This is a genomic window from Pseudoalteromonas sp. HL-AS2 (assembly GCF_031198805.1).
In the GTDB taxonomy this organism is placed as follows: Bacteria; Pseudomonadota; Gammaproteobacteria; order Enterobacterales; family Alteromonadaceae; genus Pseudoalteromonas; species Pseudoalteromonas nigrifaciens.
In genome coordinates this window covers 1903160-1960830 of record NZ_CP133571.1, presented here as the reverse complement: position 1 = coordinate 1960830, position 57671 = coordinate 1903160, and the positions used below count along the sequence as shown (strand labels likewise).

The 57671-nt window shown below is 40.9% G+C and carries 44 protein-coding genes and 9 tRNA genes (2 of these 53 running past the window's edge); 31 read left to right on the top strand and 22 right to left on the bottom strand.

Going from position 1 to position 57671, the window contains the following annotated elements:
- From tolR to RB215_RS09100, 15 genes are all read left to right on the top strand, one after another.
- On the top strand, nt 1-166 hold the 3' portion of the coding sequence (gene tolR, locus RB215_RS09170; RefSeq protein WP_041454479.1) for a protein TolR. The gene continues 266 nt to the left of window position 1, outside the view; the window shows 166 of its 432 coding nt (coding positions 267-432); its start codon lies off the left edge, out of view; the stop codon is at nt 164-166.
- Nucleotides 167-170: 4 nt separating this feature from the next.
- Nucleotides 171-1076 (top strand): cell envelope integrity protein TolA, encoded by a 906-nt coding sequence (gene tolA, locus RB215_RS09165; RefSeq protein ID WP_011328544.1) that lies wholly within the window; start codon nt 171-173, stop codon nt 1074-1076.
- 9 nt (nt 1077-1085) lie between these two features.
- A complete protein-coding gene (gene tolB, locus RB215_RS09160; RefSeq protein ID WP_011328543.1) occupies nt 1086-2444 on the top strand; it encodes a Tol-Pal system beta propeller repeat protein TolB in 1359 nt (452 codons plus the stop codon).
- 35 nt (nt 2445-2479) lie between these two features.
- A complete protein-coding gene (gene pal, locus RB215_RS09155; protein ID WP_011328542.1) occupies nt 2480-3022 on the top strand; it encodes a peptidoglycan-associated lipoprotein Pal in 543 nt (180 codons plus the stop codon).
- A 13-nt stretch (nt 3023-3035) separates the two neighbouring features.
- On the top strand, nt 3036-3782 hold the full coding sequence (gene ybgF, locus RB215_RS09150) for a tol-pal system protein YbgF (protein ID WP_011328541.1): 747 nt from the start codon (nt 3036-3038) through the stop codon (nt 3780-3782).
- 179 nt (nt 3783-3961) lie between these two features.
- Nucleotides 3962-4037 (top strand) — tRNA-Lys (locus tag RB215_RS09145).
- A gap of 78 nt (nt 4038-4115) precedes the next feature.
- Nucleotides 4116-4191, top strand: a tRNA-Lys gene (locus tag RB215_RS09140).
- A gap of 69 nt (nt 4192-4260) precedes the next feature.
- Nucleotides 4261-4336 (top strand) — tRNA-Lys (locus RB215_RS09135).
- Nucleotides 4337-4421: 85 nt separating this feature from the next.
- A tRNA-Lys gene (locus RB215_RS09130) sits at nt 4422-4497 on the top strand.
- 69 nt (nt 4498-4566) lie between these two features.
- A tRNA-Lys gene (locus RB215_RS09125) sits at nt 4567-4642 on the top strand.
- A gap of 85 nt (nt 4643-4727) precedes the next feature.
- Nucleotides 4728-4803 (top strand) — tRNA-Lys (locus RB215_RS09120).
- 69 nt (nt 4804-4872) lie between these two features.
- Nucleotides 4873-4948 (top strand) — tRNA-Lys (locus tag RB215_RS09115).
- 84 nt (nt 4949-5032) lie between these two features.
- Nucleotides 5033-5108, top strand: a tRNA-Lys gene (locus RB215_RS09110).
- Between the two features lie 145 nt (nt 5109-5253).
- Nucleotides 5254-6294 carry a quinolinate synthase NadA gene (nadA, locus tag RB215_RS09105; RefSeq protein ID WP_182683347.1) on the top strand — a complete coding sequence of 347 codons (1041 nt, stop codon included), beginning with the start codon at nt 5254-5256 and terminating at the stop codon, nt 6292-6294.
- A gap of 203 nt (nt 6295-6497) precedes the next feature.
- Nucleotides 6498-6587: transfer RNA gene (locus RB215_RS09100), tRNA-Ser, on the top strand.
- 129 nt (nt 6588-6716) lie between these two features.
- On the opposite strand, the gene RB215_RS09095 is transcribed toward RB215_RS09100, so the two are convergent.
- Nucleotides 6717-7691, bottom strand: coding sequence for a c-type cytochrome (locus RB215_RS09095; protein WP_309216252.1), 975 nt, complete (start codon nt 7689-7691; stop codon nt 6717-6719).
- 362 nt (nt 7692-8053) lie between these two features.
- Entirely contained in the window at nt 8054-8443 is a 390-nt protein-coding gene (locus tag RB215_RS09090; protein WP_011328538.1) for a DUF2750 domain-containing protein, read from the bottom strand.
- 257 nt (nt 8444-8700) lie between these two features.
- On the opposite strand from RB215_RS09090, the gene RB215_RS09085 reads away from it, so the two are divergent.
- The 7 genes from RB215_RS09085 (at nt 8701) to recD (ending at nt 23703) form a co-directional block, all read left to right on the top strand.
- Nucleotides 8701-9744, top strand: a complete 1044-nt coding sequence (locus RB215_RS09085) for an alkene reductase (protein WP_011328537.1) — start codon at nt 8701-8703, stop codon at nt 9742-9744.
- Between the two features lie 214 nt (nt 9745-9958).
- Nucleotides 9959-12328, top strand: coding sequence for a TonB-dependent receptor domain-containing protein (locus RB215_RS09080; RefSeq protein ID WP_309216251.1), 2370 nt, complete (start codon nt 9959-9961; stop codon nt 12326-12328).
- 69 nt (nt 12329-12397) lie between these two features.
- Nucleotides 12398-13537 carry an alkaline phosphatase family protein gene (locus tag RB215_RS09075; RefSeq protein ID WP_309216249.1) on the top strand — a complete coding sequence of 380 codons (1140 nt, stop codon included), beginning with the start codon at nt 12398-12400 and terminating at the stop codon, nt 13535-13537.
- Nucleotides 13534-14577, top strand: coding sequence for an alkaline phosphatase D family protein (locus tag RB215_RS09070; protein WP_011328534.1), 1044 nt, complete (start codon nt 13534-13536; stop codon nt 14575-14577). Before RB215_RS09075 ends, RB215_RS09070 begins: the two co-directional genes overlap by 4 nt.
- Before the next feature lie 156 nt (nt 14578-14733).
- Nucleotides 14734-18033, top strand: a complete 3300-nt coding sequence (gene recC / locus RB215_RS09065) for an exodeoxyribonuclease V subunit gamma (protein ID WP_309216247.1) — start codon at nt 14734-14736, stop codon at nt 18031-18033.
- A complete protein-coding gene (gene recB / locus RB215_RS09060) occupies nt 18020-21676 on the top strand; it encodes an exodeoxyribonuclease V subunit beta (protein ID WP_309216246.1) in 3657 nt (1218 codons plus the stop codon). Before recC ends, recB begins: the two co-directional genes overlap by 14 nt.
- The gene (gene recD, locus RB215_RS09055) at nt 21673-23703 is read left to right on the top strand and encodes an exodeoxyribonuclease V subunit alpha (protein ID WP_309216245.1); all 2031 of its coding nucleotides are present in this window, start codon (nt 21673-21675) and stop codon (nt 23701-23703) included. Before recB ends, recD begins: the two co-directional genes overlap by 4 nt.
- A 69-nt stretch (nt 23704-23772) precedes the next feature.
- Here recD and ttcA read toward each other — a convergent pair whose 3' ends face one another.
- From ttcA to ccoN, 11 genes are all read right to left on the bottom strand, one after another.
- The gene (gene ttcA, locus RB215_RS09050) at nt 23773-24687 is read right to left on the bottom strand and encodes a tRNA 2-thiocytidine(32) synthetase TtcA (RefSeq protein WP_089368461.1); all 915 of its coding nucleotides are present in this window, start codon (nt 24685-24687) and stop codon (nt 23773-23775) included.
- Nucleotides 24688-24774: 87 nt separating this feature from the next.
- Nucleotides 24775-25701 carry a universal stress protein UspE gene (gene uspE, locus RB215_RS09045; protein ID WP_011328525.1) on the bottom strand — a complete coding sequence of 309 codons (927 nt, stop codon included), beginning with the start codon at nt 25699-25701 and terminating at the stop codon, nt 24775-24777.
- 148 nt (nt 25702-25849) lie between these two features.
- Nucleotides 25850-26587, bottom strand: a complete 738-nt coding sequence (locus tag RB215_RS09040; RefSeq protein WP_058373651.1) for an FNR family transcription factor — start codon at nt 26585-26587, stop codon at nt 25850-25852.
- A 41-nt stretch (nt 26588-26628) separates the two neighbouring features.
- On the bottom strand, nt 26629-27300 hold the full coding sequence (locus RB215_RS09035; RefSeq protein WP_041454477.1) for a sulfite exporter TauE/SafE family protein: 672 nt from the start codon (nt 27298-27300) through the stop codon (nt 26629-26631).
- A complete protein-coding gene (ccoS, locus tag RB215_RS09030) occupies nt 27293-27460 on the bottom strand; it encodes a cbb3-type cytochrome oxidase assembly protein CcoS (protein WP_008109812.1) in 168 nt (55 codons plus the stop codon). Before ccoS ends, RB215_RS09035 begins: the two co-directional genes overlap by 8 nt.
- Nucleotides 27457-29832, bottom strand: coding sequence for a heavy metal translocating P-type ATPase (locus RB215_RS09025; protein ID WP_011328522.1), 2376 nt, complete (start codon nt 29830-29832; stop codon nt 27457-27459). The genes ccoS and RB215_RS09025 overlap by 4 nt, the downstream gene beginning before the upstream one ends.
- An 8-nt stretch (nt 29833-29840) precedes the next feature.
- A complete protein-coding gene (locus RB215_RS09020) occupies nt 29841-30332 on the bottom strand; it encodes a FixH family protein (protein WP_011328521.1) in 492 nt (163 codons plus the stop codon).
- A 142-nt stretch (nt 30333-30474) separates the two neighbouring features.
- Entirely contained in the window at nt 30475-31509 is a 1035-nt protein-coding gene (locus RB215_RS09015) for a c-type cytochrome (RefSeq protein ID WP_309216244.1), read from the bottom strand.
- On the bottom strand, nt 31506-31691 hold the full coding sequence (locus tag RB215_RS09010) for a cbb3-type cytochrome c oxidase subunit 3 (protein WP_011328519.1): 186 nt from the start codon (nt 31689-31691) through the stop codon (nt 31506-31508). Before RB215_RS09010 ends, RB215_RS09015 begins: the two co-directional genes overlap by 4 nt.
- A 6-nt stretch (nt 31692-31697) precedes the next feature.
- The gene (ccoO, locus tag RB215_RS09005) at nt 31698-32372 is read right to left on the bottom strand and encodes a cytochrome-c oxidase, cbb3-type subunit II (protein WP_011328518.1); all 675 of its coding nucleotides are present in this window, start codon (nt 32370-32372) and stop codon (nt 31698-31700) included.
- A gap of 12 nt (nt 32373-32384) precedes the next feature.
- Nucleotides 32385-33818, bottom strand: coding sequence for a cytochrome-c oxidase, cbb3-type subunit I (gene ccoN / locus RB215_RS09000; RefSeq protein WP_011328517.1), 1434 nt, complete (start codon nt 33816-33818; stop codon nt 32385-32387).
- A gap of 344 nt (nt 33819-34162) precedes the next feature.
- Here ccoN and RB215_RS08995 point away from each other — a divergent pair, with 344 nt between their 5' ends.
- The 3 genes from RB215_RS08995 to RB215_RS08985 all read left to right on the top strand — a co-directional run bounded on the left by RB215_RS08995 (nt 34163) and on the right by RB215_RS08985 (nt 39327).
- The gene (locus tag RB215_RS08995; RefSeq protein WP_182683372.1) at nt 34163-34585 is read left to right on the top strand and encodes a hypothetical protein; all 423 of its coding nucleotides are present in this window, start codon (nt 34163-34165) and stop codon (nt 34583-34585) included.
- A gap of 822 nt (nt 34586-35407) precedes the next feature.
- Entirely contained in the window at nt 35408-37855 is a 2448-nt protein-coding gene (locus tag RB215_RS08990; protein ID WP_309216243.1) for a TonB-dependent receptor, read from the top strand.
- Between the two features lie 104 nt (nt 37856-37959).
- Nucleotides 37960-39327 (top strand): hypothetical protein, encoded by a 1368-nt coding sequence (locus RB215_RS08985; RefSeq protein WP_197182521.1) that lies wholly within the window; start codon nt 37960-37962, stop codon nt 39325-39327.
- Nucleotides 39328-39377: 50 nt separating this feature from the next.
- Here RB215_RS08985 and RB215_RS08980 read toward each other — a convergent pair whose 3' ends face one another.
- The 8 genes from RB215_RS08980 to RB215_RS08945 all read right to left on the bottom strand — a co-directional run bounded on the left by RB215_RS08980 (nt 39378) and on the right by RB215_RS08945 (nt 48282).
- Nucleotides 39378-39632, bottom strand: a complete 255-nt coding sequence (locus RB215_RS08980; protein WP_086994927.1) for a DUF3862 domain-containing protein — start codon at nt 39630-39632, stop codon at nt 39378-39380.
- Between the two features lie 31 nt (nt 39633-39663).
- Nucleotides 39664-40500 carry a peptidoglycan binding protein CsiV gene (locus tag RB215_RS08975; RefSeq protein WP_197108122.1) on the bottom strand — a complete coding sequence of 279 codons (837 nt, stop codon included), beginning with the start codon at nt 40498-40500 and terminating at the stop codon, nt 39664-39666.
- Nucleotides 40500-43973: a transcription-repair coupling factor gene (gene mfd / locus RB215_RS08970; RefSeq protein WP_197108124.1), complete on the bottom strand. Its 3474-nt coding sequence runs from the start codon at nt 43971-43973 to the stop codon at nt 40500-40502. The genes RB215_RS08975 and mfd overlap by 1 nt, the downstream gene beginning before the upstream one ends.
- A 61-nt stretch (nt 43974-44034) precedes the next feature.
- Nucleotides 44035-44928, bottom strand: coding sequence for a carbon-nitrogen hydrolase (locus RB215_RS08965; RefSeq protein WP_309216242.1), 894 nt, complete (start codon nt 44926-44928; stop codon nt 44035-44037).
- A complete protein-coding gene (locus RB215_RS08960; protein WP_309216241.1) occupies nt 44925-45980 on the bottom strand; it encodes an agmatine deiminase family protein in 1056 nt (351 codons plus the stop codon). Before RB215_RS08960 ends, RB215_RS08965 begins: the two co-directional genes overlap by 4 nt.
- Nucleotides 45981-46037: 57 nt before the next feature.
- The gene (locus RB215_RS08955) at nt 46038-46646 is read right to left on the bottom strand and encodes a PilZ domain-containing protein (RefSeq protein WP_011328508.1); all 609 of its coding nucleotides are present in this window, start codon (nt 46644-46646) and stop codon (nt 46038-46040) included.
- Between the two features lie 224 nt (nt 46647-46870).
- Nucleotides 46871-47632, bottom strand: coding sequence for a haloacid dehalogenase type II (locus tag RB215_RS08950; RefSeq protein ID WP_041454475.1), 762 nt, complete (start codon nt 47630-47632; stop codon nt 46871-46873).
- Nucleotides 47632-48282, bottom strand: coding sequence for a peroxiredoxin-like family protein (locus RB215_RS08945; RefSeq protein WP_179807298.1), 651 nt, complete (start codon nt 48280-48282; stop codon nt 47632-47634). The genes RB215_RS08950 and RB215_RS08945 overlap by 1 nt, the downstream gene beginning before the upstream one ends.
- A gap of 119 nt (nt 48283-48401) precedes the next feature.
- Here RB215_RS08945 and RB215_RS08940 point away from each other — a divergent pair, with 119 nt between their 5' ends.
- The 3 genes from RB215_RS08940 (at nt 48402) to RB215_RS08930 (ending at nt 51689) form a co-directional block, all read left to right on the top strand.
- Nucleotides 48402-49286 carry a LysR family transcriptional regulator gene (locus RB215_RS08940; RefSeq protein WP_309216238.1) on the top strand — a complete coding sequence of 295 codons (885 nt, stop codon included), beginning with the start codon at nt 48402-48404 and terminating at the stop codon, nt 49284-49286.
- A gap of 152 nt (nt 49287-49438) precedes the next feature.
- On the top strand, nt 49439-50797 hold the full coding sequence (locus RB215_RS08935; RefSeq protein WP_309216237.1) for a cytochrome c: 1359 nt from the start codon (nt 49439-49441) through the stop codon (nt 50795-50797).
- Nucleotides 50790-51689, top strand: a complete 900-nt coding sequence (locus tag RB215_RS08930; protein WP_197182527.1) for a c-type cytochrome — start codon at nt 50790-50792, stop codon at nt 51687-51689. Before RB215_RS08935 ends, RB215_RS08930 begins: the two co-directional genes overlap by 8 nt.
- Nucleotides 51690-51872: 183 nt before the next feature.
- Here RB215_RS08930 and RB215_RS08925 read toward each other — a convergent pair whose 3' ends face one another.
- Nucleotides 51873-52889, bottom strand: coding sequence for a hypothetical protein (locus tag RB215_RS08925; protein WP_011328502.1), 1017 nt, complete (start codon nt 52887-52889; stop codon nt 51873-51875).
- Nucleotides 52890-53162: 273 nt separating this feature from the next.
- Between RB215_RS08925 and RB215_RS08920 the strand changes: the two genes are divergently transcribed.
- The 3 genes in view from RB215_RS08920 to RB215_RS08910 are tightly spaced (at most 45 nt apart) and all read left to right on the top strand, a layout consistent with a single transcriptional unit that may run on beyond the window.
- A complete protein-coding gene (locus tag RB215_RS08920; protein WP_182683380.1) occupies nt 53163-53738 on the top strand; it encodes an RNA polymerase sigma factor in 576 nt (191 codons plus the stop codon).
- Nucleotides 53735-54811 (top strand): FecR family protein, encoded by a 1077-nt coding sequence (locus tag RB215_RS08915; RefSeq protein ID WP_011328500.1) that lies wholly within the window; start codon nt 53735-53737, stop codon nt 54809-54811. Before RB215_RS08920 ends, RB215_RS08915 begins: the two co-directional genes overlap by 4 nt.
- Before the next feature lie 45 nt (nt 54812-54856).
- Nucleotides 54857-57671, top strand: partial view of a TonB-dependent receptor gene (locus RB215_RS08910; protein ID WP_309216234.1) — the 5' portion only. The gene runs 185 nt beyond the window's last position; the window shows 2815 of its 3000 coding nt (coding positions 1-2815); its start codon is at nt 54857-54859; its stop codon lies beyond the right edge, outside the window.

Sequence of the window (57671 nt, the reverse complement as noted above, 5' to 3'; positions counted from 1 at the left end):
TGCCGTAATTAAGTTACAGCTGATGAAAAATCCAGATGTACCTGTAATGATAAAAGGCTCGGGCAAAGTGTCATATCAAGAAGTATTACTATTAATGGACTTTTTAAAAAGAGCAGGCGTGCCATCGGTAGGGTTAATGACAGAATCCTTTGAGGGGACGAAGTAGCCTTATGCAAACACCATTAATTAAATCAGTACTTTTACATGTGGCATTAGGTGGGTTTTTGTATGCCACCGCAAATATTCATCCGCCAGCGCCTAAGGTAATGGAAGTTACACTTAATTCGGCTATTCCCGATGTAGATAAAGCGGTGTCTGCGGTAACGGTTGATCAAAAACAGGTTGAGCAAAAAATTGCGCAACTTAGAAAAAAAGAAGACGATCAAAAGCGAGCTGAAGACAAACGTATTCGCGATTTAGAGCGCAGAGCTAGTAATGCGCGCAAAGAGCGAGAATCAGAAGCACGACAAATTAAAAAGTTAGAGCAACAGCGTAAAGCCAAAGAGAAAGAAACGGCAGAGGCGCAAGCACAAGCTAAAAAAGCACGTGCCATAGAGCAGCAAGAACGTGCTAAAGCTAAGCAAGCCGAAAAGCAAAAGCAAGAGTCTGAAAACGCTGCAAAGGCTGCCGCTGATAAACGCAAAGCTGAGGAAGATGCGCTTAAAAAAGCACAAGCTGAACGCAAAAAACGCGAAGCAGAAGCCGAACGTAAGCGTGAGCAAGCAATGCAAGAGCAAATGTTACAAGAGCAACTTGCTAAAGAGCAGGCTGCCCGCAGTAAAATACGCCAACAACAAGTAGTGAGTGAAGTAGATAAGTACCGTGCCTTAATAATGGCGCGTATACAGCAAAACTTACTTATTGACGAAAAAATGAAAAATCAGCAGTGCCGAGTTAACATTCGTTTAGGCTTTAATGGCTTAGTAACGCAAGTGACTTCATTAGGCGGCGATAGATTAGTGTGTGAAGCTGCATTAAGAGCGGTGCGTATGGCCGACACATTACCGGTATCAAAAGATAAAGACGTATTCGACCAACTTAAGAATATAAATTTAACAATCAAGCCAGAATTTTAAAGGAATGATATGTTCAACAAAGTAAAAGTAGCCTGTTTAATTTTATTATTGGGTTTTCAGGGCGTTGCAAATGCAGCCCTGGAAATTGTAATAACAGAGGGTATAGATGGCGCACGACCAATTGCTATTGTGCCATTTAAGTATCAAGGTATTGGCCCTATTCCACAAAAGATCAGCGAAGTTATTGCTGCAGATTTAATGCGCAGTGGTAAATTTAAGCCTGTAGATGTAGCACAAATGCCGCAACAGCCAAGTAAAGATAGCGATATTAACTATGCTTCTTGGGTAAACAAAGGAGTAGAGGCGATATTAGTTGGCGAAGTTGAGCAGCAATCTAATGGCCGCTACTTGGTGCGTTATGAACTGGTTGATGTTATTCGTGGGCAAATTACCGGTGGTCAAACGCAAATGATGACTAACGGTAAATTAATTAAAAACCAAGACCATATTTTAGAAGCACGTGAAAGTATTATTAGCGACACCGGCTTTCGTCGTTATTCACACCGTATAAGTGATGTGATTTACGAAAAGTTAACCGGTGAAAAAGGCGCATTTTTAACTAAAATAGCCTATGTTATAGTACGCGATAATGACGACAGACCTTATCAACTGGTAGTTTCTGATTACGATGGTTTTAATGAGCAAGTATTACTGCGCTCTAAAGAGCCGTTAATGTCGCCAGCATGGTCGCCCGATGGCACTAAGTTAGCCTATGTAACGTTTGAAAATCGTCAGAGCCAAATTTACATTCAAGACCTATACTCAGGTAAACGTGAATTGGTTACTAGTTACCCTGGTATTAACGGTGCACCGCAGTTTTCGCCCGATGGTAAAAAGTTACTATTAGTACTTTCAAAAGATAAAACCGGTGCAACCGAAGTTTATTTACTAGACTTAGTAACACGCAAAGAAACGCGTCTTACTCGTCATCGCAGTATAGATACAGAGCCATCGTGGCATCCTAATGGCCAAGATATTGTATTTACATCTGAAAGGGGTGGTAATGCCCAGATTTATAAGTTAAATTTAAAAACTGGCAGAACACAAAGATTAAGCTTTGACGGTGATATGAACCTAGCAGGTTCAATAACACCCGATGGCAAAGAATTAGTGATGGTTAACCGTACCAACGGGCAGTACCATCTTGCTAAAAAAGAGCTGGCTACAGGTGCGTTTCAAGTATTAACACGAACTCGCCTTGATGAATCACCGAGTATAGCGCCAAATGGCTCGATGATTATATATAGCACGCTTCATAATAATAAACAGGTACTTGCGCTGGTATCGATGGACGGTCGCTTTAAAGCACGGTTACCTGTGCTAGACGGACAAGTAAAGGCGCCAGCTTGGTCGCCATATTTACAGTAATAATTGCTGGTTTACTCAAAATAGGAATCTACTCAATGCAACTTAATAAAATACTTAAAGGCCTGCTAATTGCTGTGCCAGTAATGGCTTTAGCAGCTTGTAGCTCATCTTCAGATATAGATGAAGGCGCAGCTAACCAATCAAATCAAGGTATGGTTGAGCAATCAACAAATACTGACACAGTTGAAGTAGCGACAATTTCGCCAGAGCAACGTGCAGAAGAGCAACTTCGTCAAAAATACGAAGCACTTCGTCAAGAGCAAGTAATTTACTTTGATTTTGATAAAGCGACAGTTGAAGGCAAGTACGCTGATTTATTACGCGCACACGCTGAGTTTTTAGTTCAAAACTCATCTGTTAAAGTACTTATTGAAGGCCACGCAGATGAGCGCGGTACGCCAGAGTACAATATTGCGCTAGGTGAGCACCGTGGCCAAGCAGTTGAAAAATACCTACAAAGCTTAGGTGTTTCTGCAAGCCAAATGTCAGTGGTAAGCTACGGTGAAGAGAAACCTATGGTTAAATCTCGCACTGAATCAGCTTTCGCTAAAAACCGCCGTGCGGTACTAGTTTACTAAGATAAGAGATATTATGAAGCCGAAAATTATTTTGGCAGCCATGATATTGAGCGGGAGCACCCAGTTAATGGCTGCTCCCGCTCCTGTTTCAGAAGCTGCAAGTTCACAATCGAGTATTGAAAAGCGTTTAGCGTCGTTAGAGAATATGATGCAACAACGTAACTTTTTACAAGTTGAGTTACAGCAACAGCTTAATTTATTGCAAGATGAAGTAAGCCAAATTCGTGGTGTAACCGAAGAGCAAAGTTATAAGCTAGAAAAAGTGCTGCAGCGTCAGCGCGAGCTTTATCAAGAAATTGAAAACCGCGTAAGCCAAGCTTATAGTCAACCGGCTGCCACAGCGCCTGGAGTTGATCACACGCAAGCAAGCGATACTCAGACATACAGTGCCGATTTATCTGAAAACGAAGCATACGAGCGTGCTGTTGCGTTAATAATGAAAGATAAACGCTATGATCAGGCGATCCCAGAGTTTCAAACTTTTTTAACTACCTACCCAAATTCTGTGTATGCATCAAATGCACATTATTGGCTTGGGCAGCTGCTCACGATAAAAAATAACCCAGCTAAAGCAACGGAGCATTTTAAAGTGGTGGTTAATGAATTTCCAAATTCAAATAAGCGCCCAGATGCCATGTTAAAGTTAGGTACTTTGCTACAAGAGCAAAATTTAGCAGCCGAAGCGCAAAAAATACTGAACGATTTAATTAATCAGTATCCAAGTACCACTGCTGCAAAATTGGCCACAAAGCGCTTATAAAATTAATACAAGAGACTTGATTAGGCTGCTTTTTGTCATAAGCGGTCTAAAATTGTTCAGCTAAGCATAAAAACTTAAAAAAAGAGACAATTTCGGTTGCACTCATTTTATAAATAAGTATTATAAGCGCCCGCAGCAAACGAATGGTTACCCCACTCGAAATGCGACAAAAATAGAGCGGGTCATTAGCTCAGTTGGTAGAGCAGTTGACTTTTAATCAATTGGTCGATGGTTCAAATCCATCATGACCCACCATTATATTTATAGTAATAATGGTCTATTATCGGCGGATTTACGTAAGCTTAATTAATTATTAAATTAAGTACCCAGAGCGGGGCATTAGCTCAGTTGGTAGAGCAGTTGACTTTTAATCAATTGGTCGATGGTTCAAATCCATCATGCCCCACCATTCTTTATATTTAAGAATGGCTGGAATCGGCGGATTTACGTAAGCTTAATTAAATTAAGTGCATAGAGCGGGGCATTAGCTCAGTTGGTAGAGCAGTTGACTTTTAATCAATTGGTCGATGGTTCAAATCCATCATGCCCCACCATTCTATGAGCAGTGAAAGTAAAGTATTAGTCGGCGGATTTACGCAAGTAACTAAACAGCAAGGTTTGCTAGTTAGTTATCAGAGCGGGGCATTAGCTCAGTTGGTAGAGCAGTTGACTTTTAATCAATTGGTCGATGGTTCAAATCCATCATGCCCCACCATTCTTTATATTTAAGAATGGCTGGAATCGGCGGATTTACGTAAGCTTAATTAAATTAAGTGCATAGAGCGGGGCATTAGCTCAGTTGGTAGAGCAGTTGACTTTTAATCAATTGGTCGATGGTTCAAATCCATCATGCCCCACCATTCTATGAGCAGTGAAAGTAAAGTATTAGTCGGCGGATTTACGCAAGTAACTAAACAGCAAGGTTTGCTAGTTAGTTATCAGAGCGGGGCATTAGCTCAGTTGGTAGAGCAGTTGACTTTTAATCAATTGGTCGATGGTTCAAATCCATCATGCCCCACCATTCTTTATATTTAAGAATGGCTGGAATCGGCGGATTTACGTAAGCTTAATTAAATTAAGTGCATAGAGCGGGGCATTAGCTCAGTTGGTAGAGCAGTTGACTTTTAATCAATTGGTCGATGGTTCAAATCCATCATGCCCCACCATTCTATGAGCAGTGAAAGTAAAGTATTAGTCGGCGGATTTACGCAATCAACTAACTAGCAGCCTTGCTAATTAGTTATCAAAGGGGGGCATTAGCTCAGTTGGTAGAGCAGTTGACTTTTAATCAATTGGTCGATGGTTCAAATCCATCATGCCCCACCATTTTTAGACAATCCCTTCTTAATAGTGTCTTTTTAAAACTTCAACTTTTTATTTATAAACACCTTGAGCAGATAGCTGTTATTTAGCTTTATATTCTCGTATAATTCATCGTAATTAATGCAATATAGATGAAGTGGTCGAGAACATGAGTCTAGCTCAAACTATTATGCCTGAAGGCTATATTTTCCCTCCTAAGCCAGCACCGTTAACACAAAACGAACAAGGCGAATACAAAGCACGTATAAAGCAACTACTGCAAGAAAAAAATGCCGTATTAGTTGCCCATTACTATACCGATCCTGAAATACAAGCACTAGCCGAAGAAACCGGCGGCTGCGTTGCCGACTCGCTAGAAATGGCGCGTTTTGGTACACGTCACGATGCCGACATGATCATTGTAGCGGGTGTGCGTTTTATGGGTGAAACCGCAAAAATATTAACGCCTAACAAAACCGTGGTTATGCCAACGCTCGAAGCGACTTGTTCGTTAGACATAGGTTGCCCGGTAGATGAATTCTCAGCGTTTTGCGATCAGCACCCCGACCGCACAGTAGTAGTGTATGCAAATACTTCTACCGCAGTAAAAGCGCGTGCAGATTGGATTGTAACCTCATCGTGTGCACTGGAAATTGTTGAGCACTTAGATGAACTAGGTGAAAAAATAATTTGGGGCCCAGACAAGCACCTAGGTAGCTATATTCAAAAGAATACCGGCGCTGATATGATCATGTGGAATGGTGCATGTATCGTTCATGACGAGTTTAAAACTAAAGCTCTAAAAGACATGAAAGCGCTGCACCCAGATGCGGGCGTACTCGTACACCCAGAGTCGCCAGAGGAAATTGTTGCCCTTGCTGATGCAGTTGGTTCAACCAGCCAGTTAATAAAAGCAGCGCAAACAATGAGCAACAAAAAGTTTATTGTAGCAACTGACCGCGGTATTTTTTATAAAATGCAGCAACTATGCCCAGACAAAGAATTCTTCGCCGCTCCAACAGCCGGTGAAGGCGCTTCATGTAAAACATGTGCGCATTGCCCTTGGATGGCAATGAACGGCTTAAAAGCGATTGAAGAAGCTCTGATAGACCCCAAAGGTAAAGAAGTGTTTGTTGACATGGGCTTACGCGAAGGCGCACTTAAATCACTTAACCGCATGCTTGATTTTACCGCCACAATGGCAAAGTAAAGTTAACGAATATAAAAACGCACGTTAAGTTAACGCTTAAAAAACGGTTATGCCACCCGCATAGCCGTTTTTTGTGCACAGCATAAAAAATATGAATGATAAGTGAGCAGTTAAAAGCTCAAAACTAAAAATGCCTTGCACCTATGGCGGCTATTTCATACTATAGCGCGCTTGTTGCACTACCTAGTATGTAGCAACGCCGTGGAGGGATGGCTGAGTGGCTGAAGGCGCACGCCTGGAAAGTGTGTTTAGGTTAATCCCTAACGAGGGTTCGAATCCCTCTCCCTCCACCATTATTCAATATCAGGACGTCTCATGACGTCCTTTTTTGTGCCTGTAATAAAATTATATATGTTATTAAAAAGCCAGTGGGTTAATCCAACTGGCTTTTTGGTTTTATTATTTAACCGTGGTTAATACTATTAACGGCGTACGTCTTTTGGTGCGCCGCCTTCAGGCCAGTCGTTTGCTTTAGCGGCAAATGCTGGGCGTGCTAGGTGGCTAAAGTAAAATGCAATATCAACGGCTTCTTGGTCAGTTAAAATACCTTCTTGGCCAAGTGGCATGTTGCCTTTTATAAATGCAGCGGCGGTATAAGTACGTGCCATACCTGCACCGTCGTTAAATGAGTTATCGCCTGCTACTGCTGGGAACATATAAGTGCCACTAGGGTATAAACCTTTGGCGTCCATTTGATGGCAGCTTGCACAGTGCTGCGCATACAGTGTTTTGCCATTTTCTGCGTTTGGCTCTAGGTCTTTGTTAATTGCTATAAAACCATTATTACTTTTTAAGTCATCTTTCGTTTTAATATCTTGCGATAAAAAGTTCATGTAGCTGACCATAGCTTGCATTTGTGTAGAGTCGGTTATTAATGGTTGGCCGTTCATTGAGCGTTGAAAACAGCCATTAATACGATCTTCAATAGTGTTTATTTTAGCATTACGGCTACGAAACTTAGGATAAACCACGTTCATACCTACATAAGGGGCTGCGTTAGCTACGCGGCCTTCGTTTAGGTGGCAAGAACTACAGTTTAGTTTGTTATTAACGTTTTCGGGTAATTGGCGGTAGGTATCGATAACTAATAAACGCCCGTAACGAATTAAATCAGATTCAGGGCTATTATCTAAATCGTTAATATTTGGCGTTGGTAAGGTGTTTGGGTGGCTTGCTGATAGGTTAGTAATTACTGGCGCATTGCTTAGCGCTTTTTGTATATCTGATTGTGGTTCGGCCGTTGCTTTTGTAGTAATGCTAGTTGCATTTTGGCTGGTTGCTTTTTCAACAGCAGTGGTTTTAGCGGTTGTTTGTTTAGCTGGTTCAGGTACTGGCTCAGAGCAAGCAAATAGCGCTAAGATAGCGCTTAAAATAGTAATGAGACGGAGTTGAAACATAATTTGACCCTAGGGTATAAAAGTGTGTGGATTATACGCCTGAAAAACCATTTTCCTATTGCTTTAAATCGGTTTGCCGACGTTATTTGGCTAAAAGTTAGCGATTAAAAAAACCATAATTTATTGTATTTAAAAATATAGTTAATAATTATTTAAAATGTATATTTTATTTTAATATTTAGGGCGTGTTGGTCATTAATAGTTACAATATTATGCTATTTAGCGGGCGATTTAATTGGACGGAAATTTATAGCTTAGTAATATAAAGCGAGGATTTAATAAGGGCCGCAAGTGCAAAGGGGCTGTATAAAACAGTAAAACCATTATTGTGAGCATGGCTTTACTGTTTTGAGGGAAAGTGCTTAATATTTTTTCTTTGGCATTTTTAATTGTGTATCAAACTCATCCGGAAACAGTATAGTGCCGTCGTCGTCTTCGGTTGGAAAAACGGCAATAAGTAAGTCGTCGTCTTCTAAGCCGGGTGTCCAGCGGTTTATCCAATCTTGTGTGGGAATAGCTTTAGGCGTACAACCTTCCCATTCGCCAGTGGCCCATGCTTGTGCAAACTCGCGAGTTGGCCATACGGGTACGCAGTCGTCATCTTCGTTGGTGAGCATAACGCAGCCATCGTCATCGTTTAAAATCCATACTTGTTTAAATTGCTGTGTGGTTTCAAACATAAAAGCGAGTCGTTTTTTGGCACCAAGGCCTAAAATTACGTCGTGTTGTTCTGTGTTATTTGCTGTTGTCATAATTTGCTTACTCTAAGTTTATGGCTTGGTATTAAGTGTAAGTATATCGAGTTATATGACAGTGTGGTGAAAAGTTATTATTTAATTTACCCTATATAGATCTAATTTACGGCTCTGTAAGTATAAGTTTTATTATTAATTTGAGCGTTCATTCAAAAATACCCTTGAATGTTTACCAAATGGCCGCATTTACACACCATACTTGCTATTTAGGTTGAGCATTTAGTGCTTAGCCATTCCCACACAAAGGATCCACAATGTCGATTGATTTACTTGCCCCGTATAAATTAAACAGCACAATTGAGCTTAAAAACCGCGTATTAATGGCGCCGTTAACGCGCAGTATGGCTGATGATAACCTAGTGCCAACTCAAGCTATGGTTGACTACTACGCGCGCCGTGCAGATACAGGGTTAATTATTAGCGAAGCGACAATTATTCGCCCAGACGCGCAAGGCTATCCTAATACGCCGGGTTTATTTACTAGTGAGCAAATTCAGGGCTGGAAAAAAGTAACCGACGCAGTACATACCAATGGCGGCAAAATATTTGCCCAGCTTTGGCATGTTGGCCGTGTTGCTCACCCACACTTTTTTGATGGCGATGTACTTGCGCCATCAGCAATTGGTGTAGAAGGGACTGTTCCGCGCATGCGTGAGCTTACTTACATTACGCCAAAAGCGGCAACCACAGATGATATTAAAAGCTTAGTAGCCGATTACGCAAAAGCAGCCGAAAACGCAATAGAAGCAGGCTTCGATGGCATAGAAATTCACGGTGCTAACGGTTATTTAATTGATCAGTTTTTACATTATGCAGCAAATGAGCGCAATGATGAATACGGCCAAACGCCTGAGAACATGGCGCGTTTTGCGCTTGAAGTAACCGACGCAGTTATTGCTGTCGTTGGAAACGAACGTACCGCTATTCGTGTAACGCCGGGTGCTTATTTTAATATGACCGAGGATAGCCGCGACAAAGCCGTATTTGATTATTTGTTAGCTGAATTAGACACAAAAGATCTTGCTTACTTACACGGTGGAATTTTTGACGACAGCATGCGTTTTGACTCGCTTGAAGGCAAAAATACCTCTGAATTTTTACGCGCAGGCTACAAAGGTACGTTAGTAGGTGTGGGTAGCTATAGTTTTGAGACAGCAAAAGAGGCGATTAACGACGCTAAGTTTGACTTAATTGCCATTGGTCGCCCACTTATTGCAAACCCAGACTACATAAGCAAAATTAGTAATAATCAACCGCTGGTAGAATACAATGCCGATATGCTTAGCGAGCTGGTGTAACTATTAGTTTTATAATTATTTAAAACGATTTTTAAGACAACCCATAAGCTTACTTTTGGGTTGTCTTTTTTTGTACATATTCCTGCCATAAATTTCCCATATTTGTTTAATTTTTATGTAAATAAAGTTCATCCCCGTTGTCATATTTAAAACTCATACTGCTCCCGTTTTCATAATAATTAATTTTTAATAATTAAAACTAAACGGGACAACAATGTACGCTTTAAAAAACAAATCGCTTTTGAGTATGGCTATAGCCATGGCTGTATCAACATCTGTTTATGCAAACGACAAAACTATAGAAGAAATAACCGTAGTCGCTAAGCCTACCAGCTACGCTAACAACGTTATTGAGCCTGCAATGCTTGAGCAACAAAGTTCGGTAGCAAGTATATTGTCGGTGATTGATAATTTACCGGGTATTAGCATAAACGAAGGTGATGCATTTGGTGGTGACGACTGGTCTACCACAATTACAATGCGTGGTTTTAGTATTGACGGTAACCAACAGCAATTAGGGATGACAGTAGATGGCATACCCAATGGTGGCTCTAATTACGGTGGCGGCGCTAAAGCTAACCGTTACCTAGACAGCGAAAACCTGGCTACAGTTGAAGTAGGCCAAGGTACGTCTGATATTAAATCGGCATCGCTGGAAGCGCTAGGCGGTACATTTAATTTTGTAAGTAAAGATCCCAGTCTCGAAAAAGGCACTACGTTTGCCTATACATCGGGCAGCCACGACGCCTCGCGTTATTATATTAAGCACGAAACAGGCACTGTTTTTGATAATACCCAAGCATACGTAAGCTACTCGCAAACCGACACCAGCCGTTGGATTGGCTCGGGAAGTAATGGCGGTAAAGACAACCAACATGCTGAGCTTAAGTTTGTATCTAATTTTAACGATTTAACCCTAACCGGACGTTTATCTTACGACGATGTAAGCGAAACTAACTACAACAGCGTGAGTATTGAACAATTTGAGCAAACACCTAATTGGGATCAATTAACGTGGAACTGGACAGGGGTTCCGCATTTTGATCAAATGTTTGCTGAAGGTTGGGGGACGCTACGTGAAAATACCTTAGGTTATTTAAAGTTTGAATATGCAATTTCGCCCACATCACTATTAACGATCAGCCCTTATTATCATAAAAACTCGGGGCGTGGTGACTGGATCCCACCATATTTAACAACCCCAGTTGATGAAAACGGCGAGCCAACAACACAAGGCGGTACTAATGCTGGCTCTTATGGTTTTGCTGATAGCGAGGGTAACCCACTTGCACCTAACTCAGGCTGTACAGCAAGTTTAAGTTGGCCGTGGGAGTCGGGGCCTGATTTAAATCCGGCATGTTACGACGATACAGCAACGCCCGTTATGTCTTATCGCCATACCCATTACAAAAAAGATCGTTTAGGCGTAACCGCTAACTATCAAGCGACGTTTGGTGATCACGATATTGAGGCTGGTTTTTGGTATGAGCAAAGTGAGCGAGAAGAGTCGCGTGATTGGCACAAAGTAATTGATGCGCGTATTTTTCATCATTTTGAAAACACCCCTTACTGGACTCAGTACAAAAATACCTTTGATACAGATACGTTCAAATGGTACATCCAAGACTCTATTAACTTAGGTGATTTAACCTTAAATATTGGCGCTAAACAGTATTTAGTTGAGTTACAAAAGTACGACCACTTTGCTAACGAAAGCTCAGATAAAGTAGACAGCGACTCTGATGTTTTATTTAGTGGTGGTGCGCTGTACCAGTTAAATAACGATACCGAACTATTTGCAAGTTACAGCGAAAACTTTGCTGCAATTAAAGACGGGGTACTGGAGCGCGACAGTTCAACACTGACTGAAATAGAACCAGAAACAGCAAAAAACATTGATTTTGGTGTACGCTACCAAGCCGATAAATTAACGCTAAGCGCAACGGCCTACAGCGTTAAGTTTGATAACCGCATTACCTTTATTGCACCAGGCAGTGATTCAGGCGGAATTGACTACACTATTGGCACTAATGGTTCATACATAAATGTAGGGGGCATCGATTCTAAGGGGTTAGAGCTCTCTGCAAGCTATATGCTCACACCAAGCTGGAGTGTTTATTCGTCGTATACCAATAGCAGCTCTGAATATTCGTCTGATGATCCAAATGCATATGACTCACAAGGCGTATTACTACAAGATAAAGATGGCAATACTGCAGCGCCAAGCTTTAAAAAAGGCGATAGCTTAATAGATACATCGGAAGATTTATTGGTTGTATCTACCGATTACTTTAGTGACGGCTTTCGTGTTGGTTTGTCGGCTAAATACACAGGTGAGCGTTTAGGTGCATGGCAAGACGAAGGCACGCGAGCACGCAATAAAGTAGACGGCTACACGGTACTCGACTTTAATGCCGGTTACTCAACCGATGTAGACGCAGGGCCATTTAAAGCCATTGATCTCTCGTTTGTTGTTTATAACATAACCGATAAAAGCTACTTAGCAGGTGGCACAGGTAATGGGACTACTTACTTTATTGGTGCGCCTCGTACTGCTGCGGTTACGTTTACTGCAGATTTTTAAGTCGTAATATAAATTATTTTAAGCCCATTATTAATGGGCTTTTTATTATAAAAATAGGCCGGTAACAATATGAAAACGATTTTAAAAGTAAGTGTATTTAGTTTAATTGCCCTAGGAAGCGACTTTGCAGCGGCAGTACAAACAGCTGATCAAAATGTAGTGTTGGTAACGCTTGACGGTGTGCGCTGGCAAGAGGTGTTTAGTGGCGCTGATAAAAACCTTATTAATAATTCCGATTTTGTTAAAAAGCCAGAGCAGCTAAATACAGAGTTTTGGCATAACAGCTCTGCAAAACGCCAGCAACTGCTGATGCCGTTTATTACCCAAATTGTAGCTAAGCAAGGGGTAATAATTGGTAATAGAGAGCAAGGCTCTAATATGTCGGTAAGTAACCCGTGGTATTTTTCGTATCCCGGTTATAACGAAATACTTAGCGGTGAGGTAGATGAAGGTATTAATAGTAATGATAAAATCCCTAACCCAAATCACACTATATTAGAGCGTTTGGAGCGCCAACCCGCGTTTAAAAATAACACCGCCTTATTTGGTAGCTGGGATGTATTTCCTTCAATACTTAATACAGAGCGCAGTAAGGTATATGTTAACGCCGGATTTATGCCAATTGAGGAGGATTTATTTGAAAATGCGCCACTTTTAAATGCCATGCAAAATGAAATTCCGAGCCCTTGGAGTAATGTACGATTAGACAGTTTTACTTATCGGTTTGCTAAGGCGTATATGTTAGCTAAAAAACCAAAATTATTAGTAATAAGTTTAGGAGAGACCGACGACTTTGCTCACGATGGTGATTACCACGCGTATTTAAAATCGGCAAAACAAAGTGATGCTTTTATAGCTGATTTATGGAATACCATTCAAACAACACCGGGTTATAAAAATAACACTACCCTCATTATTACCACAGATCATGGCCGTGGTAGTAACGCAAGCGACTGGCAGCATCACAGTTCAAAACGCGCCTTAGCAGCACTGCATTTAGGCGAAAATAAGTTTCCCGAGGGCATTATAGGCTCCGAACATATTTGGCTTGCCGCGATTGGCCCTGCAATAAAAGGCCAAGGCTTAGTTAAAACAACTACTGAGCTAAAACAAACGCAAATTGCCGCAACAGTGTTAAAGGCGCTTGGGCAAAATCCAAAGCAGATAAATTTGAATATGGCACCGGCGATTAATGAGATTGTAAAATGAAAATAATAACCGCGGTAGTATTAACCAACTTACTTGTAAGCTTTAGTGCTTTGAGTGCTCCCTCTAAAATATTATTTGGCTCGTGCGGGCATCAAGATAAAAACATTCCTATATTCGATGCTATAAACAAAGAGCAGAGCGATTTATTTATATTTTTAGGTGACAATATTTATGGCGACACCAATAATATGAGCGTACTTGCTAATAAATACCAGCGCTTAGGGGCAAAGCCCGGTTTTAAAACACTAAAAGCGCAAACGCCTATTATAGCTATGTGGGATGACCACGATTATGGCCAAAACGATGCAGGTAAAGAGTATCCGCATAAAGAAGAGTCGCGGCAAATTATGCTCGATTTTTGGCAAGAACCTGCAAACTCACCACGACGCACTCGCCCCGATGGTATTTATACCTCGTATACGTATGGTGAAGGTGAGCAAACTGTGCAGGTGATTATGCCAGATTTGCGCTGGAACCGAGATGCGTTAAACGCAGTAAGTAAGTTGGAGTACGACACTAAGCGCAAACTAAATAATCAAGGCCCGTATAGCCCAAGTCATGTTAAAGGCGCGTCAATGCTTGGTGAGGCGCAGTGGCAATGGCTTGAACAAGAGCTTAAAAAGCCCGCGGCTATAAAGCTAATTGCCTCAAGCTTACAGCTACTTCCCGATTTTACAGGGTGGGAGTCGTGGGCTAATTTCCCCGACGATCGAAAGCGTTTATTTACACTGATCAAAAAGCATAAAGTAAACGGCGTAGTTATTATTAGCGGCGATACCCACTGGGGCGAAATTTCACAGTATAAGCACAACCTTGACTACCCACTAATAGAAATGACCAGTTCTGGCCTAACCGAAAAATGGAAAAATGTAAGCCCTAACACACACCGAATAGGGGACTTTACCCACCAGGTTAATTACGGCGATTTAAGCATAGACTGGCAACAAGCCGACCCGTCAATTTCATTACAGCTCAAAGATATTGATGGTAAAGCAATAATGCAAAGTCAGTTTAAACTCTCAAGCATTAGCCCTTATTAATTATCGCCCTTATAAAACGCACAGTAAATAGCATCACTACTGTGCGTATAAAATTTAACTAACCCGCTGATTTATTAAAGCCAATTTGCGCTAATCGCTACCCCTGTAATTGAAAATATCTTACACTCGTTTTATCTCAAGCAAGGACAGGTAAGTATGCTCAATATTATTCAATCAAACCGTATGGAAGCACTGCAAGCGCAGTTTCATCAGTTATTAAAAACCAACCCATTAGCAAGCCCATTCGACAAAGAAGTGGTACTGGTGCAGTCACCGGGTATGTCGCAGTGGCTAAAAATTGGTTTGAGCGAAAACTTAGGTGTAGCGGCGCAGGTGGATTTTCCGCTGCCTTCGAGCTTTATTTGGCAGTTGTATCAGCAACTTTTACCAAATGTACCTAAAGAGTCGGCGTTTAATAAACCCAACCTTGCATGGAAACTGTTTGCTATTTTACCAAGCTGTATTGATGAGCCACTGTATTTACCGCTAAAAACCTATTTAGAGGGCGATATTGACGGCCAAAAAACCTTTGCCTTGTGTGAAAAAATAGCCGACGTGTACGACCAATATTTAATGTACCGCCCGCATTGGATTGCCACATGGGATAGCGGTACAGATGAACTTGATGATGTTGATGTAACCATAGCCCCGTGGCAACCTGATTTATGGCGACGCATTGTACAGTTAAGCCTAGAGCTTGGGCAAAGTCAGTTTCATCGCGCGAATATGCAAGGACAACTGCTGGCAGCGCTTGAGACAATGGACAACAGCTTATTACCACAACGCATTAGTTTATTTGGTATATCGGCCATTGCCAGCTCGCAGCTTGAAGTATTTACAGCGCTGAGTGAAAAAACCGAGGTGTTTTTATTCTTTTTTAATCCCAGTGAGCATTATTGGGGCGATATTATTGATGAAAAAACCGCCGCTAAAATAAGTGCAAAATACGCCAAAATGCCGCTGGTGGAAGCGCAGCAAAAAAAGCAAACTAATCCCGATGAAGAATACTACTTTATAGGCAACCCTCTGTTATCCTCGTGGGGTAAATTAGGTCGCGACTACTTTGAGCAGCTAGTACAGCTAGATGCCCGTTGGGTTGATGGCTTTATTGATGTGTTTGATGACACCTTACTTGGGCAAATACAAAGTGAAATTTATCAGTTGGCGTTTAAAGGTGAGTCACTGACCGATAACAAAGAGTGGTTTATAAACGACGAAGGTAAATTGCCTATAAGTGCAACCGACACCAGCATTACGCTAAGCGATTGCCATACACCGCTTCGAGAAGTTGAGCGTCTGCACGACTACTTACTTAATTTATTTAATCAAAACCCTGCGCTTACTCCCAAAGACATAATAGTAATGATGCCCGATGTAGGCACTTACAGCCCGTACATTGAAGCCGTTTTTGGTGGTGCACAAGGTAGCCGCTTTATTCCTTACGCATTGGCCGATTTAGCCATAGAGCAAGAAAAACCCGTACTTAGCTCGTTTGCGAGTTTAGCTAATTTACCGTTTTCGCGCTTTGGCGTGTCGGATATTCTCGATTTATTACAAGTGACGCAAATAGCCGAAAAATTTGGCCTTGAGGCACACGAGTACGAGCAAATTCAATATTGGCTGGAACGTGTTGGCGTAAAATGGGGCATAAATGCCGAGCATAAAAGCAGCTTTGATTTACCCGCTATCGATTTAAACACCTGGCAACACGGGCTTAACCGTTTATTACTAGGTATTGCCATGCGCGACGAGCAATGCCCGTTTAACGGCATTTATAGCGCCGATGAAGTAGAAGGCATGGCGCTTGATACGCTTAATAAGCTAGTGCACTTTATTGATGTGCTACAAAGCTTTAAAGAGCAATTAACGCCCGACGATACGCTTACCAACAAAGCGCATGTTTTAAGCGAGTTGCTTAGTGCAATTTACGAGAGCGAAAGCGACGACAGCTGGGATTTATTGGTGCTGCAAAACGTGCTCGAAGAGTTACAAAAGCATCATAATAATGGTGATTACAGCAAAGCGGTGTCGCAGCGTATTGTTAGTTACTTAATTAAACAAGGCATTCAAGAAAAAGGCGTAGGGCAGCGCTTTTTAGTGGGGCAAGTTAACTTTTGTACCCTAATGCCAATGCGCGCCGTGCCATTTAAAGTGGTGTGTATGCTGGGTTTGAATGATGCCGACTACCCGCGTAACGTACAGCCGATTGGTTTTGACTTAGTGCCTTATTCTAAAAAACAAAAAGGTGACCGATCACGTAAATTAGATGATCGTTACTTATTTTTAGAAGCGCTACTCAGTGCCCGCGATAACTTATACATGAGTTACATTGGTCGCTCGTGTTTTGACAACCAACCGCGCATGCCATCAACCCTTGTGAGCGAGTTGCTAGAATATATTGGGCGTAGCTTTGCATTAAGCGACGACAGCGAAAAAACACTGCCAGAGTGTTTAATTAGCCAGCAGCATTTACAGCCCTTTAATAGCCATTATTATTTAGCCAATGAGCAAGCAAACACTGTGCTGAGCAACCACAGCTATAATCCAATTTGGCTGCCAAGTGAGTCAATAACCCCACAAGTCGTGAGCGCGCTTAATGCAACACCGCCTGAGCAGTTAGAGCTCGATGTGTTTATTCGCAGTGTTTGCAACGCCCAAGAAAGCTTTTATCAACAAAGTTTAGGATTGCGATTACCGCAATTTAACGAAGTAGTAAAAGACGAAGAGCCCTTTAGCCTAGACGCATTGCGCCGCTATTTTTACCTTGATGAAATACTCGAAGCCAACATTAACGAGCTGCCACTTAGTACAGAACAAATATTGCAACGCGGCGAACTACCACAAGCCAACGTAGGTAGCTTAATATTTGAGAGCATGCAGCACCGAGTAGACGCATTGGCAGGGCAAGTGAAAGAGCAAATTAAAGGGGGCAAAAGCGACCCTATAGAGGTAGCCCTCGAACTAGAAAACACTAAAATAGAAGGCTGGTTAAACCATATTTATTTGCAAAAACAAGTGTTTTATCGCAGCGCTAGTATAAAAGCGAAAGATTTAATTAAAGGCTTTATTTATCACCTAGTAGCGCAAAGTATGGAGCAACAAGTAGAAACGCTAATACTTGGGCTTGATAAACAAGTTACCTTTGCGCCAATAAGTAAAACCGATGCCGATGCATTGTTACTTGATTGGTTTGAGTTATACAAAGCACTGCGCAACGAACCCGTGGCGTTTTTTCCGGTAAGTGGTTACGAGTACGTAAAAAGCGGCGGCGATATAGCAAAAGCCATGAGTAAATTTAGCCCGCAATACATAGGGCGAGGCGAGGGTGAAAACCCCTATATTCGCTTAACGGTACAATCGCTCAACGATTGCCAAGACGAGTTTATACAGTGGAGCGATAAATTACTCGCCCCGTTATTTGCACACGCTAAGGAGAGTGACCATGCAAGCGCTTAATCCACTTACTATGCCACTAACAGGGCAAAGCTTAATTGAAGCCAGTGCCGGTACGGGTAAAACGTATACAATTACTGGCCTATATTTACGTTACTTATTGGGAATGCAAATAGCCGATGATGCAAACTCGCTATTAAATAAGCCGCTAAGCGTTGAGCAAATACTGGTGGTAACTTTTACCGATGCTGCCACGCAAGAAATTAAAGACCGCGTGCGTAATCGCATTATCACCGCGCGCGATGCACTTCTTGGGCAAGATCCAAAAGATGAGCTTATAGCAGGAGTTATAGCTGCCGTTGATGATAAACACCGCGCCTTTGATTTACTCGATGCAGCGGCTAAATCGATGGACGAAGCGGCTATTTTTACCATTCATGGCTTTTGTCAGCGCATGCTAAAACAACACGCGTTTGAGTCGGGTGTGGCGTTTAACTTAGAGTTTATTTTGGATGAGCGCGACATATTGCTCGAAACCATTAAAGATTTTTGGCGCGCCTTTGTATATCCACTCAATAAAGAAAAAACCGATGCTATTTTAGGTGTATTTTCCGCGCCAGAAGCTTTGTTTGGCAAAGTGACGAGTATTTTAAATAAAGCCAATGCGCAAATTACCCCGCAAGTAAACTTAGATGACGTATGGCAAGCGCGTGACGAGTATATAAGCCGAATACCTGCATTTAAAAAAGCGGTGTTAGAACAAGAGTTTATAGCTGCTATTAAAGGCTCTGGCTTAAGTGGTTCTAAAACGCCAGGGCGCAAAGGCAGCCTTGCAGCACTTGAAGCTTTTTGTTTAGGCGGCGATTTGTTTTTTGAATTTGGTACTAGTAAATACTCGTTTGAGATATGGAGTAGCGAAAACTTAAGCGATATAAGCAATTATAAAAAAAATCAGCCACTGTTTACACATTCATTACTGAGTCAATTTGACGAGCTTGCTGCACTTAATAACACCATAAACCAAGGGTTAGCAATTGCTGTTGTGCAGCATGCGGCAAAGTGGGTAAAAGCAGCCGTAATAAAGCGCAAGCAAGAGCAAAGCGTGATCACCCCAGATGATTTACTTAGCAATTTACACAGCGCATTAAATAACGAGCAAGGCAATGTACTGGAGCAAAAAATTGCTCAGTTGTTTCCGGTGGCTATGATAGATGAGTTTCAAGATACCGATCCGATTCAGTATGGTATTTTTAGTAAAATTTACCAGCAAGAGCACACTACACTGGCGATGATTGGCGATCCTAAACAAGCTATTTATGGTTTTAGGGGCGCAGACATTTTTACCTATATTGGTGCCAAGGAAGCGGTGCAAAAACAGCAGCAATTTACGCTAGGCACTAACTTTCGATCTAGCAGCGATGTAGTAAGCAGCGTAAACAGCTTATTTGGTAAGCACGCTAACAGTTTTATTTATAACGATGCCATACCGTTTAATGCAGTAGCAGCTAAAGGTAAAAAAGCTGACGAGTCGTTTTTGATTGACGGACAAGCAGCCACTGCGTTTGAATTTTGTGTATTTAGCGACACCGCCGCAGATGAAAAAAACAAGCCGACAGGCAAAGCCATTGGGCAGCAGCACTTAGCCACCTTTTTTGCCAATAAAATAGTCACTTTACTAACGCAGGCCGAGCAAGGGCGAGCCTGTATTGGTGAACAGCCAGTAAGCGCTGCAGATATTTGTATATTAGTGCGTGACCGTGTTGAGGCGCAAATAATGAAAAAGGCCTTAAGCAACGCTAAAATTGCCAGCGTGTATTTATCGCGCGAGAGTGTGTTTAGCCAAGAGCTTAGCCATCACTTACTTAATTTTTTAACTGCGTTGCATGGCCAGTATGATGAGTCGCTATTACGTGGGGTGTTAGCAGGGCCGTTATTTTGTTTAAGCTATAACGAAATATATGCACTGGCAGATGACGAGGCACAATGGCAAGAGCACTTAAACTTTTTTGCGCAACTTAACCATATTTGGAACAAGCAAGGCGCTATGGCAATGCTTGAGCGCTTAATGAGCCACAATCAACTTAGTGCTAAATGGCAAGGCTTAGGCTACAACGTTGAGCGCTGGCTTACCGACTTTAGGCACCTTGGCGAAATACTACAGCAAAAACAAATTGAGCTTGAGGGCACACTGCGTTTACTGCGCTGGTTTGCACAAAAGGTAAGCCAGCAAGATGGCGAAACAGTGCAAGTACGCCTAGAGAGTGACGCTAATTTAGTTAAAATAGTGACTATGCACGCCTCAAAAGGGCTTGAGTATCCGCTGGTATTTATGCCCTTTGCTAGTGGCTATCGTGAAACAAAAGAAGCGCTGTATCATAATAATGGCACACTAATTTACGATTTAAGTAAAGGGGATGACGCACTGCAAAAAGCAGAGCAAGAGCGCCTTGCCGAAGATTTACGCTTACTGTATGTAGCACTCACTCGCGCGGTACACTTTTGTGCTATTGGCATGTATAACATTGGCCAGGGGCAAAGTAGCCGTTTGGCAATACAAAGCAGCGCCCTGGGGCATGTGTTATTTGCAGGGCTTGAAATTACGAGCAGTCAAATTTGGCGTAACCATTTAGCCGATTTTTGCAGCGAGCATACAGGTATGGATTATCAGCAATTCACCTCAGAGGATTTATTAGCTCAAGGTACTTTAAGCTTTAATAATAACGTTGATGCTCAGCAAACATTGAGTATAAATAATGTAACAGCCAATATTGAGCGTAATTGGCGAGCAACTAGCTTTAGTGCGCTGAGCTTTAAAAAGCATATCGACCACCTAGCGCCTGGGCGCAGTGATGAGGATCATGAAAAAGATGAATTTGCCGTACAAGAAGACGAAGCACCTTCTGCGTATAGCTTTCCTAAAGGGGCAAAACCGGGGAGTTGTTTACACGAAATTTTTGAGCAAATAGATTTTACTAGCCCAATAGAGCACCCAGTTAATAAAGAGCACAATTTAGCAGACGTTATTAAACGCAGCCTAGAGAAGTACCATATTAGTGAACACTGGCAAGATGTTACTCAGCAGTGGATATTAGACGTTCTTGCTTGCCCGCTTAATGGCGATAGCAATGTTAATGCTGATGCCTCAGGTAATAGTACCTCAGGTAATAATATCTCAGGTAACAGCTCTTTAGTTAATAGTAATGGCCTGAGCTTAAGCCAACTAGCGCCAAGCGATTGCCTAGTAGAAATGGAGTTTAACTTACCGCTTAAAAGTTTAAGTGCGCCGCAGCTTAATGAAATTCTTATAAAACATTTTGGTTTTGAGCACAGTAAGCTCGAATTTAGCCACGTAAAAGGGCTGTTAAAAGGTTTTATCGATTTAATATTTTGCCACCAAGGTAAATATTATATTTTAGATTATAAATCTAATTACTTAGGTAGTAACGCTGCTGATTACGAGCACGATATGCTTGAGCAAGCCATGAGTAGCCACCAGTACCATTTACAGTATTTAATTTACACCGTAGCGCTGCATCGTTTGCTAAAACAGCGTATAGCTGATTACTCAGTTGAAACTCATTTAGGCGGCGTGTATTACACCTTTTTACGTGGCATGCCAGCTGGGCAAGGTGTGTACTTTAAAAAGCTTACCACTGAGCAAGTGACTATTTTAGATGGCTTGTTTAGCCAAGGAGCCATGTTATGAGTGAACTAAATAATCAACCGGGCCTTTTTGATCAAGAGTTTGATCAAGAGTTTGATCAAGGGTTAGAGCAGGAGCTTGAGCTAAATGAGCAAAACCCTACTTTAAGCACAGCAGTACCTTTACTTACTTATTTACTTAGCGAAAACCGCATTCGCATTGTGGATGTAAAGTTAGCTGAAATGCTCAGTAAAAGTAACAGCGATAGCGAAAAGGCGCACAATGAAATGTTTTACCTGGTGCTATTACTGTGTTTATCGCAGCAAAGCCAGCATAGTTGTTTAACCTTAAACGAGGTTGATTGGAGTAACCCTTTTAATTTACGCCGCAGCGACTTTAGTAAAGCACAAGGGAGCGTGCCAGATAAGCTAAGCCCGTTTAGTGAAGGGTTTAATTATGAGCAGGTGCTTAGCTATTTACAAAACCATACAAGCGTTGGAGACAACAAACCACTGCAACTGTTTAATCAACGCCTTTATTTTGCGCGCCTTGCCGGATACGAGCAAACATTAGCGAGCCGTTTACTAACAATGAGCGAGCGTAAACTTAATATAAATAATGAGTTATTAGCTGCGCTACTTAATGAATATTTTACACCCGATGCAAACATTACCACCGATTGGCAAAAAGTAGCCTGTGCTATTGCAGCCACCAAAGGTTTTAGCGTTATTACTGGCGGCCCAGGTACTGGTAAAACGACCACAGTGACTAAGTTGCTCGCCATTTTACAGTCGCTTTACAAAACCGCACCGCTGAGTATTAAGCTGGTGGCACCCACAGGTAAAGCCGCAGCGCGCTTAAGCGAATCAATTTTAGGCGCTAAAGATAAGCTCACTAATATACCCGCTGATATTAAAACGTTAATCCCCGAAAGTGCGCAAACTATTCACCGGTTATTAGGGGTAAAACCCTTTACCAATAAGTTTAGGCACAACAAAGCGAATCCACTGCATTTAGATGTGTTGATTATAGATGAAGCCTCAATGGTCGACTTATCGCTGATGGCAAAACTAATTGAGGCATTACCTGCACATGCACGGTTAATACTCTTAGGTGATAAAGATCAGCTGGCCTCGGTAGACACCGGCAGCGTAATGAGCGACTTATGCCAAGGGTTAGCACTGGGGCAAACACCTGGTTATTCACCTGCACGATGCGATGAGCTAAATAATTTATGCTTTAACGGCGAGGCTAAGTTAATAGCGCAAAGTAATAGCGCGTTTAAACTTGCCGATTGCATTGCATTTTTACAACACAGCTACCGCTTTGATGCACAAAGTGGTATTGGTCAACTTGCGTTAGCGGTAAATACCAATAACACAGGTGTTTTAAATTACGTTGAGCAAGAAAGTGTTGAGGGGCGTTTTAAGGATGTGATTTTAGATTACGACTTTATAGCTAAACCTATCGAAAAATTGGTTAAAAGCGCTGCAAGTAAATACACACATTACCTTAGTTTAATTGCTCAAGGTGCAAGCGTTGCAGAGGTGCATAAAGCCTTTGCAAGTTATCAGTTACTGGCCGCGGTGCGTGAAGGTGATTACGGAGTTAATAGTTTAAATCAGCGTATTGAGCGCGTTTTGCAACAACAAGGACTTATTACCCTAAGCCCGAATCAGCGCCATTATACCGGTATGCCAATAATGGTAAGCCAAAACGATTATCAGCTTAAGTTGTTTAATGGCGACATTGGTATTTTAATGCCCGATGAAAGCGGCCAGCTTAAAGCACTATTTATAGACGAGCAGGGGAATCAACGGGCGTTTTCGGCAGCACGCTTACCTGCGCACGACAAAGTATATGTAATGACTATACATAAATCACAAGGATCAGAGTTTAGCTACACCGCCATGGTATTGCCGCCGCTAAAACAAGCCCGCATGGGGATAAATAGGCAGTTAGTGTATACCGGCATAACGCGTGCTAAAAATACCTTTGAGCTGGTGGCAGATAAAAAAGTATTGTTACTGGCAATGAATAAAAGTGTGTCTAGGGCATCTGGTTTATATGAGCGTTTAAAGCTTGAATGATTAAGCTTTTAGGTGGGGGTAATAAAAAGGGGTTGCCATGGCAAACCCTTTTTATATATAACCTTTAAGTTAGCTCAGATTAATAGTAACCACTTCTGTGCTGGCATCTTCATCTTGTAAGCTATTAATTGGCACTTTTGGAATATCTGGTTTGTCTAGGGCAATATCGCCACCATCAATTACTTCGCCAGTTTGCAAATTAGTAAAATCAAATAACTGGTTATCTGCTAAATGCGACGGTACAACGTTCTGTATAGCGGTAAAAATACTTTCTATACGACCTGGGTGCTCAGCGTCCCACTTAGCTAACATATCTTTTGTGTGTTTACGCTGTAGGTTTTCTTGCGAGCCACATAAGTTACACGGAATAATAGGGTAGCCCTGTACAAACGCATATTGGCTAATATCGCTTTCTTTACAGTATGCAAGTGGGCGAATAACCATATGTTCACCGTTATCGCTCATTAGCTTAGCTGGCATACTTTTAAGTTTGCCGCCGTAAAACATATTTAAAAATAGGGTTTCTATCATGTCATCGCGATGATGGCCAAGCGCAATTTTAGTTGCACCTAACTCTTTAGCAGTACGGTATAAAATACCCCGGCGCAGGCGCGAACAAAGTGAACAAGTCGTTTTACCTTCAGGAATAATATCGGTCACTATGCTGTAGGTGTCTTCTTCTACAATTTTGTATTCAACATTTAGTTTATCTAGATACTGGGGTAAAACGTGCTCAGGAAAGCCAGGTTGCTTTTGATCTAAGTTAACAACAAATAGCTCAAACTTAATCGGTGCTACACGTTTTAAGTGTTGCAGCATGTCGAGCATAGTGTAGCTATCTTTGCCACCAGATAAGCACACCATAATGCGGTCGCCTTCTTCAATCATGTTAAAGTCCATGACGGCTTGACCTGTTTGGCGGCGTAAACGCTTTTGAAGCTTGGTTAAGTTAAATTGAGCTTTAGCTTGATCTGAATGAGACAATTACGCCCCCTTATTAAACAATACGGCAAAGTTATTTGCTAAAAATAAAGGGGCGCATTATATACTTAAAATGCCCGGTAACAAAATTTAATCTTTTGCGAGTGGGCTTATATAACCATCGGGTTTGAGTGCCAATACATCGCAATCTAGGCTATCAATTACATGCTCTGCAGTATTGCCTACTAAGGCCGCGCTTAAACCAGTACGCCCTACAGTGCCAATAACCACCAACTCGCTGTTTAAACGTTTTGCTACATCGGGAATAACGTCCTCAGGCAAACCCTCTTCAATAAAGCACTGCTCAGGGGGTAAATTAAACTCATCAGCCAGTGCATTAGTAGATTGATGATGATGTTTTTTAACCGACTCGTTATAAATGCCAGGGTTAAATTCAGGTATTTCTATGGCAATATTAATTGGTGTAGCAGGATAGGCGTTCACCAAGTTTAGTTGGGCGTTGGCCAGTTCTGCTAAAAATTGTGCGTCTTTAATAATACGTTTATTAAGCGCTAAGTGTTGCTCGTTTTCGCTCACTGCATTAACAGCCGCTAAAATGTTGCCATTTGCAGGCCATGCCATTTGTTTTACAAATAAAACCGGAGATGGACATTTTCGTACTAAATGCCAGTCGGTTGGGGTGAAAATAACGGCTTTAAGTGTACTGTGTTGATGAGTGCCTTTAATAACAAGGTCAAATTTTTGCTCAATAACGGTATTAATAATGGCTTCGTAAGGGCGATTGTGCCAAACAACTTGTGTATCAATATTAACATTTTGATAAGGCGATACTAAATCTTTTAACCAAAGCTCGCGGTCGTTTAACACGGCTTTGCGCATAGCTTCGCGCTCTTCGCCAGAGAGCATTGTAGTCATTTCATAAGAAAAGTCGTAAACCGTCATAAAGGCGGTAATACTCGCACCAGATTTTTTAGCTAAATCAATCGAACGAGCTAAACCGTGCTGGTCGTCTTTGGTGGGGTCAATAACCGCAAGAATGCGTTTAATCGTGTTCATGTGCAAGCTCCATTCACTTTACGGGTGTACCTTGAGTGTAACGTAAATAGAGCACAGTGAAAGGGATAGCAAAAATATTATTGTTCTAGATCAAACCATTTAATCGAATGGATTAAATGGTTTGAATATTACAACGTAAGTAGGCTAATTAGCGGGGCTTTACTATTGCAGCTGCTTTGGCCAGTGCATCGTTATCTAAAATAGTAATAAATTTGCCTTCAACTTTTATTAAATCGGCTTTTTGAAAGCGACTCAATAAACGGCTAATTGTTTCAACGGTTAAACCCAAGTAATTGCCAATTTCGCCGCGGGTCATGGTAAAGCGAAATTCTTTACGAGAAAAACCACGCTCACCAAAGCGTTCAGATAAGTTAAAAATAAAGCTGGCTAAGCGTTGCTCGGCAGATTTTTTGTTAAGCAGTAACAGCATTTCTTGGTCATAGGTAATTTCGCTACTCATTAAGCGCATTATTTGTTGGCGTAACTTAGGGAGTCTGCCTGCTAACTCGTCAAGGGTATCAAACGGAATTTCGCATACCATAGATGTTTCTAACGCTTGTGAAAAACTTTGGTGCATCATTTTACTTATTGCATCAAAACCAACTAAGTCACCGGCTAAATGAAACCCTGTAATTTGCTCATCGCCTTGCTCAGATAAAGTATAAGATTTAAACGAACCCGAACGCACAGCATAAATAGCGTTTAATGGCGCGCCCGACTCAAACAAAAAGTCGCCTTTGTGTAATGGTTTTTTGCGCTCGATTATTTCGTCAAGCTTATCCATTTCTTGACCATTAAGAGAAAAGGGTAGGCATAACTGGCTGATACTGCAGTTATTACAGCTAATAGCACAATTACTTTTAGCACGACCTTGAGAAAAATCCATAAATTCAATCCGTTAAAATTCAAGCCACAATATGATCAATGTTAATGCACAAGCTTATCTGTTGCAATGATCAGTAAATAAATACCATACCAAATTATTACGCTGCCTAATATTATTCGCGTCCAAGGGTGATTAAATAGGGTGCTCAGTTTTTTTGCACTAACGCCTATTGTGATCATCGCGGGAAATGTACCTAGTGCAAAACACAGCATTACTAATGCACCATCAAGCGCATTTGCGCTGGTCATGGCCCAAGTAAGTGCTGAATAAACTAAACCACAGGGTAACCAGCCCCATAAAGCGCCGTATCCAAGTGCTTTAAATGGCGAGTTAATCGGCATTAAATATTTATTAAATTTAACTAGGTGTTGCCAAACTAAGGTTTTACCTACTTTTTCGAGCCATTGTAAGGTAGCTGCTAAGCGCATTATATATACCCCTACCAACAACATAAAAATGCCTGCTATAAAAGACAGTGATAATGCAAAAACAGAGTTTTGCGTGGCAAATTTACTGCTAATGCCTGCCACTAATGCGCCTGCAAGCATGTAACTTAGCGCTCGGCCTATATTATAAGCAAAAGAGTAAATGAGAGTTTGGCGTTTATTACTGGCTAATTGCAATGAGCTGGCTATGCCACCACACATTGCAATGCAATGGCCGCTGCCAATTAGGCCCATAAAAAAAGCACTGACAAAAATAGGGTCAATCATTACTTTTGTTATGCTGCTCTTTGTCATCTTCAAACAAGATACTATGGCCTTGTTTATTTAAATCAGAAAATTGCTCGCCTTTTACTGCCCAAAAAAATACTCCTATAGCTATTAGTACAAATAAAATAGCGATAGGAACTAAAATGTAAATTATGCTCATAACTTTAACAGCCTTAATGAGTTGCATATCACAATAATTGAGCTGGTCGACATACCAATAACAGCCATCCAAGGCGCTACCAGCCCCATTGCAGCTAACGGTAATATTGAGCCATTATACAATAAAGACAAAGTTAAGTTTTGTTTAATAATACGCCTAGTTTTTTTGGCAACTATTAATAGGTGCTCGATTGAGGCTAAATCGCTATTGAGCAAAACCACATCGGCGCTATTTTTTGAAATATCGGCCCCAGTTTCCATGGCGATTGATAAGTGCGCGCTGGCAAATACTGGGCTGTCGTTTACCCCATCACCTACCATGGCAACCACTTCACCTTGTGTTGACCATTGCTCAACCGCTGTTTGTTTGTCTTTAGGGCTACAGCCCGATTGCACGCTGTGTAATTTAAGTTTTTTAGCTATACGTTGCCCCGCATCAGACGCATCGCCAGTAAGCATATGACACGTTAACTTATGTGTGTGTAGAGCGTTAATTAACGTACTCGCATCATCTTTTATTTTATCGACAAAGTAAAAACGGGCAATAGGTTGCTGATTAATATACAAAGTTGCTTGCGCGTTAGTTTTTTTGCTATTAAACCAGCCACTTTTACCAATAGCATAATGAGTGTCGTTGTACTGTGCGCTGATCCCTTTGCCTGGATGTAATTGAATGTCGTTAAGTTTATGCCCTGGTACTTTATATTGGCTAAACGCACGGGCAATTGGGTGCTCTGAATAGCTCTCTAGTTGGGCTGCAATCTCAAGCACTTGATTTTTAGTGTACTCTTCGCTGAGTATATCGACCGCATCTAAGCTAAAGCGTCCTTGGGTTAGCGTGCCGGTTTTATCAAATGCGAATAAAGTGATTTTAGATAGAGTTTCGAGCACATGCGCTTGTTTTATTAAAATACCTTTACGAGTAAGGTTGGCTACCGAACAGGTTAATGCGGTTGGAATAGCTAAGCTTAGCGCGCAAGGACAAGTAGCCACGAGTACAGAAATAGTGATCCAAAATGCTTGCTCAGGGGCAATTTGATACCAGCCAAATGCCGTTATCGATGCAAATATAAGTAACACGGCTACAAACCATTGGGCAACTTTATCTGTAATTTCTACTAGTTTAGGGCGTTTGCTAAGTGCATTGTGTTGTAGGCGAATTATTTGATTTAGCAGCGTGCTTTGACCTATTTTATTGATTTTTATTTCAATAATACCGTCATGATTGACTGTGCCGGCGTAAACACTGTGATTAATAAACTTATTAACCGGCAGGTGCTCTCCGGTCATCATTGATTCATCAACGCTGGTTTTACCTTTAATTAAAATTCCATCGGCAGGAATGGTTTCGCCGGCTTTAATTAGAATAATATCGTTTAATTTAAGCTTTTTAGCGGCAATAATATGTTCTTGGCCATTTGCATCGAGAGTACGGGCGGTTAGTGGCAATAACTTTTGTAAGTTAGCTGTAAATTCACTGGCTTTTAATCGTGCTCTAAATTCTAGATATTTACCTAATAATAATAAAAAGGTGAACATACATACCGATTCAAAGTACACCTCGCCAACATTCATAATTGTGGCGTAAGAACTTGCGCCGTAAGCACCAAAAATAGCCAGCGAGACGGGTAAGTCCATATTAAGCTGTTTTGCTTTTAAACCATTAATGGCATTACTTAAAAAGGGCAGTGCGCTATATAAAATAACCGGAGAAGCTAAAACGAGACTGATCCACCTAAAGTATTCCTCAAAATTACTGTCCATACCGGAGAACATGCCAAAGTACATAGCAAAGGCAAACATCATCACTTGCATGGTCATTAAACCGGCTACACCTAAGCGGCGAATATAGGCTTTTGCGGTTTGCTGTTTTTGCTGTGCTTCTAAGTCGGACTGAAACGGATAGGCTTTATAGCCAATTTTAGCAAGGCTAGTAATAATTTCGCTCAATGGGGTGGCGGTTTTATCCCATTGCACCATAGCGCGGTTAGTTGAGGTATTAACATCAACACGCTTTACTGTTTTTAAACTGAGTAATTGCTTTTCTATAAGCCATGCACAAGCTGCGCAGGTTATACCTTCTACGCTGAGCAATACTTCTGAGAAGTTGTCATTGGTCGTTATAAATTCGTCTTGAATATCTTCATTGTCGTAGCTTTTAATAAAGGCGAGTTGCTCTGGTACTAACTGCTCTACTTTACCAGCTTGAACGGTACGATATTTATAATAGTCGGTCATACCTTGATCAATAATGTTTTGCGCAACGGCTTGGCAGCCAATGCAACACATTGGCTGAGATTTATTATCAATTACTACGTGTGCGCTAAACCCGTTAGGTACACTTTCAAGGCAATGAAAGCAATTTATAGACATACTAAATACTACTTATAATTAGGCGTAACTAAAACAGCAAGGGTGGTTGGTAAGGTAATGTTTTCTTTTAGCTTCCAGCTACCATCAATAGGCTCAATAAATACCGAATAAGCACCGTCGGTAAACCCGTCAAGTAATGCGGTAAATTCTTGATTAGCATTAGGCGTTAGCGTGGCTTCAAAGTCATGCGCTTTAATTGTACGATGATAAAACGACAGTTTTAATGCATGTATGTTGCTCGTATCGCCTTTGGTAAATTTAAAACCAACGCGCTCACTGGTAACATTCAGCTCGCCATGTAAGTATAAAGCTTTTGCCTTATCAAACTTAGTAAGCTCTAAGTTAATTGCTTTGCCTTTTTTATAGTAGTCATCTACCACCATATCAGGGCCATTGCCTATGGCGGTAAAGAATAAGCTAATGCAGCCAATAATTGCAGCAGAGGGAAAAAAGATTAAAAACCAAGGCCAAAAATTTTTATACCACGGAGTAGGTTGCATAGTTACTCTAAAATAAAATGAAGATGCGGCTATACTATAATAAATATTTGTAAAAGACTAAAAAAAAGCCTCCGAGTGGAGGCTTTTTTGATCTGGATTAATCTATTGAATTTAAAAGATTAAATATTCGTTAACGGTGTAACTATTTAGCTTGAGATAAGCTGTAAACGTAAGCCGTTAGTAGGTGTATTTTATCTTCACCTAAAATATCTTTCCACGCTGGCATTACACCGGCACGACCATGGTTAAGTGTTTCTTCAACAGCACGTTGAGAACCACCATATAACCAAATGTTGTCGGTTAGGTTAGGTGCACCAAAGGGTAAGTTGTGTGCAACAGAGCCTTTACCGTCAGCACCATGACATGCAGCACACATAGCCCACTTAGCTTCGCCGGCAGCAGCGTCTTTTTGGTTTACAGTACGACCTGAAAGGCTAAGTACATGAGCGGTCATTTCTTTAACGCCTTGCTCACCTAATGCAGCACCCCAAGGTGGCATTGCTGCTATACGCCCGTAAAGTAATGTTTCTTTAATTTTATCGGGTGTGCCGCCATATAACCAATCATTATCAGTTAGGTTAGGAAAGCCAGTACCACCACGCGCGTCAGAACCATGACACTGAGAACAGTTTTGTGCAAAAAGACGTTGGCCAATTTCAATTGCTAGCTGACCTTGTGTCTCGGCATGTTTTTCACCATTTTCAAGTGCAACTTGCTGTGCTGCGTCACCTTCAAATTTAGACTCAACCAATTTTACTACAGGTATTTGTGCCAGTTCATTAAAAATAGGACCAAAACGTGCATCTGCAACGCGGTACTCAGCGTCCAGTTTTACAAAGCGACCTTCTTCTTTAGCAAGTTCTACTGCTTCTTTAGACTCAGCCAAAGAAGTAATACCTTGGTTAGAACTAGTCCACTTACCTAACCCTTCCCAGTTACCTAAACCTGGGTAAGCTGCTAAGTAATAAACAGACCAAATAAATGTTGCAAAGAACATGTAAGTCCACCACTTTGGTAGTGGATTATTTAGCTCTTCAATTCCATCATATACATGTCCGCAGCTTTCACCTTCAGGTACACCAGCGTAGTTTTTTAAATTCCACACGAGTAAACCAAACAAAATGAACAAACATGATAGGGTTAATACAATAACCCAAATACTCCAAAAGCTAGTCATTTCTCAGACCCCTTTTCCTCGTTAGAGAGCGTATTGTTGTGTTTTTTTTCATCTTCGAAAATAACATTAGCAGCGTCTTTAAAACGTGTTTTACTACGTTTGCTGTATGCCCAAGCAACAATCACAATAAATAGTACTAAAATTACCAGAGTTAAAATGCCTCTGTATGTCCCATAATCCATAATTAGTTACTTCAAGTGGGTGCCAAGCTGTTGCAAATAAGCGATAAGGGCTTGCATTTCTGTTGCACCTTTACCGTCATTCATTGCATCAACTTTGGCAACATCAGCGATTAATTCTTCATCACTACCGTAACCTAAACCATCGTAACGGTCGGTACGGCTATCGATTCCAAATGTGTCACGGAAAATTTTAAGTTTATTCAAAGTCAAGCTTGTATCAAGCGTATTCTCTGCTAACCAAGGAAAGCCTGGCATGTTCGACTCAGGAACCACAGCACGTGGGTCAACTAAGTGAGCATAATGCCAGTCATCCGAATAACGTTTGCCTACACGAGCTAAGTCAGGACCAGTACGTTTAGAACCCCAAAGGAAAGGGTGATCCCAAACAGATTCACCAGCAACCGAATAGTGGCCATAACGCTCAACTTCGTCACGAAAAGGGCGGATCATTTGTGAGTGACAGTTAGAACAACCCTCACGTACATATAGATCTCGGCCTTCCATTTCAAGTGCCGTTAACGGACGTAGTCCGTCAACTGGTTTAGTTGTATCGTCTTGAAACATTAGCGGAGTAATTTCAACTAATGCACCAAAGCTAATTGCGAAAACGGTCAAGATAGCCATAAGGCCAATGTTTTTTTCGACTATTTCGTGTTTGTTTTGTGAATTTTTATTGCTCATTATCTCACTCCGTTATGCTAATTGTGCTTGTTCGTCTAATTGCAGCGAATCGTTCTTCGCTGCCACTGTACGATAAACGTTATAAGCCATAACTAGCATACCTACTACGATGAACACACCACCAATAAAGCGTATAACATAGAAAGGATGAGACGCCTCTAAAGACTGTACAAAGCTATACATTAATGTGCCATCAGAGTTAACTGCACGCCACATTAGACCTTGCATTACACCTGAGATCCACATTGCTACTATGTATAAAACAACACCAACAGTGTGTAACCAAAAATGTGTGTTAATTAATTTAACGCTGTACATACGACCTTGCGAGAATAGCGCAGGGATTAAGTGGTAAATAGCGCCGATAGATATCATTGCAACCCAACCTAATGCACCTGAGTGAACGTGTCCTACAGTCCAGTCGGTGTAATGAGAAAGCGCGTTTACAGATTTAATTGCCATCATTGGGCCTTCAAACGTAGACATACCGTAAAAAGATAATGAAACAACTAAGAAACGTAAAACAGGGTCAGTACGAAGCTTATGCCATGCACCAGACAACGTCATAATACCGTTAATCATGCCCCCCCAAGATGGAACGAATAGGATAATAGACATAACCATACCTAAACTTTGCGTCCAATCAGGAAGCGCAGTGTAGTGAAGGTGATGAGGGCCTGCCCAAATATAAAGCGAAATAAGCGCCCAAAAGTGAACCACTGATAAGCGGTAAGAGTAAACCGGACGGCCTGCTTGTTTTGGTACAAAGTAATACATCATACCTAAAAAGCCAGCTGTTAATAAAAAGCCAACGGCATTGTGTCCGTACCACCACTGTACCATTGCATCAACTGCACCAGCATAAATGGAATACGATTTAGTTAACGACACAGGTACAGCCATACTGTTTACAATATGAAGTACAGCAACCGTAATGATAAAGCCAGCATAGAACCAGTTAGCTACATATATATGAGACACTTTACGCTTTGCGATTGTGCCCATAAATACTACGGCATAAGTTACCCATACAACGGCTATTAAAATATCAATTGGCCACTCAAGTTCTGCATATTCTTTAGAACTTGTAATACCCAAAGGTAGTGTAATAACAGCAAGCACAATAACAAGCTGCCAACCCCAAAAGGTAAAAGCTGCTAATTTATCTGAAAGAAGGCGCGTTTGACAGGTACGTTGAACGACGTAATAAGACGTCGCAAAAAGTGCACTTGTACCAAATGCGAAAATAACTGCGTTCGTGTGTAACGGACGAAGTCGAGAGTATGTTAACCATGGTGTATCAAAGTTAAGTGCTGGCCAAGCTAGTTGGGCAGCAATCAGAACCCCAATACTCATGCCAACGATGCCCCAAATCACTGTCATAATAGCGAATTGGCGTACAACTTTATAGTTGTACTCAGTGTGTGATGCTACTGTCTGGCTCATTTTCTGGCTTCCGCTGCAATAAATGCGTTTAGAAATGAATTACCCACCTAAAAAAAGTGGGGCCTACTATTACTTCACAAGCTTGCCATCTAAAACATTAAAAATGCGATTATTTTAGAAAACAGACTCGAGAAACCCTTATTTTTTTGCGGTTGAAATGATAAAATTTTTGGCTTAAAAAAGATAGGTCAATTACATAATATTATGACATCAATCAAACTTTACTAGCTTGCTGTTTACTTTTTGAGGTGAATTGTACGTTATTTGTAATAAAAGTGTGATTTGACCTTGTGACTATTAAATTAGTGCCAGCCATTATTTTTTGGATTGTGAGTACCTGCCACATGTATATATATAGAGTATGTTTGTTTTTTTTACTAATTTTTTTAGTTGCGTGTGATTATTCAAAAACCAGCGATACACAACAATTAAAAAACCTTGCTTGCGAAGCCGGTTTAGCCTGTACTTTTCCAAATGGCGTTAAAGTGTGGCTTAGCGATGGTGATTTATCCCCCGAAACACCATTCTCCATATTTGCCGAGTTACCTAAAGGGCATGTTATTACGAATGCAAAACTTGAAGGCGTAACTATGTATATGGGGTATATTCCTCAGCAATTTAAGCGCCATGGCAACACTTGGCAAAGTGAAACTATGGTAGGTATTTGCGCTGAAAAAAATATGCTGTGGAAATTAATCCTTAACGTAACCGATGAGGTAACACAGCAAAGCAACTCGGTATATTATTATTTTTACGTTACTTACTAAACATGCCATTGCTTATATTGCTTATTAAGTAGCTCGCTTAATTTGCAGCAGGGAGATAAGCATTCTGGTTGAGATCAGTTTAGTTGTGCTTACTCTCTTTAAGTTAAGCGTTACTTTTTATTTCTTGGCGCAGAAAAGCTAAATCCACAGAGGGTTAGCTTTAGCGCAAGAAGATTAAGCCTACAATAAGAATACTTCGTACACTCACATCATTTTAGCTAGCACTTAGCACTCCTGCCTTTTGTAATTTTTACTTTCTCTTTTTAATTTCGAAAAATGCATCAATGGTATTTGGTTAATTAAGTGTACTACTAGGTTTGAGGCAATCATTGCTTCATTAAATTGGTGAATAGTTTACTTGTTTAATCTTGGCTGAATAAAAAATCTCTCCTTTAAAAGCTACATATGCGTTAAATCAGACTAATTAATTACTCAAAGCGCATAAATATAGTTATCAATTAACATCTAGTTTTACAGTTTTAATAACCTACTGTGATTAACTTGTTAAATTACCGATTAAAGGTACATTGTTGAGTTAATTACATTTAATTACAAAGTCCATTAGTTTGATTTCACCTGTGCTTTTAATGTAGCGCAATGCATTTAGTGTATTGATTTTGAAGTGTATTTATTAATTAACAAGGAAACATAGTGTAACGTTTGTACCTTTTTTGGGTGTTGTGTTTTTCGGTTGGTTTTTAATTAGCCTTTCGTTAAGTTTTTGTTCAGTTAATCACGCCTAAGTTGCTGTTTTCTGACTCACAATTCTTATAAAAGTGAGCATTACCATTTAGGTAAATTTTCAACAAGTAGGGTTCATCCATGAAAAAATCAACTCTTGGCTTAGCGGTTATCGCTGCTATTCCAATGTTCTCAAGTGTGCAAGTTTTAGCGGCTGACGAAGCGGCAAAGTCAATTGAAAAAATTCAAGTAACAGGCTCTCGTATTAACCGTACAGATATGGAAACGGCTAGCCCTATTACAGTTATAGGCGATGACTTTATTGCAAAAAGTGGTTACACATCAGTTGCAGACGTGCTTTCTAATCAACCATCAGCGGCAGGGATGAGCTTAGGTGGTTCGAGTAATAATGGTTCAGGTGGTACTGCTACTGTAAACCTACGTGGTATGGGCTCTCAGCGTACTCTAGTATTATTAAATGGTCGTCGTATGGTTTCATCTGGAACCGGTGCGGATTCTTCTGTTGATTTAAATACGATTCCAGTTGCAATGATTAAGTCTATTGAAATTTTAAAAGATGGTGCTTCTGCAGTATACGGTTCAGATGCTATCGCTGGTGTTGTTAATATAATAACCAAGAAAGACTTTGAAGGTTCAGAAGTTAATGTAGAAGGTAGCCGCACTACAAAAGGTGATGGCAATAACTACGGTGTAAGTTTATTACACGGAATGCAAATTGCTGAAGGTAATTTAGTTGTAGGTGCGCAGTATTCAAGCCGCGGCGAAATAATCCAATCAGACAGAAGCTTTGTAGAGCCAGGTCAATCATCATTTATTCCAGAGGGAACACTTGGTGGTAAAATGCCAGATGGAAATGGTGGTTTTATAGACCGTAATAAAGGCTATGATTATACGACTTCTAGCTATGCACAAACACCAAACGACTTGTACAGTATTTTTACTAGCTTTGATAAAGAGTTAGACTCAGATACAACATTTAATGTTGATTTGATGTATACGCGTCGTGATTCGACTCAACAGCTTGCACCACAACCAGCAAATATTGATTTAAAAACAGCTAATTTAGATGCTGCTTATACAAGTGCTTTTGTAGATGGTAAGGGTGCTCTTGCAGATACCTTAGAGTATCGTCGCAGAATGGTTGATGCAGGTCCTCGTATTTATGAGCAAAAAACCGATACCTACAGAGCGTCTGTTGCATTAGCGGGTACGTTAGATAACGACGCTAGCTGGGATGTAAGTGCTACTTATGGCCGTAATGATTCTAAAGATAAAGTTCAAAACTCTATCCATGCAAGCAATGTTGAGCAAAGCATTTATGCTAATCAAGCGCTTTGGTTTGCTGGCGATGCATTAAATCGCGATATGTTAGTGTCAGATGGTGCAATTTACACTGAGTCAAATGAAGGTGGTAACGAGCAGTTTATTCTAGCTGCAGGTTACAGTGCACTAACAGATAACGATATTGGTTATGCAATTGGTGTTGAAAACAGATTTGAAAGTGGTTATTACACTCCAGATATGATCACTCAACGCGGTGAAAGTACAGCGGCACAACAAGATCCAACTGAAGGTGATTACTCAGTACAGTCTGTGTATTTTGAAGCGTCTATGCCAGTGCTTGAGTCAGTAACAATTGAAGGTGCTGCACGTTACGATAACTACTCAACGTTTGGTGGTGCAACAACGTGGAAGCTTGGTGCAACTTGGAACGTAACAGATGAGTTTATGGTTCGCTCTGTATTAGCGACTGGTTTTAGAGCACCTAATGTTGCTGAGCTTTTTGGTGGTAACTCAGGCTCTTTCGATTACCTAGAAGATCCATGGGGTAATGAGCAAGACCCTCAAATCGAAGTAAATTACACCAGTGACAAAAACCTTAAAGCAGAAGAAAGTAAGTCATTTACTTTTGGTATGGTATGGGAAATTACTGATGGCTTATCAAGCACCATGGATTACTGGAAGTTTGATATAACTGATGCAATTACGCGTCTAGACGTTCAGAACGAAATGAGAAATTGTTTTGCTGGTACGCTTGAGTCATGTTCATCAATCAATATTACATCAACAGGTGATTTATCAAATATGAGTTCAGCATTAACAAATGTTGGCTCGCAAAAAACATCTGGTGTTGATTGGAATATCTCATACAAAGCAGATGACTATGCTATCAACCTTGATACAACATACTTAATCGAATTTGAACAAGATGATATTGATTACACAGGCACTATCGATGGCAATATCGGTGGCTATGCTAAAATCAAATCAAATCTATCTGTAAATTACGATGTAAGCGAAGCTTTAAGCTTTCTTTATAATGCAAGATTCGTTAAAGGAATGGATGGCGAGTATTACGGTGACTTCTTTAGCACTGACAATACTGTTTATCATGATATTTCTATGAGCTACAGCGTAAGTGATGATTTACGCATTACTGGTGGTATGAATAATATCTTTGATAAAGAGCCTGAGTCTGTATTAGGTGGTAATGATATGGGAACAGTTCCTGAGATATACGATGTAATTGGTTCACGTATTTTTGCGAGTGTTAATTTTAAATTTTAATTAGCAGAATAAATATTTTAAGGCCTAGTTTTTACTAGGCCTTTTTTATTGAACAAAATACTTCAGGCAAGTACACTAAGGAGCTATATTACAAGGAGATTTAATTGTTAAAGCAAGATGAGAATTTATCTTTTATTATTGAACCGCAGCTGGGCCAACGCTCAGAGCAACGCCTTGATTTATACTTTTCTATTCCCAACGAAATGGGCGTGAATGCACAAACCCTTAGTGAAGAGTCCTATTTTAATAATCAATTTAAATCTTATTTAGCTTATAACGCCAATAATATTCACCTACCGCTAGTGCGAAGCCGTTTTGTAAGTAAAAACAAAGGTGAGCAGCGAGATTACCGACAAAACCTCAATTTGTATTGTTATCAGGTGCGCTTGGCTATTGATGCAGATATTAAAGAAACCCTCAAAATAGAAGACCCTGATGAATTTTATCAACGGGCGGGTGAGCTGTGCGAGCAAAGCCAAAGCTTATTAAGAAAACTAAGACGTTATACCCCTGAAGATGAAAAGCTAATTTCATTTTACACCAATGCCGATAACTACCTTAGTTGGCAAATAGAGCAGTCGTTTTTAAAACTGCTCGATGAAGGACCACGCAGTAGTGACTATGCAAAAGAGCGCAACGACTTAGTTAACTTTTGTAAGTCAGAAAACAGTTATCGCGAAGAGCAACAATATAATTCAGAATCAACCCTTAAAGATGCAAACCGCATTACTAATAAAATGCGGTTATTGCAGCGTTTAATTGAACATGGTGTAATTTTAAACCGCCAAACTCGCTACCTTAATAGTTATTTAAAACGTTTAGTTAAGGGCTCGGTAACCGCTGTAATTATGGCGTTAGTGATGATAGTTATACTCAACGCACGCGCAACTTTTACAGAAGTTACAGCAACATTAATCTTAATATTGGGGCTTATTTATGGCCTTCGCGAAATATTTAAAGAAGATATAACCCGAATTATTTGGCGCGCTATTGTACGTGGGCGGCCTAAGTGGCGGTTTGTTTTTAAAAATAGCGTGACCAAAGACAAAGTTGCGAGCCAGCTTATTTGGTTAGAATATACGCGCTTTAAAAATATTCCAAAAGAAGTCCGTGCTATTTTCTCCAAACGCCGGCAACAAAATAAGCTCGCTGCACAGTGGTTACACTTTGCAAGCGAAACACGTGTAAATGCCCGAGAGTTTTTACCAGGTTACGATAGTTTGCATCAAACACTGCAGTTTAGCCTTGCGCCGTTTTCTCGCTATCTTAAAAAAGGTGAGGGTAAGTTATATCATCTTGAGAGTAATAAGATTTCTAAGCAGGCTGTAGAGCGGCGTTATCAATTAAATATGGTATTAGTATTAACTGAGCGAGATAAAAAGCTGTATCAGCGTTATAAAATAACCATGAACCGCAGTAAAATAGTTAATATTGAACTTATTTACTCTGATGACGGTACTAAGCAGGAATAACAAAGGCTGTAACCGGTTACATCCCATGTTATTCCTCTAAAGGGTTAGCGTTAGTTGTTTGCTAACCCTTTTTTGGTAAATAAAGTTACCTTGTTTGATACGAGTATAATTTCGATATTTTTCGCATCGTCACCCCAAACGCAGTTGGTATGCAGTGTTTTTTCTACGCAGTTATCAGCGCTTCCTAAAAAAACTTCAACTTCTGATTTATCCATACCAATTTTTATTTTTTCGTAGTTCTCAACATTTACTTTAGAACACGCTGCTAGGCTTAGCGTTGCTGCAATAATCAGGAGTTTTTTCATTGTTATTTCCTATGTGTTAAATAACATCATATTAATGTTTGAATTTTCTAATTTGGACGATCATCCCCATTCTAGGGTGATCAAAATAGTGTATTTCTTCACTTATTACTCGTCTAAATTGTGAAAAACGAGCGGCTTCTATTTCACCACTATCGTGCTTTTGGCTAATATCGAAATTAGCGGTTATGTATAAATAATGGCGTAAATGTATTTTAAATAAACCGTCGAGTTCCCACTTCATAGTGGGTTCTTTAGGTGCATTAAAAAAGGAATCTTGCGAGTTAACCAAACTAATAAAGTCTGGGTTTGCATAACTTGGGGCGCTAGGCTCTGCACTTTTAATATGCTCACCAGCGATTAAATGCATGCTAGGTGCACGCGACTTACTTGCCCCTTCAAAACGCCAGCCAGTATGTAATAGTGGCGTTAACCCTTTGCGCTCTAGGGCTTGGCGTTGGCTGTTAAATTGCAGTTGTGTTGGTGCTAAAAGGTATGTTTGCTGCATTGTATCTTGTGCAGCTACAAGCGGTGTTACCGGTAGGTGTTCATAACTTTTTAAATAATCAATACTGTTATCACACACCCCAGATTGCTGTTTTGAGTTAACTAAAGAATCTGTAAAAGAGCGTTTTTCAAAGCGTGTATCGCCATCAATACACGCTTGCATAGCTTGCTCAGTGTAAAGTGGGGTGAGTAAATCAAGTGTGTTTTTATCTTCAATAGCTGGTTTTTTAAGGCTAAAGTCTTCTTGTAAGTACGGAGCAGGGCGTTGTTTAAATACCAGTACTTCTACTTCAAACCAGCGCTCAGCAATTGCGGTGCTGCTAAATAAGCAGCATAAAATAATAAGCGATTTTTTTAGCAACATTAATGGCTAACCTTTTTTTCGAAATCTGCAAGCATTGCAGTGACCATTTTCAAGCGTTCGCGGGCATTTGCCTCGCTAATAACAAAGCGCAGTTTATTTGCGCCATCCATTTTGTACACGCGCGGTGCACTTTGTATCAAGCCTATGATGAAGCTAGGATTAACCTTAGTGTTTTGGCTAAATTCAAAGTAACCACCTTTCGGGTTTGCCTCAATTTTTGTTATACCTAAATCACTTGCTCGCATTTTTAATTGCTGCAGGCTAAAGAGGTTTTTAGCCGCGTCGGGTAATAAGCCAAAGCGGTCGATTAATTCTACCTGCAATTCGTCCATATCGGCAACATTAGCACAACTAGCAACGCGCTTGTACATACCTAAACGTGCGTTCACATCGTAAATATAATCATCGGGTAATAAAGCCGGTAGCTTTAAGTCTACCTCAGTTTGTTTTTGCAAGAGGTTTTCAAGGGTGGGCTCTTTGCCTTCTCGCAATGCTTTTACTGCTTGTTCAAGCATTTCCATGTATAAGCTAAAGCCAATGGTTTGCATTTGTCCTGATTGATCATCACCTAAAAGTTCACCCGCACCACGAATTTCTAAATCGTGGGTTGCTAGTGCAAAACCTGCGCCTAAGTCTTCTAATGACTCTATTGCTTGTAAGCGTTTGCTTGCATCTTTAGAAAGAGCTTTAGGATCGCCTGTTAATAAGTAGGCATAAGCTTGATGATGGCTGCGACCAACACGTCCACGTAATTGGTGTAACTGCGCTAAACCTAGTTTGTCGGCTCTATCCATAATTATGGTGTTAGCAGTTGGTATGTCAATACCGGTTTCTATTATAGTGGTACACACTAATACGTTGTATTTTTGGTGGTAAAAGTCAGCCATTATTTGCTCAAGCTCTTGCTCGCGCATTTGCCCATGTGCACTGGTTACGCTTGCCTCGGGCACCCATTCACTTATTTCTTGTGCTACGCGCTCAATTGTCTCTACGTTATTATGTAAAAAGTAAACTTGGCCACCGCGTTTAATTTCTCTAAGTACTGCTTCACGTATTAATTCTACATCGCGTTGACGCACAAAGGTTTTTACTGCTAAACGCTTTGCAGGTGGAGTGGCAATAATAGATAAGTCGCGCATACCGCTCATGGCCATATTTAAGGTACGCGGGATAGGCGTTGCAGTCAAAGTGAGTATGTCGACATCGGCGCGTAGCGCTTTAATCTTCTCCTTTTGGCGCACCCCAAAGCGGTGCTCTTCATCAACAATTAATAAGCCTAAATCGTTAAATATAATATCAGCCTGGATCAGTTTATGAGTACCAATGACAATATCGAGCTTGCCGTTGGCCATTTTTTCAAGCGTGTCTTTTTGCTCTTTAGGTGAGTTAAAACGCGACAGTACACCTACCTCAATAGGAAAGTCGGCAAAACGGTCTTTAAAGTTTTCAAAGTGTTGTTGGGCAAGTAATGTTGTAGGCACCAAAATAGCTACTTGTTTGTTATCGTTAACAGCTACAAATGCGGCGCGCATGGCGACTTCGGTTTTACCAAAGCCTACATCGCCACACACTAAACGGTCCATGGCTTGTTTTGATTGCATATCGCCTAATACGGCTTCAATGGCATTGCGTTGATCGTCGGTTTCTTCAAACGGGAAGCTGTCGCTAAATTGGCGGTAAGCTGGGGCATCGAGGGTAAATTTATTCCCTGGTTTTGCTTGGCGCTGAGCGTAAATATCAAGTAACTCAGCGGCTACATCGCGCACTTTTTCAGCAGCACGTTTTTTAGCTTTGTCCCATGCATCTGAACCAAGTTTATGCAGTGGTGCACTGGCTTCTTCGCCGCCCGAATAACGACTTAGCATATGCAGCGCCGAAACCGGTACATACAATTTTGCTTCACTGGCGTAAGTAATGGTAACAAATTCAGTGGTAATGCCTGCGGCATCTATGGTTTGCAAACCTTGATAGCGACCAACGCCGTGATCAAGATGCACAATAGGTTGGCCTTCTTTAAGTTCGGCTAAGTTACGAATTAGTGCATCTTGGCTGGCTTGGTATTTATGCTTACGGCGACGGCGCTGCGATACTTTTATGCCAAGCAATTCTTGTTCGGTGATAATAGATAAACTAGGTTTAGTACCTAATACAACACTTTGCTCCAGTGGGCTAACAATTAGGCCAACATCGCTTTGGCTTTTTGTAAACTGCTCAAAACTAGTAAATTCTTTAAACTTTAAGCCGCTAGGTTTTAATACTCCCAGTAATGACTCGCGCCGGCCATCCGACTCTACGCTTAGTAAAATACGGCCTTTGTGCTTTTTTTGCGCCGCTACATAGTTTATAAACGCACCGTAAGGTTCGCTTTGTTTATGATCAATGCGAATAACAGGTAATTCACTAACAGTTAAATTTTTATTGCCTGCTTTTGTACCTAGTTTTGCTTGAGATAAGCGAATACGCGCATAATTCCCTAAATTAGCAAACAATTCATTAATGGGTTGATACAGCGCGCTTGGCTCTAATAATGGACGCAGTGGGTCTACGCGGCGGTTTTCATAGCGCACGTTTACGTCATGCCAAAAATTATCGGCGGCATGTTCTAAATCACCGAGCTGCATTACCGTTGTGGTTTCAGGTAGGTAATCAAAAATAGTGGCCAGTTGCTCGAAAAACAGTGGCATATAATATTCTATACCGGCGGGCCAATTACCTTTACTCACTTGCATGTAAACAGAATCTTGCTGCGCGCTGGCACCAAACTTCTCACGGTACGCTATTCTAAAGCGTTCAATGTCGGCTTCGTTAGTGGGAAATTCGTGTGCCGGGAGCAGTTCAATTTTATCTACTTTTTCATCTGAGCGCTGGGTTTCAACATCAAATAAACGAATGCTGTCGAGCTCGTCGTCAAAAAAGTCGAGTCTAAAAGGATGCGGGCTGCCCATAGGGTATAAGTCGACAATAGAGCCGCGAATGGCGTACTCGCCGTGCTCCATTACTTGCTGTACGTTTAAATAACCCGCTTGTTCTAAATTATTTCTGAAATTATGAGTATCGAGCTTATCACCCACCTTAAAGTTAATTGTGGACCCATAAATAAACGAAGCCGGGGCGGTGCGCAGCATTAAGGTAGAAACAGGGACAATTAAAACACTTTGTTGCTCGTTTTTGAGCGTATTTAAAGTGGCTAAACGGGCAGAAATAATATCTTGATGAGGAGAAAAATGGTCGTAAGGTAGGGTTTCCCAGTCAGGAAATATCATTACCGGGTTGTCGGGCAATAAATATTCTAGCTCGGTTTCAAGGCGCAGGGCGCTTGGCGTGTCTGGGGTTACAATTAACACTAAATTGTCTTGTTGTTTTACACCCTCAGCAATAGCAATGCTTAAACCACTGCCGCTAAGTTGCCCCCATTGAATTTTATCTTTTTGAGATTTCACCCAAGGCAAGGCTGCCCATTGCTCAAACGCCATTTATTACTCCATTTATAAATTGGCCCTAACTTATTATGTAATAAGGGCCAAGTAATTTTATTTAATCGCGGTAAATTTTTGTTAAGTCTTGGTAGTGATCAATTCTGCGGTCGCGTAAATACGGCCAAATACGTCTTACGTTTTCGCTGCGCTGTTGATCAAGCTCAATTACTAAAATTTGCTCGTCAGTATTATTAGCCTCAGCAAGTAATTCACCTTGTGGCCCTGCAATAAAAGAGTTCCCCCAAAATTGAATCCCTTCGCTTTGCTCACTTGGGTCTTGCTCGACTCCAACGCGGTTACAACTAATTACTGGTACACCATTGGCAATCGCATGGGCGCGCTGGCTAATAACCCACGCATCTTTTTGGCGGGTTTGTTCATCGCTATCATCGCGAGGATCCCAGCCTATTGCAGTTGGATAAATAAGTAGCTCAGCACCGGCCATTGCCATTAAGCGTGCAGCTTCAGGAAACCACTGATCCCAACATACTAATACGCCCAATTTACCTACTGAGGTTTGAATTGGCTCAAAGCCTAAATCACCAGGAGTAAAGTAAAATTTTTCGTAAAAACCAGGGTCATCGGGAATATGCATTTTACGGTATTTACCGGCAATACTGCCGTCATTTTCCAGTACTACAGCGGTATTGTGATAAAGGCCGGTAGCACGTTTTTCAAATAACGACGCCACAATTACAATGCTTAACTCTTTTGCCAGCTCACCTAAAGTATGCGTGCTTGGGCCTGGAATGGTTTCGGCTAAATCAAACACGTCTACATCTTCGGTTTGGCAAAAGTACAGGCTACGGTGTAGCTCTTGCAGCACAACTAATTTAGCGCCTTTGTTGGCTGCTTCACGAATTGCGGCAATCGACTTTGCCATATTTTGATCAGCATTATCGCTATTGCTTTGTTGTACGAGTGCAACGGTTAATTTTGCAGGGCTGGTCATTGAGCTGCTCCAGTTAAAAATCCACGTGGGAGTTGCATTGTTATACAGTGCAAACTGCCAAATTGTTCAATAATAGGTAGGCAATTAATGCCCACAATTGTGTGCTCTGGGTACGCTTGTTGAATTTGCGTTAAGGCGAGCTTATCGCTTACATCATCGTACGTTGGTACTAATACCGTATTATTAATAATTAAGTAGTTAGCATAGGTGGCAGGCAAACGTGTTTGCTCATCGTCATACACTGCTTTGGGCCAAGGTAAGGCAATTAAATTATATGGGGTGTTATCGGTAGTTTTAAAGCCTTGAAGCTGTTTTTCCATCGCATGCAGCGCGTTGTAATGCTCATCGGTTTTATCGTCGCACTGTACATAAACAAGAGTATTGTTTGGTGCAAAGCGAACTAGCGTGTCTATGTGGCTGTCGGTGTCGTCGCCCGCTAAATAACCATGGTCAACCCATAAAAAGTCAGTTGCTCCTAAGTGCTGTTTTAACAGTGTTGCAATGTCACTTGGGGTTAAATTTGGGTTGCGGTTTTTATTGAGCAAACATTCACTGGTAGTAAGTAATACGCCGTGTTCGTTTATTTCAATGCCACCGCCTTCAAGTACCATATCTACTGCTTGGTAGTCATTATTTGTATCGCTAAGCTCATTGACTAAAACACGGTTTATTTGATTATCTAAATTACTTGCAAATTTATTGCCCCAACCGTTAAAGGTAAAATCATACACTTTAAGCTGATTAGGGTTATTTATAGCGGCGCAAGTAAGGGGGCCGTGATCGCGTGCCCATGTATCATTTGTTGGTGTAACTATAAAGTGAACACAGTTTAAGGGGACGTTGGCGGCGTGCAATAGCGCAATAACATGCTCTTTTACAGGCTCACTGTGCGCTACAATAACTAACTGTTGTACTGCGGTAATATGTTTTGCAAGCGCTACATACACAGGCTCAACGTGTGCTAAGTTTTCAGCCCAATCGGTGTTTTTATGCGGCCAAGTTAGCATAACAGCGTCTTGCTCGGCCCATTCTGGTAAAAGTCTAAAATTCATGAGTAATTGATACAAATTAAGGTAGCGCTAGTTTAGCAGTTTGAGTGTACATGTCAGCTATTTATCATCTGCTTGCATGTTTTGTGATTGCTCTAATTGCTGGCGTTTTTTTAGTTGTCGGGTTTGCGCATGCAAACTGGCTCTAACGACTAGTTCTTGGTCGCTGTCTCTTATGGCTATAAAGAGTAAAGTGTATTGGTAATGCTCGGTATCGATTTTTTTAATTGCAACGACTTCGGTATAGCAATAAACAGCTGACGCTTCATGGTGTAAAAAAAGTTTAGTCCGAAACTTTTGCCCTAAAGAATAAACATCCTCTGTTGTAAATTTTACGCCACCGCCGCCATAACTATCGCAATAAATAGCGTTATCTTCGCTTTGCTCTGAGGCGAGAACATGGCTCATTATTAAGTCTATTTTACGTGATTGCGCTTGTAAAAAAACTGCTAGTTCTTGGGCAACATCACCTAAATTACGCAGTGGTCCAAGCGCGCTTTGCTCTAAGCTACTTACTTCATTAGCGAGTTTAAATAAAGGGGGAATGTCTGCGTCTAACTGGGTAAGGTTTTTTGGAACGGCGTTATCATCAACTATGTATAGGTTTACACGGTTACTTTCATCAATTTGAAAATATTGTTCAAACTCACTTAATCTTTGACTGTTCATAGCACTCTCCGCAACACATTTAAGTAATAATAGCGCCCTTAGTGCTAAATTACTAGAATATATGTTTTTTGAATAACTGCTTGAATACTTTATTTATATTCATTTTATAAATATAAAAAAACGGCCAACGTTATCCTAACATTGGCCGCTGGGGTATTGATTAATTTTTACCACTTTAATCATGGCACATAGATGCCGTATGGGGAGGAGACCATTACATCAGGTTATTTAAGCAGCTCGGTTAACTCATGTAAGTTTTTTACAACATGATCTGGTTTTTTAGCCAGTGGGTAAAGTGCTTTACCTGGGCGTGCAATAAAAGTGGTTTGTAAACCGGCTGCTTTTGCGCCGGCTACGTCCCAACCATGTGCTGCAACCATCATGGCTTCATTTGGTTTTACATTAAGTTTTTTAAGTACCCATTGGTACGCACGTAAGTCAGGCTTGTACACTTTAATATCTTCAATGCTGTAGCGCTCGTCAAAATAATGGGTTAAACCAGCGCTTTCAAATTGTGCTTGTACGCCTTTATTTGAAGAGTTTGTTAGGCTAACCAGCTTATAACCTTGTGCTCTTAATGCAGCTAAACCTGCTTTTACGTCTGCGTGTGGAGGCAGTGTTAATAATGGTGTAACAATCGCGGTTTTTGCTTGCTCGCTGGTAATATTAATATTGTTGTTTTGTGCCACCATTAATAATGACGCCACGCCAATTTGGCCAAAGTCTTGGTAATCGCCAATTACAGTTGATACCAACGAGTGGTGTAGCATAGTAGAAAACCACAATGGTAATAAATCCTCTCGCCCACCAAGTGCTTCGCCTATAGAAGCGCGCATTGAATCTAGATCAAGGAGTGTTTCGTTAACGTCAAAAATTAACACTTTAGGTTTATTTGAGGTTTGTTCGGCCATAGTATCTCCAGATAATAGGCTTGCGCCTAAAATTAATGAAAGGGTTAGGGTTTTTAGGGATGTTAATACAGACATTATTTACTCTCAGATTTTAAAGCGTTTAATACATCAAAAGGTTCAGCGCGTAGGGTGTAGTCTTCAGTTACAAATGCGTAAGTGATCACACCTTGTTGATTAATAACATAAGTGGCCGGTAGTGGTAGTTGAAAGCTTTTATCGCCGTAGTAGTGCTCAAAATCAATACCAAATTCGGTATATAATGCTTGAATACGCTCATCGAGTGTAAACAATAAACCGAACTGCTTGGCTATTTTATTACTTACATCTGAAAGTACATCAAATTCAAGGTCGTTTTTTTGCGCCGTTGACAGTGTTTCATCAGGAAGTTGTGGTGAAATGGCAATTAACTGTGCATTTTGCGCTTTAAATTGTGGTAAGTAATCATTTAGGGCTTTTAACTCTAAATTGCAATAAGGGCACCAGCCACCACGGTAAAAGCTAATAATTACTGGGCCTTGTTTTAATAATGTCGCAAGTTCAACCGTGTTCCCTTGATGATTAGCCAAGCTAAAATTGGTAACTTTTTGCCCTACCTGTAATGCATTATCTTTAATGTGCTGGGCAATAAGCTCTGCGTTTGTCGTATTCATTAGTGCTAAAACATCTGCAGGGAGCTTTGCTTCTTTTTGCACGTTATAGGCGTCAATTTGCGCTTTTAAACTCATATATAACCTCAATAATTAAGTTACGTTAGATTATATAGTTTTAGTTATTTAAATATAGATTGCAAAAGTGAAAGCTTCATTCGAAAATATTAAACATTGAAAACCCAAAGTAGCTTTTTATGTATAACATAAGTGATTTAGAAACTTTTATAGCCGTAGTAGAGAATAAAGGTGTACTTGCCGCTGCGCGCGAGCAAGGTTTATCGCCAGCAACAGTGAGCCATCGCCTTAGTAAATTAGAGCGAGAGTTGTCTACTGTTTTAGTCTTTAGGGATAGTCGGCGAGTACGTTTATCGCCTGCAGGAGAGGTGTTTTACACGCGTGTGGGCGCTATTATTGAGGCACTGCACGATGCAGAGCATAGTATAGGTGCTCGCAGCTCAACTGTGAGTGGGTTGCTAAGGGTAACTATGCCACCGTGGATTTTTTCTAAGTATGTTATGCCTAAGCTCAGCGAGTTTGAAAGTGAATATCCTCAATTAAAACTCGACTTTTTAATTACGGACCACTTTATTAATGTGGTTGATGATGCTCAAGATGTGGCTATAAGAGTAGGGCAGTTAAACGACTCTGGCATGTTGTCGCGTAAAATAGTCAATAATAGCCGTGTGTTATGTGCAGCGCCTAGCTATATAAATAAACAGGGTATGCCAAGTAATTTAACCGAGCTTGCGGCGCATTATTGGGTATGTTTGCCGTGGCAAAAGCAATTAAAATTATTTGACGAGCAAGGCAAAATCCACAGTTTTAATGCTAAAACCCGCTTTACTATTTCAAACTCAGATAACATGACCCAAGCTGCCATTGCTGGGCATGGCATTGCAATTAAATCAAAAATAGCAATTGGTGATGAGCTTGAAAATGGCACCTTAGTTGAAGTTATGCCCGGTGTAATGGCGCAAAGCGACGCACCAGTATGGTTTTTACGGCCACAAAACAGCTTAACCACACGTAAAACTGAGGTGTTTTTTAACTTTATAAAGTCATTATTTGTTGCATGCTAACTATATAAGCGGTTGCATGACGCTTTTATTATGAGCAGCGCATGCGTTAGATCAACCTTTGTTCTTATACTCATTTGAGAATATTTTATTGTTGTTATTATCCCCCTCAGGCTTATTGGCCGTTTTATTTCTTTGAGGGATTAAATTTAACAATGAAAAAAGTGACGTACATTGTGTTAGTAGGTATTGCACTCTTGGTGTTTGCCTTTATGGGCGCTAAGCTCATTCCTATTACTTTAGCACCACCTTTAGCTGCAACACATAAAGTAGATATTAACGATCAAACGCTCATTGCTCAGGGCGAATACTACGCACGAGTTGCTGACTGTGTTGCGTGCCATACGGCACCCGGCGGAAAACCTTTTGCGGGTGGCTTAGGCATGCAAACACCTATGGGGGCTATTTATTCTACAAATATTACTCCCGACATCGAAACAGGCATTGGTAGTTATAGCTACGTCGATTTTGAACGTGCAGTTAGAAAAGGCATTCGCCAAGATAACCAACCGCTTTATCCTGCTATGCCTTTTGTGTCATATAAAATAGTAAATGATGCTGAAATAGAGGCAATGTACGCGTATTTTATGTCAAGCGTTAGCGCAGTAAAGCAACAAAATCAACAAACAACCATTCCATGGCCTGCAAGTATGCGTTGGCCATTAGCATGGTGGCATGCATTATTTTCACCAGCGCGTAGCTTTACAGCTAACCCCAATTTAACGACTGAGCAAAATCAGGGTGCCTATTTAGTTGAGGGATTAGCTCACTGTGGTGCGTGCCATACGCCACGTGGTATTGCTTTTCAAGAAAAGGCGCTATCAGATGATGCATCGGGTCAGTTTGTATCAGGCTCAGTACTGGAGGGCTGGTATGCTAAAAGTTTACGTAATGAAGGGTTAGGCTTAGCAACCTGGAAACAAGCCGATATTGTTGAATTTTTAAAAACAGGACGTACCGACAAAACTGCCGCATTTGGCAGCATGGCCGATGTAGTGGCGCATAGTACGCGGTACTTTACTGATAAAGATTTAAACGCTATTGCTAGCTATTTGCATCAGTTAGCACCGCGCCCTGGGTATGAAAAAAATTGGCAGTCAAAAGCAGATACCACTACAAGTGCATTGCGGGCAGGTGACTTTTCGGCCTCTGGTGCTTTGTTGTATATGGAGCAGTGCGCCGCGTGTCATCGTTTAGATGGAAAAGGCGCACCACGTATTTTTCCAGCATTGGCTGGTAACTCTATTGTGTTTGCAGAAGATCCCAGTTCGTTAATTCAAGTCACTTTAGCAGGGGGTGAAATGGCAACAACCGCGCACGATGTAATGACATTTACTATGCCTGAGTTTTATCATTTAAAAAACCAAGAGTTAGCCGATGTTTTAAACTTTATTCGCAACAGTTGGGGCAATCATGGCAGCCATATTTCAACTCGAGATGTTGCGACTATGCGCCGTGTAGTTGACCATGCTCCGGTACATTATGTACCCGCAAAGGAGATAGAAAATGAATAAGTTACTAGGGATAAGCGTGCTTGTAGTTGTAATTTCGGTTGCTGCTTACATGGGTTATGAAAGCCGTTTTTATGATGCGCCTGATGCAAAAACTTACGATGTAATTGATGCCGAAGGTAAGGTGATTGATCAATTTACCATTCCAAAAATTACCGATGTAGTAGGCCACAAAGATGAAGAGGCTATTTTATACGGTATGCGCTTACTTAACGAAACGGCGCGCTTATTGCCCGATAATGTAGGTAACGGGCTCAATTGCAATAGTTGCCATATGGGGCAAGGTAAACGAGAGTTGGGGGCACCCTATATAAATACTTATAATCGCTATCCGCGCTTTAATCCACGTGCGCAACGCGTACTTGATTTAAACGAGCGTATTAACGGCTGTTTTCAACGTTCGATGAATGGTAAACCAATCCCAATAGATTCGCCAGAAATGCAAGGTATGCATGCTTATATGAAATGGTTGGGTGGTGATGTGGCACCGGGCAATACCGTTAAGCTAACTAGCCTAGAGTATTTTAAAGTAGGCAAATATACAGCAAACGCAAATAACGGTGCACAGGTTTATGCAGCGCAATGCGGTACTTGTCATGGCAGTGATGGCGAGGGGATAAAAGATCAATTTGGTGATTATATTTTCCCACCATTATGGGGCGATGACTCATTTAACATTGGGGCAGGTATGGCACGAGCCTCTCGAGCAGGTGCATTTGTTATTCATAACATGCCATTGAGTGTGAGTCGTGAAGCGCCGCTTGGGCAGATCACTTTATCAGAGCAAGAGGTTGTTGATGTTGTGGAATACTTTACTAAAAAGCCACGTCCTGACTTTGCAGGTAAAGAAAACGATTGGCCAGGTATGGATAATCCCGCTGATTCTCGTTATTAATACAGTATGCATAACCGCTTAAGCTAACAAGGTTAAGCGGTTTTTTATTGCTGCAATGTACTTAGTTAAAACTCAGATTATTTACTCTGTGTATACTAGAGTAGTACAAAAAACGCGCCGTTTTGGCGCATTTTTATTGGCATAACATAAACCTAATATTTGAATTAAGACCATTACCTCAGATTATTTAAAATTCCACATTGACCATATACCTACTTCATTTTGAGTTCGCTCAACTGTTGCACTATCAATATTACTTTGCTTAGCAACAAGCGCCAGCGTTAAATAAGAAGTTGCCTTATAATCAACACCTAGTTGTATGTAATCACGTTCTAAACTAGCGTTTAAACGTCTATTAGGGTTGATTGTATCGTACCGAGCAAATGCAGAGTAACCCGGTTTAAAAGCATAACTTGCCCAGGTCCCCCAGCCGCTGCTAGCGTCTTGCGGTATTTTGTTAACTTGGTTCCAGTTGTCGTTATATACATATTCAACGCCAAAACGTACCCCTTGATGCAGGTAACTTAGCGCTGCATTGAAACGCTCTGCAGTATGATTTTTCTCGGCCTCGTCTTTATCAAGTGCGCGTGTACCTTGATAGGCACCTAAAGCAAAATCAAATTGTTTATTTATATGCCACACAGCCGATGCTTCTAAATCAATTCGATCGCCCACAGTTGGCTTTTGAAAACCACCCCCAGTAATAGCCGATACAGCATACGAAAAGTGCGCCGATTTATGGCCATAATGAATACCTAAATCGGTTGGACCGGCTAATTTGTTTTTTGGCGTTAAGCTCGGATCAACATAACGATACCCTACACGGCGTGCGATGTAATCAATCCATGGCAGTTCAGCAACACCAATTTTAAGCGTACTTCCTTGATTAAAATTGCGTTTTATATAAGCATGACGAAACCAAATGTCGGTAGGGTCTTGCTGGCGTTGCCACTGCACATCTGTGGTCACTGTTAATGACCAGTCATCATTAAATTGATGGTCTAAATTAAGATAAAAGCGTTTTACATCAAGTTGCCAATCTTCAATATCCTGGTGCTGATCGTCAATTTGAATATTACTAAAATTCGCAAATACTTGGCTCGATAACGTGGTTTGCGATGCGCTCACCGGTGCACTAATAACAAGCAATCCACTTGCTGCTAATAATACAGAAACACTTAAACTTGTTTTATTAAACACCACAAAACTCCCTTAGGTTGCTTACATTCAAGCGAGATAAATTTTGCATATTATAGCTTTTTAGTTGTTGCACCACGAACTTGCTAATACGTTATTTAGTTAAAGCATGACCTAGGTCAAAATGCAGGTTTATTACTGTTTTAATAACATATAAAGAGACTTTTAACGCAACGAAAAAATAACCGCGGATTAACAATTTACCTTGTAATTAACGTTAAAATTAGTCATCTTAACAAACTTAGGTTTATACAATAATAAGGGATGAAATTAAGGATGGCGCGAGGACTCAAATTAGCCACTACATTTACAGAGTTATCGACTCATTTACGCCGCTTTGTTTCACGAATAGTGTTACCTGACGACGTAGAAGATATAGTGCAAGAAACCTTTATTAAAAGCTACGAAGCTGATTTAAAACAAGATATTCAATTTACGCGTAGTTACATGCTCAAAACTGCTAAACACCTTGCCCTTAATCATATTGCTAAATGGGATAATAAATTTAGCGACTCCCTTTGTGATGATCATGAATTACCAAAGTTACTTAAATCAATACAACTAGAGGACGAGTACACCTCGAAAGAGCGTTTTTTATTGTTTTGTCGGGCAACAGAGCAACTAAGCTTGACGGTTCGTAAGTGTTTTATATTAAAAAAAGTGTACGGTATGAGCCAAAAAGAAATTGCCCAGCAACTACAGTTAAGTCAAAGCACAGTAGAAAAACATATTGCAAAAGGGTTACTACAAACCATGCTATACATGCGAGAGCATTCTCAGGATGAAAATGAGCAGTATAAAAAGCACGATACCGCTGCTCAAAGGCCAACTATAGTGAGTGTGGCAAAATGAGTAATATTCATCAATTTACACCAAAAGATTTAATTTTAGAAACAGCAGCTAATTGGATAAGCGCGATAGATCGCGGTTTAAACAAGGTTGAAAAAGAGCAATTTAAATTATGGATGCTGCAAAGTAATGCACACCAAGACGCCGTTTACGAACTCGCTAAGTTGTGGGACGAACTGAGTGTATTAAACGAGTTAAGCACTTTATTTCCGCATAAAAACAATACCGAGGAAAAAAGTAAATGGGTGTTTTCGTATGGTATCGCGGCCAGCTTATTTGCTGCGTTAATGATTTGCAGTTACTTATTGGTTAATTTAGAGACTGGTTATAACCAAGCCCTAGCGAAAGTTAATTATACTAAAATTTATAAAACCAAGGTGGGAGAGCAAGCCACTTACGTACTGCCCGATGGCACCATAGTGCAACTTAATACCAATAGCCTATTAGAGGTTGCCTATAGTAAAGGGCGCAGACAGTTATTACTGAGTAGAGGGGAAGGGCGTTTTAATGTTGCTAAAGATGCTACGCGGCCATTTAGTGTGATGGCAGGTGATAAAAGCTTTACAGCATTAGGTACTGTATTTAATGTGCAGCGCAATACCTCATCTCATTTAGAATTAGTGGTAACCGAAGGAAAAGTTATGATCACTGATCCGAGTGTAGCTGTAGATGCTAACGATTTTAAAGCCTATCAACTAGCCGATAACAGCACCCAAAAAATTAGAAAAATAAACGCAAATATTGTGCTCTCAGGCGAAAAAGCAATTATAGAAAAAAGTGTTACAGCGCCTATTAAACGCCTCTCTGCTGACGATGTGCAACGAGATTTAGCGTGGCAAAATGGCATGCTAATTTTTAACGGAGAACAATTAAGCGATGCCTTAAATGAAGTTAGCCGTTATACCGCTACTCGGTTTGAGCTTTCATCGGCAGAGCTTGCGAATATTAAAGTTGCAGGGGTATTTAAAGCGGGTGATGTTGCTGGGCTACTTGAAAGTTTAAAAACAAATTTTTCGATTGATCACGAACGCTTAGGTGAGCACGTAGTTAGCCTTAAACGTCAAACTAAGTCATAAATAGCAGCGCCTAAAATCATGCTAATGTTGGATTAAGTTGCAATTATGAACATGCAAAGTAAAAAATATATTAATAAAAAGAATAAAACCTATAGAGGATTTTTGTTTGCCAACTGTTTATATAAGTTGCGCAGTAACCAAACGCATTTATTGTGTAGTTTGAGTGTGCTTGCATCGGCTTTTTTTAGCTTGAATGTTTTAGCCACAGTAACTACCGGGCAAATGGTGCAATTTGATATAAAAGCGCAGCGAGCAGACAAAGCTTTAATAGAATTTGCTAAGCAAACTGAGCAAACCGTGGTGTTTTCTTATGAGTTAGCTAAACAATATAATGCAAATTCGCTTTATGGTTTTTACACCCAATTAGATGCACTGGAGGCACTGTTAGGTGACAGTAAGCTCGATGCGGTTGTTGATCAAAATGGTTTACTGAGTATAAAACTCAAACAAATCAATAGGAAAAATAACAACATGATGAAGCTTTCAGGCGTTAGTGCAGCAATATTGCCTGCATTACTTGCTGCAAACACTCAGGGCGTTAATGCTGCTGAAGATGTTGCCCAAGAAAAAATAGAAAAAATTGCCATTGTCGGGAGTCGTGTAGCAGGTCGTTCAGTTGAAGATTTACCTGTTCCGGTTGATATTTTAAGTGCAGAAGCACTAGAGAATACAGGGCAAACAGAAGTGGGCAGAATGCTGCAGTCAATTGCGCCTTCGTTTAACTTTTCAAGCTCGTCAATTAGTGATGGCACCGACGCCCTTCGCCCAGCAACACTGCGTGGTTTAGGCCCAGATCAAACATTAGTACTTATTAACGGTAAGCGCCGCCACCAAGCCAGTATTATTCATATTAATACTTCGGTAGGTCGTGGTACAGCGGGTACCGATATGAATGCTATTCCGGCGTCGGCAATTAAGCGCATTGAAGTACTGCGTGACGGTGCTGCAGCGCAATATGGCTCAGATGCCATAGCGGGTGTTATTAATATAGTACTCAAAGATGGTAGCGAAGGTGGTAAAGCCGCAATTAACTATGGCCAATATTCAGAAGGCGATGGTGAAACGATAAACCTTGATTTTAATAAGGGTTTTGCTTTAGGTGATAAAGGTTACGTAAATACTACACTTAACTACCGTGATCGTGCGCCAACTAACCGTGCCGGTTTACATGGCTCTTGCCAATTTAATGGTTGTACAACACTTGATGACGGCACTTTAGTAGCGGGCGATCCGCGAGAGCTAACAGCCGACAGAGATACCTTTAGAATAGGCGATGCCGACTCACAACAATTTGGCTTAATTGTAAGCACAGGTTATGAGTTAGGTGATGGCGAACTATACGGTTTTATTACTTATTCAACGCGCGATAACGAGTCGGCAGCGTTTTTCAGGCACAATGCCAACGGTGGCGGTAATACGGTTTTACAAGATAACGATGCGACAATTCAGGCTGGCTTTTTGCCAAAAATTAACACCACTATCGACGATATTTCGTATAACTTTGGTTACAAAACGCAATTTGATAACGATGCTAGCTTAGACTTATCGTACACCTATGGTGAAAACAGTATTGATTACACTACCAGTGACACAATTAACGCCTCGTATGCTAACTTTTTACGCTATGACCAAGGCTTAAGTGCTGCTGATATTCGCGCCACTATTCCGCGTGAAGCCTATGCTTACGGTATGGAATTATCGCTACAAACGCTTAATTTAGATTTTACTCAAAATTTTGATGATTACTCACTCGCTATGGGCGCAGAAATTCGCACCGATGAGTATCGCATTTTAGAAGGCAGCGAATACGCATACCGAGATTACGATACAGTAGAAGGAGTGAGTGAATTTAGCGGTTTAAGCGGTGGTGTTGGCAGCGAAGATGCTTCGGGCGGTACGCAAGGTTTTGGTGGTTCATCGCCAATGTCATCGGTTGATGAGTCGCGCGATGTGATTTCGTTCTACCTTGATGCTGAAACCTATATTATTGAAGACGTTATTTTATCGGGCGCACTGCGCTACGATAATTATAAAGGCTTTGGTGATACGGTTAACTTTAAACTAGCGGGTAACTGGTCGATTACTGACGATATATCACTGCGTGGTGCATTAAGCTCAGGTTTTAGAGCGCCGTCAATGCAGCAGCTGTATTTTAATAATATCAGTACTCAATTTGTTGTTGACGATGTTACTGGCAACTTAGTTGCCGAAGAAGTCGGTACTTTTAGAAACGACTCAACATTAGCGCAAAGCTTAGGTATTCCAAAACTAACAGAAGAAAAGTCGCAAAACCGCAGCTTAGGTATAGTGTATAACGTAACAGACAACATTAACGTAACGCTCGATTATTACTCAATTGATATAGACGACCGTATAGTTATTAGTAATCGTTTAGGTAAAGGGTTGTCGCCAAGTCTTGACGCTGCATTAATAAGCTCAGGTGCTGGTGCGGGTCAGTTTTTCTTAAATGGTGCTGATACAGAAACGCAAGGTATTGACTTTGTTGCTACCTGGAACACTGAAGGGTTAGGCGGTACGCTTGATTTTACCTTAGCAGCTAACTTTACTAAAACCGATGTGGTGTCGTTATTTACCCCTGCAGGTTCAGGCTTAGAAACAGTACCGGTTGAGGACGTGTTCTCTGACCAAGAAATTTCTATTATTGAAGAGTGGCAACCAGAGGATCGCATTAACTTAAGTGCGCTTTATCAACGTGATGACTGGACAGTTAATTTGTCACTTAATCGCTTTGGTGAGTACACAGTAGAAGATGGCGGCCGCCAGACCTACGGTGCCGAAATATTAACTGATGTTAAAGTAAATTACTTTATAACTGAGAACTTATCGGTAAATATTGGTG

Bases quoted from the DNA above. Each gene is read 5' to 3' on its own strand.
- tolA (WP_011328544.1), top strand. From the start codon at position 171: ATGCAAACACCATTAATTAAATCAGTACTTTTACATGTGGCATTAGGT.
- tolB (WP_011328543.1), top strand. From the start codon at position 1,086: ATGTTCAACAAAGTAAAAGTAGCCTGTTTAATTTTATTATTGGGTTTT.
- pal (WP_011328542.1), top strand. From the start codon at position 2,480: ATGCAACTTAATAAAATACTTAAAGGCCTGCTAATTGCTGTGCCAGTA.
- ybgF (WP_011328541.1), top strand. From the start codon at position 3,036: ATGAAGCCGAAAATTATTTTGGCAGCCATGATATTGAGCGGGAGCACC.
- nadA (WP_182683347.1), top strand. From the start codon at position 5,254: ATGAGTCTAGCTCAAACTATTATGCCTGAAGGCTATATTTTCCCTCCT.
- RB215_RS09095 (WP_309216252.1), bottom strand. From the start codon at position 7,691: ATGTTTCAACTCCGTCTCATTACTATTTTAAGCGCTATCTTAGCGCTA.
- RB215_RS09090 (WP_011328538.1), bottom strand. From the start codon at position 8,443: ATGACAACAGCAAATAACACAGAACAACACGACGTAATTTTAGGCCTT.
- RB215_RS09085 (WP_011328537.1), top strand. From the start codon at position 8,701: ATGTCGATTGATTTACTTGCCCCGTATAAATTAAACAGCACAATTGAG.
- RB215_RS09080 (WP_309216251.1), top strand. From the start codon at position 9,959: ATGTACGCTTTAAAAAACAAATCGCTTTTGAGTATGGCTATAGCCATG.
- RB215_RS09075 (WP_309216249.1), top strand. From the start codon at position 12,398: ATGAAAACGATTTTAAAAGTAAGTGTATTTAGTTTAATTGCCCTAGGA.
- RB215_RS09070 (WP_011328534.1), top strand. From the start codon at position 13,534: ATGAAAATAATAACCGCGGTAGTATTAACCAACTTACTTGTAAGCTTT.
- recC (WP_309216247.1), top strand. From the start codon at position 14,734: ATGCTCAATATTATTCAATCAAACCGTATGGAAGCACTGCAAGCGCAG.
- recB (WP_309216246.1), top strand. From the start codon at position 18,020: ATGCAAGCGCTTAATCCACTTACTATGCCACTAACAGGGCAAAGCTTA.
- recD (WP_309216245.1), top strand. From the start codon at position 21,673: ATGAGTGAACTAAATAATCAACCGGGCCTTTTTGATCAAGAGTTTGAT.
- uspE (WP_011328525.1), bottom strand. From the start codon at position 25,701: ATGAACACGATTAAACGCATTCTTGCGGTTATTGACCCCACCAAAGAC.
- RB215_RS09040 (WP_058373651.1), bottom strand. From the start codon at position 26,587: ATGGATTTTTCTCAAGGTCGTGCTAAAAGTAATTGTGCTATTAGCTGT.
- RB215_RS09035 (WP_041454477.1), bottom strand. From the start codon at position 27,300: ATGATTGACCCTATTTTTGTCAGTGCTTTTTTTATGGGCCTAATTGGC.
- ccoS (WP_008109812.1), bottom strand. From the start codon at position 27,460: ATGAGCATAATTTACATTTTAGTTCCTATCGCTATTTTATTTGTACTA.
- RB215_RS09025 (WP_011328522.1), bottom strand. From the start codon at position 29,832: ATGTCTATAAATTGCTTTCATTGCCTTGAAAGTGTACCTAACGGGTTT.
- RB215_RS09020 (WP_011328521.1), bottom strand. From the start codon at position 30,332: ATGCAACCTACTCCGTGGTATAAAAATTTTTGGCCTTGGTTTTTAATC.
- RB215_RS09015 (WP_309216244.1), bottom strand. From the start codon at position 31,509: ATGACTAGCTTTTGGAGTATTTGGGTTATTGTATTAACCCTATCATGT.
- RB215_RS09010 (WP_011328519.1), bottom strand. From the start codon at position 31,691: ATGGATTATGGGACATACAGAGGCATTTTAACTCTGGTAATTTTAGTA.
- ccoO (WP_011328518.1), bottom strand. From the start codon at position 32,372: ATGAGCAATAAAAATTCACAAAACAAACACGAAATAGTCGAAAAAAAC.
- ccoN (WP_011328517.1), bottom strand. From the start codon at position 33,818: ATGAGCCAGACAGTAGCATCACACACTGAGTACAACTATAAAGTTGTA.
- RB215_RS08995 (WP_182683372.1), top strand. From the start codon at position 34,163: ATGTATATATATAGAGTATGTTTGTTTTTTTTACTAATTTTTTTAGTT.
- RB215_RS08990 (WP_309216243.1), top strand. From the start codon at position 35,408: ATGAAAAAATCAACTCTTGGCTTAGCGGTTATCGCTGCTATTCCAATG.
- RB215_RS08980 (WP_086994927.1), bottom strand. From the start codon at position 39,632: ATGAAAAAACTCCTGATTATTGCAGCAACGCTAAGCCTAGCAGCGTGT.
- RB215_RS08975 (WP_197108122.1), bottom strand. From the start codon at position 40,500: ATGTTGCTAAAAAAATCGCTTATTATTTTATGCTGCTTATTTAGCAGC.
- mfd (WP_197108124.1), bottom strand. From the start codon at position 43,973: ATGGCGTTTGAGCAATGGGCAGCCTTGCCTTGGGTGAAATCTCAAAAA.
- RB215_RS08965 (WP_309216242.1), bottom strand. From the start codon at position 44,928: ATGACCAGCCCTGCAAAATTAACCGTTGCACTCGTACAACAAAGCAAT.
- RB215_RS08960 (WP_309216241.1), bottom strand. From the start codon at position 45,980: ATGAATTTTAGACTTTTACCAGAATGGGCCGAGCAAGACGCTGTTATG.
- RB215_RS08955 (WP_011328508.1), bottom strand. From the start codon at position 46,646: ATGAACAGTCAAAGATTAAGTGAGTTTGAACAATATTTTCAAATTGAT.
- RB215_RS08950 (WP_041454475.1), bottom strand. From the start codon at position 47,632: ATGTCTGTATTAACATCCCTAAAAACCCTAACCCTTTCATTAATTTTA.
- RB215_RS08945 (WP_179807298.1), bottom strand. From the start codon at position 48,282: ATGAGTTTAAAAGCGCAAATTGACGCCTATAACGTGCAAAAAGAAGCA.
- RB215_RS08940 (WP_309216238.1), top strand. From the start codon at position 48,402: ATGTATAACATAAGTGATTTAGAAACTTTTATAGCCGTAGTAGAGAAT.
- RB215_RS08935 (WP_309216237.1), top strand. From the start codon at position 49,439: ATGAAAAAAGTGACGTACATTGTGTTAGTAGGTATTGCACTCTTGGTG.
- RB215_RS08930 (WP_197182527.1), top strand. From the start codon at position 50,790: ATGAATAAGTTACTAGGGATAAGCGTGCTTGTAGTTGTAATTTCGGTT.
- RB215_RS08920 (WP_182683380.1), top strand. From the start codon at position 53,163: ATGGCGCGAGGACTCAAATTAGCCACTACATTTACAGAGTTATCGACT.
- RB215_RS08915 (WP_011328500.1), top strand. From the start codon at position 53,735: ATGAGTAATATTCATCAATTTACACCAAAAGATTTAATTTTAGAAACA.